The organism is Citrobacter sp. CK199, assembly GCF_030333285.1.
Taxonomy (GTDB): Bacteria; Pseudomonadota; Gammaproteobacteria; order Enterobacterales; family Enterobacteriaceae; genus Citrobacter_B; species Citrobacter_B koseri.
On record NZ_JAOWGF010000026.1, the window covers coordinates 517,981 to 575,651 of the forward strand.

The 57,671-nt window shown below is 55.0% G+C and carries 56 protein-coding genes (1 of these 56 running past the window's edge); 21 read left to right on the plus strand and 35 right to left on the minus strand.

The window, feature by feature from the left end; translation table 11 throughout:
* The 7 genes from murA to mlaF all read right to left on the minus strand — a co-directional run.
* Positions 1-77 carry the beginning of a UDP-N-acetylglucosamine 1-carboxyvinyltransferase gene (gene murA, locus OGX75_RS13540; protein ID WP_012135322.1) on the minus strand. 1,183 nt of this gene lie to the left of the window's left edge, so the window shows 77 of its 1,260 coding nt (coding positions 1-77); it begins with the start codon at positions 75-77; its stop codon lies beyond the left edge, outside the window.
* Between the two features lie 53 nt (positions 78-130).
* Entirely contained in the window at positions 131-385 is a 255-nt protein-coding gene (gene ibaG / locus OGX75_RS13545; protein WP_024130986.1) for a BolA family iron metabolism protein IbaG, read from the minus strand.
* A gap of 169 nt (positions 386-554) precedes the next feature.
* On the minus strand, positions 555-848 hold the full coding sequence (mlaB, locus tag OGX75_RS13550) for a lipid asymmetry maintenance protein MlaB (protein WP_049010395.1): 294 nt from the start codon (positions 846-848) through the stop codon (positions 555-557).
* Entirely contained in the window at positions 848-1,483 is a 636-nt protein-coding gene (gene mlaC, locus OGX75_RS13555) for a phospholipid-binding protein MlaC (RefSeq protein WP_012135325.1), read from the minus strand. The genes mlaB and mlaC overlap by 1 nt, the downstream gene beginning before the upstream one ends.
* Before the next feature lie 18 nt (positions 1,484-1,501).
* Positions 1,502-2,053, minus strand: coding sequence for an outer membrane lipid asymmetry maintenance protein MlaD (mlaD, locus tag OGX75_RS13560; protein ID WP_012135326.1), 552 nt, complete (start codon positions 2,051-2,053; stop codon positions 1,502-1,504).
* A gap of 4 nt (positions 2,054-2,057) precedes the next feature.
* Positions 2,058-2,840, minus strand: coding sequence for a lipid asymmetry maintenance ABC transporter permease subunit MlaE (gene mlaE, locus OGX75_RS13565; protein ID WP_047460983.1), 783 nt, complete (start codon positions 2,838-2,840; stop codon positions 2,058-2,060).
* A gap of 7 nt (positions 2,841-2,847) precedes the next feature.
* Positions 2,848-3,660: a phospholipid ABC transporter ATP-binding protein MlaF gene (gene mlaF, locus OGX75_RS13570; protein WP_012135328.1), complete on the minus strand. Its 813-nt coding sequence runs from the start codon at positions 3,658-3,660 to the stop codon at positions 2,848-2,850.
* A 212-nt stretch (positions 3,661-3,872) separates the two neighbouring features.
* On the opposite strand from mlaF, the gene OGX75_RS13575 reads away from it, so the two are divergent.
* The 12 genes from OGX75_RS13575 (at position 3,873) to yrbL (ending at position 12,713) form a co-directional block, all read left to right on the plus strand.
* Positions 3,873-4,850 carry a calcium/sodium antiporter gene (locus OGX75_RS13575; RefSeq protein WP_012135329.1) on the plus strand — a complete coding sequence of 326 codons (978 nt, stop codon included), beginning with the start codon at positions 3,873-3,875 and terminating at the stop codon, positions 4,848-4,850.
* 14 nt (positions 4,851-4,864) lie between these two features.
* Positions 4,865-5,851, plus strand: coding sequence for an arabinose-5-phosphate isomerase KdsD (kdsD, locus tag OGX75_RS13580; RefSeq protein ID WP_012135330.1), 987 nt, complete (start codon positions 4,865-4,867; stop codon positions 5,849-5,851).
* A gap of 19 nt (positions 5,852-5,870) precedes the next feature.
* Entirely contained in the window at positions 5,871-6,437 is a 567-nt protein-coding gene (kdsC, locus tag OGX75_RS13585; RefSeq protein WP_012135331.1) for a 3-deoxy-manno-octulosonate-8-phosphatase KdsC, read from the plus strand.
* On the plus strand, positions 6,434-7,009 hold the full coding sequence (gene lptC, locus OGX75_RS13590) for an LPS export ABC transporter periplasmic protein LptC (protein WP_012135332.1): 576 nt from the start codon (positions 6,434-6,436) through the stop codon (positions 7,007-7,009). The genes kdsC and lptC overlap by 4 nt, the downstream gene beginning before the upstream one ends.
* Positions 6,978-7,532 carry a lipopolysaccharide ABC transporter substrate-binding protein LptA gene (lptA, locus tag OGX75_RS13595; protein ID WP_047460976.1) on the plus strand — a complete coding sequence of 185 codons (555 nt, stop codon included), beginning with the start codon at positions 6,978-6,980 and terminating at the stop codon, positions 7,530-7,532. The genes lptC and lptA overlap by 32 nt, the downstream gene beginning before the upstream one ends.
* A 6-nt stretch (positions 7,533-7,538) precedes the next feature.
* Positions 7,539-8,264, plus strand: a complete 726-nt coding sequence (gene lptB, locus OGX75_RS13600) for an LPS export ABC transporter ATP-binding protein (protein WP_012135334.1) — start codon at positions 7,539-7,541, stop codon at positions 8,262-8,264.
* A 47-nt stretch (positions 8,265-8,311) separates the two neighbouring features.
* Positions 8,312-9,745: an RNA polymerase factor sigma-54 gene (gene rpoN, locus OGX75_RS13605; RefSeq protein WP_012135335.1), complete on the plus strand. Its 1,434-nt coding sequence runs from the start codon at positions 8,312-8,314 to the stop codon at positions 9,743-9,745.
* Positions 9,746-9,767: 22 nt separating this feature from the next.
* Positions 9,768-10,055, plus strand: a complete 288-nt coding sequence (gene hpf, locus OGX75_RS13610; RefSeq protein WP_012135336.1) for a ribosome hibernation promoting factor — start codon at positions 9,768-9,770, stop codon at positions 10,053-10,055.
* 125 nt (positions 10,056-10,180) lie between these two features.
* Positions 10,181-10,672 carry a PTS IIA-like nitrogen regulatory protein PtsN gene (gene ptsN / locus OGX75_RS13615; protein WP_012135337.1) on the plus strand — a complete coding sequence of 164 codons (492 nt, stop codon included), beginning with the start codon at positions 10,181-10,183 and terminating at the stop codon, positions 10,670-10,672.
* Between the two features lie 36 nt (positions 10,673-10,708).
* Entirely contained in the window at positions 10,709-11,563 is an 855-nt protein-coding gene (rapZ, locus tag OGX75_RS13620) for an RNase adapter RapZ (RefSeq protein WP_012135338.1), read from the plus strand.
* Positions 11,560-11,832: a PTS phosphocarrier protein NPr gene (npr, locus tag OGX75_RS13625; protein WP_012135339.1), complete on the plus strand. Its 273-nt coding sequence runs from the start codon at positions 11,560-11,562 to the stop codon at positions 11,830-11,832. The genes rapZ and npr overlap by 4 nt, the downstream gene beginning before the upstream one ends.
* Positions 11,833-12,041: 209 nt before the next feature.
* A complete protein-coding gene (gene yrbL / locus OGX75_RS13630) occupies positions 12,042-12,713 on the plus strand; it encodes a PhoP regulatory network protein YrbL (RefSeq protein ID WP_286451097.1) in 672 nt (223 codons plus the stop codon).
* Here yrbL and mtgA read toward each other — a convergent pair.
* The 4 genes from mtgA to mnmL form a co-directional block, all read right to left on the minus strand.
* On the minus strand, positions 12,688-13,416 hold the full coding sequence (gene mtgA, locus OGX75_RS13635) for a monofunctional biosynthetic peptidoglycan transglycosylase (RefSeq protein WP_071257737.1): 729 nt from the start codon (positions 13,414-13,416) through the stop codon (positions 12,688-12,690). The genes yrbL and mtgA overlap by 26 nt on opposite strands.
* Positions 13,413-14,066, minus strand: a complete 654-nt coding sequence (gene elbB / locus OGX75_RS13640; RefSeq protein WP_012135342.1) for an isoprenoid biosynthesis glyoxalase ElbB — start codon at positions 14,064-14,066, stop codon at positions 13,413-13,415. The genes mtgA and elbB overlap by 4 nt, the downstream gene beginning before the upstream one ends.
* Before the next feature lie 230 nt (positions 14,067-14,296).
* Positions 14,297-16,633 carry an aerobic respiration two-component sensor histidine kinase ArcB gene (gene arcB / locus OGX75_RS13645; RefSeq protein ID WP_012135343.1) on the minus strand — a complete coding sequence of 779 codons (2,337 nt, stop codon included), beginning with the start codon at positions 16,631-16,633 and terminating at the stop codon, positions 14,297-14,299.
* A 198-nt stretch (positions 16,634-16,831) separates the two neighbouring features.
* Positions 16,832-17,761 carry a tRNA modification radical SAM protein MnmL/YtqA gene (mnmL, locus tag OGX75_RS13650; protein ID WP_219936523.1) on the minus strand — a complete coding sequence of 310 codons (930 nt, stop codon included), beginning with the start codon at positions 17,759-17,761 and terminating at the stop codon, positions 16,832-16,834.
* Positions 17,762-18,434: 673 nt separating this feature from the next.
* Here mnmL and gltB point away from each other — a divergent pair.
* The 3 genes from gltB (at position 18,435) to OGX75_RS13665 (ending at position 25,620) form a co-directional block, all read left to right on the plus strand.
* Positions 18,435-22,895: a glutamate synthase large subunit gene (gene gltB, locus OGX75_RS13655; RefSeq protein WP_049012046.1), complete on the plus strand. Its 4,461-nt coding sequence runs from the start codon at positions 18,435-18,437 to the stop codon at positions 22,893-22,895.
* Between the two features lie 11 nt (positions 22,896-22,906).
* Complete coding sequence (gene gltD, locus OGX75_RS13660) at positions 22,907-24,325, plus strand: glutamate synthase subunit GltD (RefSeq protein WP_110493749.1); 1,419 nt, start codon at positions 22,907-22,909, stop codon at positions 24,323-24,325.
* 209 nt (positions 24,326-24,534) lie between these two features.
* Positions 24,535-25,620, plus strand: a complete 1,086-nt coding sequence (locus OGX75_RS13665; protein WP_071257726.1) for a PDDEXK nuclease domain-containing protein — start codon at positions 24,535-24,537, stop codon at positions 25,618-25,620.
* Between the two features lie 130 nt (positions 25,621-25,750).
* On the opposite strand, the gene nanQ is transcribed toward OGX75_RS13665, so the two are convergent.
* From nanQ to zapE, 11 genes are all read right to left on the minus strand, one after another.
* Positions 25,751-26,218 carry an N-acetylneuraminate anomerase gene (gene nanQ / locus OGX75_RS13670; protein ID WP_047463891.1) on the minus strand — a complete coding sequence of 156 codons (468 nt, stop codon included), beginning with the start codon at positions 26,216-26,218 and terminating at the stop codon, positions 25,751-25,753.
* Complete coding sequence (nanK, locus tag OGX75_RS13675; RefSeq protein ID WP_110493748.1) at positions 26,218-27,090, minus strand: N-acetylmannosamine kinase; 873 nt, start codon at positions 27,088-27,090, stop codon at positions 26,218-26,220. Before nanK ends, nanQ begins: the two co-directional genes overlap by 1 nt.
* Entirely contained in the window at positions 27,087-27,776 is a 690-nt protein-coding gene (locus tag OGX75_RS13680; RefSeq protein ID WP_104868130.1) for an N-acetylmannosamine-6-phosphate 2-epimerase, read from the minus strand. The genes nanK and OGX75_RS13680 overlap by 4 nt, the downstream gene beginning before the upstream one ends.
* Positions 27,777-27,825: 49 nt before the next feature.
* Positions 27,826-29,316: a sialic acid transporter NanT gene (gene nanT / locus OGX75_RS13685; RefSeq protein WP_012135356.1), complete on the minus strand. Its 1,491-nt coding sequence runs from the start codon at positions 29,314-29,316 to the stop codon at positions 27,826-27,828.
* Between the two features lie 120 nt (positions 29,317-29,436).
* Positions 29,437-30,330, minus strand: coding sequence for an N-acetylneuraminate lyase (nanA, locus tag OGX75_RS13690; protein ID WP_047460947.1), 894 nt, complete (start codon positions 30,328-30,330; stop codon positions 29,437-29,439).
* 137 nt (positions 30,331-30,467) lie between these two features.
* Entirely contained in the window at positions 30,468-31,256 is a 789-nt protein-coding gene (gene nanR / locus OGX75_RS13695) for a transcriptional regulator NanR (RefSeq protein ID WP_012135359.1), read from the minus strand.
* A gap of 115 nt (positions 31,257-31,371) precedes the next feature.
* Positions 31,372-31,872: a ClpXP protease specificity-enhancing factor gene (sspB, locus tag OGX75_RS13700; protein WP_012135360.1), complete on the minus strand. Its 501-nt coding sequence runs from the start codon at positions 31,870-31,872 to the stop codon at positions 31,372-31,374.
* Positions 31,873-31,877: 5 nt separating this feature from the next.
* Entirely contained in the window at positions 31,878-32,516 is a 639-nt protein-coding gene (gene sspA, locus OGX75_RS13705) for a stringent starvation protein SspA (RefSeq protein WP_012135361.1), read from the minus strand.
* A gap of 315 nt (positions 32,517-32,831) precedes the next feature.
* A complete protein-coding gene (gene rpsI, locus OGX75_RS13710) occupies positions 32,832-33,224 on the minus strand; it encodes a 30S ribosomal protein S9 (protein ID WP_000829818.1) in 393 nt (130 codons plus the stop codon).
* 15 nt (positions 33,225-33,239) lie between these two features.
* Positions 33,240-33,668, minus strand: coding sequence for a 50S ribosomal protein L13 (rplM, locus tag OGX75_RS13715; RefSeq protein ID WP_000847556.1), 429 nt, complete (start codon positions 33,666-33,668; stop codon positions 33,240-33,242).
* 302 nt (positions 33,669-33,970) lie between these two features.
* Positions 33,971-35,095, minus strand: coding sequence for a cell division protein ZapE (gene zapE, locus OGX75_RS13720; RefSeq protein WP_110493747.1), 1,125 nt, complete (start codon positions 35,093-35,095; stop codon positions 33,971-33,973).
* A 192-nt stretch (positions 35,096-35,287) separates the two neighbouring features.
* Between zapE and zapG the strand changes: the two genes are divergently transcribed.
* The 3 genes from zapG to degS all read left to right on the plus strand — a co-directional run bounded on the left by zapG (position 35,288) and on the right by degS (position 38,381).
* Positions 35,288-35,686: a Z-ring associated protein ZapG gene (zapG, locus tag OGX75_RS13725; protein WP_042292056.1), complete on the plus strand. Its 399-nt coding sequence runs from the start codon at positions 35,288-35,290 to the stop codon at positions 35,684-35,686.
* Positions 35,687-35,854: 168 nt separating this feature from the next.
* Positions 35,855-37,222: a serine endoprotease DegQ gene (gene degQ / locus OGX75_RS13730; protein ID WP_049010581.1), complete on the plus strand. Its 1,368-nt coding sequence runs from the start codon at positions 35,855-35,857 to the stop codon at positions 37,220-37,222.
* Between the two features lie 91 nt (positions 37,223-37,313).
* Positions 37,314-38,381, plus strand: coding sequence for an outer membrane-stress sensor serine endopeptidase DegS (gene degS, locus OGX75_RS13735; protein ID WP_012135367.1), 1,068 nt, complete (start codon positions 37,314-37,316; stop codon positions 38,379-38,381).
* A 147-nt stretch (positions 38,382-38,528) separates the two neighbouring features.
* On the opposite strand, the gene mdh is transcribed toward degS, so the two are convergent.
* Positions 38,529-39,467 carry a malate dehydrogenase gene (gene mdh, locus OGX75_RS13740; protein ID WP_012135368.1) on the minus strand — a complete coding sequence of 313 codons (939 nt, stop codon included), beginning with the start codon at positions 39,465-39,467 and terminating at the stop codon, positions 38,529-38,531.
* A gap of 436 nt (positions 39,468-39,903) precedes the next feature.
* Here mdh and argR point away from each other — a divergent pair, with 436 nt between their 5' ends.
* Both argR and yhcN read left to right on the plus strand, forming a co-directional pair.
* A complete protein-coding gene (gene argR, locus OGX75_RS13745) occupies positions 39,904-40,374 on the plus strand; it encodes a transcriptional regulator ArgR (protein ID WP_012135369.1) in 471 nt (156 codons plus the stop codon).
* Between the two features lie 377 nt (positions 40,375-40,751).
* Positions 40,752-41,015, plus strand: a complete 264-nt coding sequence (gene yhcN / locus OGX75_RS13750; protein ID WP_012135371.1) for a peroxide/acid stress response protein YhcN — start codon at positions 40,752-40,754, stop codon at positions 41,013-41,015.
* 61 nt (positions 41,016-41,076) lie between these two features.
* Here the strand turns inward: yhcN and OGX75_RS13755 are convergent, their stop codons facing one another.
* The 5 genes from OGX75_RS13755 to aaeX all read right to left on the minus strand — a co-directional run bounded on the left by OGX75_RS13755 (position 41,077) and on the right by aaeX (position 46,037).
* Complete coding sequence (locus OGX75_RS13755) at positions 41,077-41,352, minus strand: barstar family protein (protein ID WP_047460936.1); 276 nt, start codon at positions 41,350-41,352, stop codon at positions 41,077-41,079.
* A gap of 29 nt (positions 41,353-41,381) precedes the next feature.
* Entirely contained in the window at positions 41,382-42,830 is a 1,449-nt protein-coding gene (locus tag OGX75_RS13760; protein ID WP_286451095.1) for an NAD-dependent succinate-semialdehyde dehydrogenase, read from the minus strand.
* 90 nt (positions 42,831-42,920) lie between these two features.
* Entirely contained in the window at positions 42,921-44,888 is a 1,968-nt protein-coding gene (gene aaeB, locus OGX75_RS13765) for a p-hydroxybenzoic acid efflux pump subunit AaeB (RefSeq protein ID WP_012135374.1), read from the minus strand.
* A 5-nt stretch (positions 44,889-44,893) separates the two neighbouring features.
* Positions 44,894-45,826 carry a p-hydroxybenzoic acid efflux pump subunit AaeA gene (gene aaeA, locus OGX75_RS13770; RefSeq protein ID WP_012135375.1) on the minus strand — a complete coding sequence of 311 codons (933 nt, stop codon included), beginning with the start codon at positions 45,824-45,826 and terminating at the stop codon, positions 44,894-44,896.
* 7 nt (positions 45,827-45,833) lie between these two features.
* Entirely contained in the window at positions 45,834-46,037 is a 204-nt protein-coding gene (gene aaeX / locus OGX75_RS13775; RefSeq protein ID WP_000051840.1) for a p-hydroxybenzoic acid efflux pump operon protein AaeX, read from the minus strand.
* 183 nt (positions 46,038-46,220) lie between these two features.
* Here aaeX and aaeR point away from each other — a divergent pair, with 183 nt between their 5' ends.
* Complete coding sequence (gene aaeR, locus OGX75_RS13780; protein WP_049010571.1) at positions 46,221-47,150, plus strand: HTH-type transcriptional activator AaeR; 930 nt, start codon at positions 46,221-46,223, stop codon at positions 47,148-47,150.
* A 102-nt stretch (positions 47,151-47,252) separates the two neighbouring features.
* Here the strand turns inward: aaeR and tldD are convergent, their stop codons facing one another.
* The 7 genes from tldD to mreB all read right to left on the minus strand — a co-directional run bounded on the left by tldD (position 47,253) and on the right by mreB (position 57,428).
* On the minus strand, positions 47,253-48,698 hold the full coding sequence (tldD, locus tag OGX75_RS13785) for a metalloprotease TldD (RefSeq protein ID WP_047460926.1): 1,446 nt from the start codon (positions 48,696-48,698) through the stop codon (positions 47,253-47,255).
* A 185-nt stretch (positions 48,699-48,883) separates the two neighbouring features.
* Positions 48,884-52,684 carry an AsmA2 domain-containing protein YhdP gene (yhdP, locus tag OGX75_RS13790; RefSeq protein WP_286451091.1) on the minus strand — a complete coding sequence of 1,267 codons (3,801 nt, stop codon included), beginning with the start codon at positions 52,682-52,684 and terminating at the stop codon, positions 48,884-48,886.
* A gap of 67 nt (positions 52,685-52,751) precedes the next feature.
* Positions 52,752-54,221, minus strand: a complete 1,470-nt coding sequence (gene rng / locus OGX75_RS13795; protein WP_012135381.1) for a ribonuclease G — start codon at positions 54,219-54,221, stop codon at positions 52,752-52,754.
* Positions 54,211-54,804: a Maf family protein gene (locus tag OGX75_RS13800; protein WP_115614374.1), complete on the minus strand. Its 594-nt coding sequence runs from the start codon at positions 54,802-54,804 to the stop codon at positions 54,211-54,213. Before OGX75_RS13800 ends, rng begins: the two co-directional genes overlap by 11 nt.
* A gap of 8 nt (positions 54,805-54,812) precedes the next feature.
* Positions 54,813-55,301, minus strand: coding sequence for a rod shape-determining protein MreD (gene mreD, locus OGX75_RS13805; protein ID WP_012135383.1), 489 nt, complete (start codon positions 55,299-55,301; stop codon positions 54,813-54,815).
* Positions 55,301-56,320 (minus strand): rod shape-determining protein MreC, encoded by a 1,020-nt coding sequence (gene mreC / locus OGX75_RS13810; RefSeq protein ID WP_049009237.1) that lies wholly within the window; start codon positions 56,318-56,320, stop codon positions 55,301-55,303. The genes mreD and mreC overlap by 1 nt, the downstream gene beginning before the upstream one ends.
* A gap of 64 nt (positions 56,321-56,384) precedes the next feature.
* Complete coding sequence (gene mreB / locus OGX75_RS13815) at positions 56,385-57,428, minus strand: rod shape-determining protein MreB (protein ID WP_000913396.1); 1,044 nt, start codon at positions 57,426-57,428, stop codon at positions 56,385-56,387.
* Between the last annotated feature and the right edge of the window lie 243 nt (positions 57,429-57,671).

Sequence of the window (57,671 nt, forward strand, 5' to 3'; positions counted from 1 at the left end):
AATGCGGCATTTTTAGCGCCTGAAATTGTGACTTCGCCCTGGAGCGTTGTCGGCCCCTGTACACGAAATTTATCCATTATTCTGTTCTCTGTTAAGAATTCATATCTGCTACCGGCGTGTCGCCCGTCGCTCAAAAACCGTTAAGTTTGCGATCGCGTTCCCATTCCGCTGGGGTATACGCTTTGATCGATACGGCATGGATACGGTTATCCGCAATAAACTCCATCAACGGGCCGTAAACAGACTGCTGCTTCTTGACCCGGCTCATGCCGTCAAACATCTCACCCACGGCGATAACCTGAAAGTGACTGCCATCGCCAGAGACGTGGACTTCCTGGAGGGAGAGTGCGCTCATCAGCACGCTCTGAATTTCATGATTTTCCATGGGCTCTTCATTCGTCAAATAGGGAAAACAGCCCAACATCTTAGAGCAAAGTGGCGCTGTCATAAATAAGCAAAAAGCCCAGCTGATAAATCAGGCAAGGCTTTGGTGGCAAATCCCACTTAGGGGTTTTGCCGGATGGCGGCACAAGGCCTTATCCGGCCTACAAAAATTAACGTGGAAGCACGTCAGCAGGCAAATTATAGAGCTTCGCCAGCGTGTAAACCTTCTCGTTTACCCCTTGCAGCGAAACGCTGTTGCCCTGTCGCTTCGCCTGATCGACAAGATGCACCAGTAACGCCAGACCACCGGTATCCACCCGGGAGACCTGGCTCAGATCGATGCAGGTTACGCCTTTCATCGCATCAACGCGCGCATCCCACAGAGGGTTCAGCACGTCCTGGTCCAGCTCTCCCGCTAATGCCAGCGTGTCACCTTCGCGCGTCCAGCTAAGTGACTGCGTCATTATTTTTTCTCTTCCAGCGAAATTTTCTGACGAGAAATTGACTGCAACTGCGCGGTCAGGCCGTCGATGCCTTTAGTACGCAGCAGATCGCTCCACTCATTCTGTTTTGTGGTGATCATACTGACGCCTTCCGCGATCATGTCATAAGCCTGCCAGTTACCGGTCTGGGTGTTTTTACGCCATTGGAAATCCAGTCGAACCGGAGGACGGCCATTCGGATCGATGATCGTCACGCGGATCGGCACGATGGTCGCATTGCCCAGCGGTTGTTCCGGCGCAATCTGGTAAGTCTGGCCGTGGTACATCGCCAGCGCCTGACCATAAGCCTGTTTCAGGTATTCACGGAACGCCGCGAAATAGGCGTCACGCTGCGCCGGCGTCGCCTCCCGGTAGTAACGACCCAGTACCAGCGCGCCCGCGTATTTCACCTGCACATACGGCAGCAGTTCCTGGTCAACGACGTCGCGCAGGTAATCCGGGTTGGCACGGATTTTCGGCTGTTCGTTTTTCAGACGATCGAAGGTTTTCTGCGCCGCCTCATTCATCAATTTATACGGGTTAGTCTGGTCCGCCGCGGTTGCCGCGCTCAACGGTGCAATGACCAGCAGCGCTACCATCATTAATCGCTTAAACATACATCGATTCTCCTGTGATTAATTTGTTGCGCCCGCAGGCGGTGTCGCTTCATTATTGCCTTCAGTTGGCGCTGGCGCATCGCCAGAATTCTTATTGTCGTCCCCTTTGCTGTTGTAAAGGAACTGACCAATCATGTCTTCAAGCACCATCGCGGACTTGGTGTCCTGAATAGTGTCGCCATCTTTGAGGATAGACGTTCCCAGTTCAGGATCTTCAAACCCGACGTTTAACGCCAGATATTGCTCCCCCAGCAGGCCAGAGGTGCGGATACTCAGCGAACTGGTGTCAGGAATGTGGTTATAGCGCTCTTCAATATCCAGCGTGACGCGCGGCAGGTAGGTTTTCGGATCCAGCGAGATATCCGCAACCCGGCCGACAACCACCCCGCCAATGCGCACCGGAGAGCGCGCTTTCAGGCCGCCAATATTGTCGAAGGTCGCATAAATCGTGTAGGTCGGCTCCGTGCGCATTGAAGTGACATTGGCCGCTTTCAGGCAAACAAACAGCGCCGCCAGCAACGCAACCAGCAAGAAGATCCCTACCCAAATTTCACTTTTTTTCGTTTGCATGAACTCAATTCCCAAACATCAGTGCGGTCAACACAAAATCCAGACCCAGAACGGCCAAAGACGAGTGCACAACGGTGCGCGTGGTTGCGCGGCTAATCCCGGCAGAGGTCGGAATCGCGTCATACCCATTGAACAGCGCAATCCACGTTACCGTGATGGCGAACACCACGCTCTTAATCAAACAGTTCACGAGATCCAGACGCCAGTCGACGGCATCCTGCATCGCCGACCAGAAGAAACCGGCATCGATCCCCTTCCAGCTAACGCCAACCAGCGATCCACCCCAGATGCCAACAGCCACGAAGATAATCGTCAGCAGCGGCAGCGAAATCACCCCCGCCCACAGGCGCGGAGAGATCACCCGGCGCAGCGGATCGACGGCCATCATTTCCATACTGGAGAGCTGCTCAGTCGCTCGCATAAGACCAATTTCTGCGGTCAGCGCAGACCCTGCGCGCCCGGCAAACAGCAACGCCGCGACAACCGGCCCCAGTTCACGCAGCAATGAAAGCGCCACCAGCATACCCAGGCTGGTTTCCGCGCTGTAGGTCGTCAGAACCAGATAGCCCTGCAACCCGAGCACCATGCCGATAAAAACGCCAGAGACGATAATAATGAGCATCGACAGGACGCCCACATTATAGAGCTGACGCACCAGCAGCGGCGCATGCTTGCGAAATTCCGGCTTACCAATCACCGCATTGAATAACATTAACCCGGCACGCCCGAACGTTCTGAGGGTTTTGATCCCCCGGTGTCCGAGCGATGCCAGCGCATTTAACAGCATGAGTGGCTTAACTCCCTGTTTCGAGTAAATCGGAGTGATAATCGCCCGCCGGATAGCGGAACGGAACCGGCCCGTCGGCAATACCGTCCAGGAACTGGCGGACGCGCGGGTCGGCATTTTCTTGCAGTTCCTTTGCGCTACCGTGCGCCACGATTTTTTTGTCCGCCATAATCCAGGCGTGATCGGCGATGCTCAGCACCTCCGGCACATCGTGGGACACGACAACGCAGGTTACGCCCAGCGTGCTGTTCAGTTCTGAAATCAGCTTCACCAGTACGCCCATCGTAATCGGATCCTGACCTACAAACGGCTCATCGAACATAATGAGGTCGGGTTCCAGCGCAATAGCACGGGCTAATGCCGCACGCCGCGCCATCCCCCCGGACAGTTCAGAAGGCATGAGCTTTGCCGCGCCGCGCAGACCAACGGCTTCCAGTTTCATCATCACCGTGCTTTTCAACAGCGGCGCGGGTAAATTCGTGTGCTCCCGCAGTGGGTAGGCTACGTTATCAAACACGTTCATGTCGGTGAACAGCGCCCCCGACTGAAACAGCATGCTCATCCGTTTTCGTACCGTGTACAACCGCGAGCGAGACATAGCAGGTACGTTTTCGCCATCAAACAGTATTTCCCCGCTATCCGGCGGGATTTGTCCGCCAATCAGTCGTAACAGCGTGGTTTTACCGATCCCCGATGGCCCCATGATCGCCGTGATCTTCCCGCGTGGCACGGTCAGGGAAATATTATCGAAAATGCAGCGGTCGCCACGCGAAAAGCTGACGTCGCGCATATCGACTAAATTCGCCACAGACTGACCCATTGATTCATCCTTTGTATCGCCTTGTTGATCTAAGCATGGCGCTGAATTTAGCCATGAACCCAACATATTTACAGAATATTACCTGCCCTGGTTAGCTAAAGCTGGCATTTGTTTTACTTTTTAGCCGCATAAAGTCAAAATTAAGACTTCGTTACGGCTTCCAGAAGATCCCTCCAGTGGACCGGCGAGTATACCTGAAGAAAGGACTTTAGATGCTTTTAGCTACGGCGCTGTTAATTATTGGTTTACTTCTGGTGGTCTACAGCGCCGATCGTCTGGTGTTTGCCGCATCGATTTTGTGCCGGGCAGTGGGGATTCCTCCGCTCATTATCGGGATGACGGTCGTCAGTATCGGAACATCATTACCGGAGATAATTGTCTCGGTTGCCGCGTCGCTTCACGGGCAACTGGACTTAGCCGTAGGCACCGCGCTCGGCTCCAACATCATCAATATCTTGCTGATTCTGGGCCTGGCGGCGCTGTTTCACCCTTTTACCGTGCATTCTGATGTTTTGCGCCGCGAATTGCCGCTAATGTTATTTGTCAGTGTGCTGGCGGGTTCCGTCCTGCACGATGGCGAGCTGAGCCGTAGCGACGGAATCTTTCTTCTGCTGCTGGCCGTGCTATGGCTGCTGTTCATTGTTAAGATCGCGCGCCTGGCGGAGCGACAGGGAAATGACAGCCTCACCCGGGAGCAGGTGGCGGAGCTGCCGCGCGAAGGCGGCTTACCCGTCGCGTTTTTGTGGCTGGGTATCGCGCTGATTATTATGCCGATGGCGACGCGGATGGTGGTTGATAACGCCACCGTACTGGCGAACTACTTCGCCATGAGCGAACTGACTATCGGCCTGACGGTGATTGCGATTGGCACCAGCCTGCCGGAGCTGGCGACGGCGATCGCGGGCATCCGCAAAGGTGAAAATGATATCGCCATTGGCAACATTATCGGCGCCAATATTTCTAATATCGCCATCGTTCTGGGGCTGCCTGCATTGATTACGCCAGGCGACGTCAACCCGCTGGCGTTTGGGCGTGACTATAGCGTGATGCTGTTAGTGAGCATTGTTTTGGCATTGCTGTGCTGGCGGCGTCCGCGCCAGATTGGTCGGGGCGCAGGCGTGCTGCTGACCGGCGGTTTTATCGTATGGCTGGCGATGCTGTACTGGCTATCGCCGCTTCTTATTGGATAACGGGAAAACGGACTATGTCGCACTTAGCGTTACAACCGGGTTTTGACTTTCAGAAAGCAGGCAAAGACGTCCTGGAGATTGAACGTGAAGGCCTGGCGGAGCTTGATCAATACATCGACCAGAACTTCACGCTCGCCTGTGAAAAAATCTTCTCGTGCACAGGCAAAGTCGTTGTCATGGGGATGGGAAAATCAGGTCATATCGGGCGGAAAATGGCCGCCACCTTTGCCAGCACCGGCACTTCCGCCTTTTTTGTTCACCCGGGCGAGGCCGCGCATGGCGATCTCGGCATGGTCACCTCGCAGGATGTGGTGATCGCGATTTCCAACTCTGGCGAATCCAATGAGATTGCCGCATTAATCCCGGTTCTCAAACGCTTGCAGGTGCCGCTGATTTGTATTACCGGGCGGCCAGAAAGCAGCATGGCGCGTGCGGCGGATGTGCATCTGTGTGTTAAAGTGCCGAAAGAAGCCTGCCCGTTGGGTCTGGCGCCGACCAGCAGCACCACGGCTACGCTGGTCATGGGCGATGCGCTCGCGGTCGCGTTATTAAAAGCCCGCGGCTTTACCGCCGAAGATTTTGCGTTGTCGCATCCGGGCGGCGCACTTGGCCGTAAACTTCTGCTGCGCGTTAACGATATCATGCACACCGGTGATGAAATCCCGCATGTGAATAAAAACGCCAGCCTGCGTGATGCCCTGCTGGAAATTACGCGTAAAAATCTCGGCATGACCGTCATTTGTGATGACACAATGAAGATTGACGGCATCTTTACCGATGGCGACTTGCGTCGTGTTTTCGATATGGGTGTGGATGTTCGCCAGTTAGGGATTGCCGACGTCATGACGCCAGGGGGAATTCGCGTTCGCCCCGGTATTCTCGCCGTTAACGCCCTGAACTTAATGCAGTCCCGTCATATCACCTCCGTTTTGGTTGCTGATGGCGACCAGTTACTGGGTGTGTTACATATGCATGATTTACTGCGTGCAGGCGTAGTGTAGAAACTCAAGGATAAAAGAAATGAGTAAAGCAGGTGCGTCGCTTGCGACCTGTTATGGCCCCGTCAGTACACAGGTTATCGCCCAGGCGGAAAACATCCGTCTGCTCATCCTCGATGTGGATGGCGTGCTGTCTGATGGTCTGATTTATATGGGCAACAACGGTGAAGAGCTGAAGGCCTTTAACGTCCGTGATGGCTACGGCATTCGCTGTGCGCTCACTTCCGGGATTGAGGTCGCTATTATTACCGGACGAAAGGCTAAACTTGTAGAAGATCGCTGTGCCACCCTGGGGATCACGCATCTCTATCAGGGGCAGTCGGACAAACTTATCGCGTTTGGCGACCTGCTCGATAAGCTGGGCGTTGCGCCTGAAAATGTGGCTTACGTCGGTGACGATCTGATCGACTGGCCGGTGATGGAAAAAGTGGGTCTGAGCGTTGCGGTCGCTGATGCGCATCCGCTCCTGATCCCCCGCGCCGACTATGTGACGCATATCGCCGGTGGACGCGGCGCGGTGCGGGAAGTGTGCGATCTACTCTTGCTGGCGCAGGGTAAGCTTGATGAGGCCAAAGGGCAATCGATATGAGTAAAACCAGACGTTGGGTTATCATTCTACTGTCGTTGGCCGTACTGGTGTTGATCGGAATTAATCTGGCGGATAAAGACGATCCTGCTCAGGTTGTGGTGAACACCAGCGATCCGACTTATAAGAGCGAGCATACCGATACGGTCGTCTATAGCCCGGAAGGCGCGTTGAACTATCGTCTTATTGCGCAGCACGTTGAATATTATTCAGAACAGGCGCTTTCGTGGTTTACCCAACCGGTATTAACCACCTTTGATAAAGATAAAGTCCCGACATGGTCGATTAAAGCGGATAAGGCGAAATTGACCGAAGACCGGATGCTCTATCTGTATGGTCACGTTGAAGTCAATGCGCTGGCGCCTGACGCTCAACTACGCAGAATCACGACGGATAACGCGACGATCAACCTGGTGACGCAGGATGTCACCTCTGAAGATCTGGTCACGTTATACGGAACAACATTTAACTCCAGCGGACTGAAAATGCGCGGCAACTTACGCAGCAAGAACGCCGAGCTGATTGAAAAGGTTAGAACCTCCTATGAAATTCAAAACAAACAAACTCAGCCTTAATCTTGTGCTTGCCAGCACACTTCTGGCCGCCAGTCTTCCGGCGTTCGCGGTCACCGGCGATACCGAACAACCGATTCATATTGAATCGGACCAGCAGTCACTGGATATGCAGGGTAACGTGGTGACGTTTACCGGAAATGTCGTCGTGACTCAGGGCACCATCAAAATCAATGCCGACAAAGTGGTCGTCACCCGTCCGGGCGGCGAGCAAGGCAAAGAGGTGATCGACGGCTTCGGCAACCCGGCGACGTTTTATCAGATGCAGGACAACGGCAAGCCGGTAAAAGGCCATGCCCAAAAAATGCATTATGAGCTGGCGAAAGATTTCGTCGTCCTGACCGGTAACGCCTACCTGGAGCAGCTCGACAGCAACATCACCGGCGATAAGATCACTTACCTGGTGAAAGAGCAGAAAATGCAGGCGTTCAGCGAAAAAGGCAAACGTGTAACGACGGTTCTGGTGCCGTCGCAGTTGCAGGACAAAAACAAAGACCAGACCCCGGCACAGAAGAAGGGTAACTAATTCGTTATGGCAACATTAACTGCAAAGAATCTTGCGAAAGCCTATAAAGGCCGTCGCGTGGTGGAAGATGTCAGCCTGACCGTGAATTCCGGGGAGATCGTCGGTCTGCTCGGGCCGAACGGCGCAGGCAAAACCACTACCTTCTACATGGTGGTGGGCATTGTGCCGCGCGACGCTGGCAACATTATTATTGACGATGAAGACATCAGCCTGCTGCCGCTGCATGCCCGCGCGCGTCGCGGTATTGGCTATTTACCGCAGGAAGCCTCCATTTTCCGCCGTCTGAGCGTGTTTGATAACCTGATGGCGGTGCTGCAAATTCGCGACGATCTCACGACCGAACAGCGTGAAGACCGCGCCAATGAACTGATGGAAGAGTTCCACATTGAGCATCTGCGCGACAGCCTCGGACAAGCGTTGTCCGGCGGTGAACGCCGCCGTGTGGAGATTGCCCGCGCGCTGGCCGCAAATCCGAAATTTATCCTGCTGGATGAACCGTTTGCAGGCGTTGACCCGATTTCCGTCATCGACATCAAACGCATTATCGAGCACCTGCGCGACAGCGGTCTCGGCGTTCTGATTACCGACCACAACGTTCGTGAGACGCTGGCGGTGTGTGAACGCGCGTATATTGTCAGCCAGGGGCATTTGATCGCACACGGCACACCGACAGAAATCCTGCAAGACGAGCACGTTAAGCGCGTATACCTTGGGGAAGACTTCAGACTCTGATAGGGTAGAAGACTGCGACGTCACAGCGGGAGAAAACGACTCTGAACATGAAGCAAGGTTTGCAACTCAGGCTCAGCCAACAACTGGCGATGACGCCCCAGCTACAACAGGCCATCCGTCTGTTGCAGTTGTCTACGCTGGAACTTCAGCAGGAACTTCAGCAAGCGCTGGAGAGTAATCCGCTGCTTGAGCAAACCGATCTTCACGATGAAATCGACACGCGCGAAACCCAGGACAACGAAGCCCTGGATACCGCAGACGCGCTCGAACAGAAAGAGATGCCCGAAGAGCTGCCGCTTGACGCCAGCTGGGATGAGATTTACACCGCAGGTACGCCGTCCGGCACCAGCGGCGACTACATCGACGACGAGCTGCCGGTGTACCAGGGCGAAACCACGCAGTCCCTCCAGGACTACCTGATGTGGCAAGTCGGGCTGACTCCGTTCTCGGATACCGATCGCGCGATTGCCACCTCAATTGTCGATGCCGTTGATGATACCGGCTATCTCACCATTTCGCTGGATGACATTCTCGAAAGCATCGGCGATGAAGAGATCGGCCTCGATGAAATAGAAGCGGTACTCAAACGCGTTCAGCGCTTCGATCCCATCGGCGTGGCGGCGAAAGATCTCCGTGACTGCCTGCTGATCCAGCTCTCACAGTTCGATAAATCCACGCCCTGGCTGGAAGACGCCCGGTTGATCATCAGCGATCACCTCGATCTGCTGGCCAATCATGACTTCCGTACCCTGATGCGCGTTACGCGGCTGAAAGAAGAGGTGCTGAAAGAGGCAGTCAATCTTATCCAGTCGCTCGATCCCAGACCGGGTCAGTCTATCCAGACCGGCGAACCTGAATATGTGATCCCGGATGTGCTGGTGCGTAAGCATAACGGTTACTGGATGGTGGAGCTGAACGGCGACAGCATTCCCCGTCTACAGATCAATCAACATTATGCCGCCCTGTGCAACGGCGCGCGTAATGATGCCGACAGCCAGTTCATTCGCAGCAACCTTCAGGATGCGAAGTGGCTGATCAAAAGTCTGGAAAGCCGCAACGACACCCTGTTACGCGTGAGCCGCTGTATTGTTGAGCAGCAGCAGGCCTTCTTCGAGCAAGGCGAAGAGTTTATGAAACCGATGGTGCTGGCGGACATCGCCCAGGCCGTCGAGATGCACGAATCGACGATTTCCCGTGTGACCACGCAGAAGTATCTGCACAGTCCACGCGGCATTTTTGAACTGAAGTATTTCTTTTCCAGCCATGTGAATACCGAAGGCGGAGGCGAAGCCTCTTCCACAGCGATACGTGCGCTGGTGAAGAAATTAATTGCTGCGGAGAACCCCGCGAAGCCGCTGAGCGACAGCAAGTTAACCTCTATGTTGTCGGATCAGGGTATCATGGTGGCGCGCCGCACCGTTGCGAAGTACCGAGAGTCTTTATCCATTCCGCCGTCCAATCAGCGCAAACAGCTGGTTTGAACCAACCGATAAGGAAGACACTATGCAGCTCAACATCACTGGAAATAACGTCGAAATTACTGAAGCCCTGCGCGACTTTGTCTCAACCAAATTCGCCAAACTTGAGCAGTATTTTGACAGGATTAATCAGGTCTACGTTGTTTTGAAAGTGGAGAAGGTAACACACATCTCGGATGCGACACTGCATGTAAACGGTGGCGAAATTCACGCCAGCGCGGAAGGTCAGGATATGTATGCCGCCATTGACGGTTTGATCGATAAACTGGCAAGGCAGCTAACGAAACACAAAGATAAACTGAAACAACACTAATTGTCCGGGCAGTTAGCGAGTGCAGGACGGCCTGTTGTGACGCACAACAGGCCATTTGTACAGTTAGCGCTCCGAATCTGCCTCATCAGGAATCATTCTGATGGAACAGGTTCTTAGGTGAAATTATGACAAATAACGATACGACTCTACAACTGAGCAGCGTACTTAACCAGGAATGTACGCGCAGCGGCGTTCACTGCCAGAGCAAAAAACGTGCGCTGGAGATTATCAGTGAACTGGCGGCAAAACAGCTCAGCCTGCCTCCGCAGGTGGTATTTGAAGCAATCCTGACGCGTGAGAAAATGGGCAGTACCGGCATTGGCAATGGTATCGCCATCCCGCACGGCAAGCTGGAAGAAGATACGCTGCGCGCCGTCGGCGTGTTCGTCCAACTCGAAACGCCTATCGCTTTCGATGCCATTGATAATCAACCGGTCGATCTGCTTTTCGCCCTGCTGGTGCCCGCAGATCAAACCAAAACGCATCTGCATACACTGTCGCTGGTCGCTAAACGTCTGGCGGATAAAACCATCTGCCGCCGTCTGCGCGCCGCGCAGAGTGACGAAGAGCTGTATCAAATCATCACTGACACCGAAGGTGGAAAAGATGAGGCATAACCACCCAATGGCATCTGTTGTGAGGAGAAACGGTACATGGTACTGATGATCGTCAGCGGTCGTTCAGGGTCAGGGAAATCTGTCGCCCTGCGTGCGCTGGAAGATATGGGTTTTTACTGCGTGGACAATCTCCCCGTGGTGCTGTTGCCCGATCTGGCTCGTACGCTGGCCGATCGCCAGATTTCTGCGGCCGTCAGCATTGACGTGCGTAACATGCCTGAGTCCCCTGAAATTTTCGAGCAGGCGATGAACAACCTGCCCGATGCGTTTTCACCACAGCTTCTGTTCCTTGATGCCGATCGCAACACGCTGATTCGCCGTTACAGCGATACGCGCCGTCTGCATCCGCTTTCCAGCAAAAATCTCTCCCTGGAGAGCGCCATCGACCAGGAAAGCGATCTGCTGGAACCGCTGCGTTCCCGCGCCGATCTGATTGTCGATACCTCTGAAATGTCCGTGCATGAACTGGCGGAAATGCTGCGTACCCGTCTGCTGGGCAAGCGCGAACGCGAGCTGACAATGGTGTTCGAGTCCTTCGGCTTCAAGCACGGTATTCCAATTGATGCCGATTATGTTTTTGACGTGCGCTTCCTGCCTAACCCGCACTGGGACCCGAAACTGCGTCCAATGACCGGCCTCGATAAACCAGTTGCGGCATTCCTCGACAGGCACACAGAAGTACACAATTTTATCTACCAGACTCGCAGCTATCTTGAGTTATGGTTACCCATGCTGGAGACAAACAACCGTAGCTATCTCACCGTAGCCATCGGCTGTACCGGCGGGAAACACCGTTCGGTGTATATTGCAGAACAGCTGGCAGACTACTTCCGCTCACGCGGTAAGAACGTGCAGTCACGCCATAGAACGCTGGAAAAACGCAAAACATGACCGTGAAGCAGACTGTAGAAGTCACGAACAAGCTGGGTATGCATGCCCGGCCTGCCATGAAACTGTTTGAATTAATGCAGGGTTTTGAGGCCGAAGTGCTGTTACGCAATGATGAAGGCACCGAAGCCGAAGCCAATAGCGTCATTGCCCTGCTGATGCTGGACTCTGCTAAAGGTCGCCAGATAGAAATTGAAGCTACCGGCCCGCAGGAGGTCGAAGCGCTGGCGGCGGTGATCGCGCTGTTCAATTCAGGATTCGACGAAGATTAGGCCATTTCGCTTTCGTCTCCTCCTTTCCCCCAGAAAACGCCACCCGGCGTTTTTTTATTCCCTCGCCTTTCTGCCTGCGTCGATATTGTACATTCCGTGCGCTTTTCCGTCCTGATTAAACCTTAAGAAAACCTTAAGAGGGGTTGTTTACGTTCTATTTAAGTTGAGCGTTCATACTGGTTCTATTAGCAACATTACCAGGAGATCTCATGATACTTTTATCTGAACAAAATCCCCTGGGCACCGGACGCCATCGTAAATGTTATGCGCATCCGGGCGATGCCCAACGCTGCATTAAGATCATTTACAATGCCGACCGCAGCGGCAAGAAAGAGATCCGCCGCGAGCTGAAATATTACGCGCATCTGTCACGTTACCTGCAAGACTGGAGCGGCATCCCGCGCTATCACGGTACGGTAGAGACCGATTGTGGTACGGGCTACGTCTACGATGTGATAACCGATTTCGATGGCAAACCGTCCGTCACGCTGACTGAATTTGTAGCGCAGTGCCGCAATGACGAAGATGCCGCCGTCCTGCGCCAGTTGCTGAAAACGCTCAAGCGTTATATCTACAATAACCGCATCGTCACCATGACCCTGAAGCCGCAAAATATTCTGTGTCACCGCATTAGCGAATCCGAAGCGATCCCGGTGATCTGCGACAACATCGGCGAGAGCACGCTGATCCCGCTGGCAAGCTGGTCAGCCTGGTTTTGCCATCGCAAACAGGAAAGACAGTGGGAACGGTTGATTGCCCAACCGGGTCTGGTGGCGGCGCTGAAGATGAACCGCCAGGAAGAAGACAAAAGCGCGCTGCCGCTCCCCTCTCTTGAGGCCGCGCGTCAGCGCAATCTTAATACAGATGGTTACGCGTCATAAACGATTCGCCGCCCAACTGGCGCATTTGACGCAAAATCCACGCCTGACGGCTACGCACGTAGCCTGAAGGCGCGTTCGCTTTAAAGCGTAAAGGGTTTGGCAGCACCGCCGCTAATAGCGCGGCTTCTGACATACTTAACCGGCTGGCTGGTTTATTAAAATAGCGCTGCGATGCCGCTTCCACGCCAAACACGCCGTCGCCAAACTCCGCAATATTCAGGTAGACGGTCAGGATGCGTTTTTTACTCCAGACGGTTTCCAGCCCGACGGTGAGCCCGGCCTCCAGCCCTTTACGCACCCAACTGCGGCCATCCCATAAAAAGAGATTCTTCGCCGTTTGCTGAGAAAGCGTGGACGCCCCACGAATTCGGTTTTCATTGCGCTCATTGTGCGCCAGCGCCTTCTCAATGGCCGAAACATCAAAGCCCCAGTGCTCCGGGAATTTCTGATCTTCCGCCGCAATCACCGCCAGCCCCATCCACGGCGAGATCTCATCCATGCCAGCCCAGTCGGAATGCGCAACATAGCCGAAATCGCCTTGCAGCCACGCGCTAATCTGCCGTTCCACCATCACTGCGGAAAAAGGCACCGGAACGACGCTGAACAGCGCGATGCCGCCGCCCCAAAAAACCGCCAGCACCACAAGGATGCGCAGGAGCAAACGGCGCAGGGACGCCAGCGGAGTGAAACGCCCTTTACTCATTCAGCCAGAACCAGTACGCGAGACACCAGTTTTTCAATGCCGGTCGCCGCCTGTGCAATATCCTGCGCCAGCATGTAAGCAGGCGTGGTGACAATTTTGTTATCTTCATCCACCACAATATCGTCAACCGGACATGGCACATGCTCGGCCCCCATATCTTCCAGCACTTCCGCCGTATCGATATCGGTGCCAATCGTCAGACGAAGCGGGAAACCAAAAATCCGGGGCAGCATTGCCGGGGCAATGCACATAAACCCTAACGGCTTACCCGACTGGTGCATGGCGATTGCCAGCGCGGCCAGGTCGCTATCTACCCGGCACTCGCTGCCCTGGCTGGCAAAATTACTCAGGTTTTTCGCCGCGCCAAATCCACCCGGAACAATCAGCGCGTCCAGATCGCTGGAGACCGCCTGAGCAAGTGGACGAATTTCCCCTCGCGTAATGCGCGCGGCTTCGATCAGGACATTTCGCGTCTCCGCCATCGCTTCGCCCGTCAGGTGATTAATCACATCAGCCTGCTGTTTATCCGGCGCAAAGCAGATGGCCTGCGCGCCGCTGCGGGCAATCGCCAGAAGGGTCAGAACGGCTTCATGAATCTCGGCGCCGTCGTATACGCCACATCCACTGAGCACTACGCCAATTTTTTTCATCGTGATGATCCTTTTCGCAACTTACTGAAGCGTATTAATAATTCTGATTAAAATGCTGCGCTTCACACATTTAACTGATTCATGTAACAAAACATTTAAGATTTGCTATCTTAACTGCGTGCGGCCTGAAAAGCAGAGCTGCGCCTGTGTAAAAAACAATCATAACTTACGGCGCAGCCACGATTTCCCTGGTGTTGGCGCAGTATTCGCGCACCCCGGTCAATCCGGGGTCATTTTTTTTCCGCGTTTGCCACCCAGGCTTTCAGCACCGCGACGTCGTGCTGCCACTCCTGCTTCATCTCTTCAACCCATTCACCCACATTATCTTCCCAGGCAGGAAGATCCGGCGACTGAATTTGCTGGCCTAACTGCTGTAGATGACGCAACCCAACAGAGCCCGCCGCGCCTTTAATTTTGTGCCCTTCTTCAACAACGCCTTTGGTATCTCGCGCCGTCAGGTTGGACTCCAGAATGCTTAAGTAACCCGGCATCATTTTTTCGAACACCGCCAGTCCATCCGTAATTAATTTCGGGCCGACCAGTTCGATATACTGCTCTAACATCGGGATATCTAACAACGCTTGCGATTTACTGCTCTCTTCAGATGTCACAGTGCTCTCCTCTTCGTTACGGGTATCCCAGTATTTTTTAATCATGGCGGTTAACGCCGGAACCGACAGCGGCTTGCTCAACACATCGTCCATTCCCGCGTCCAGATACTCTTTCTTGTCTTTCAGGACGTTAGCAGTGAGTGCGACCAGCGGCGGTAATTCTTCCCGCGCATAGCGGCGGGTAAGTTCTCTGGAGATATCCAGACCCGTCATATCCGGCAGTTGAATATCCAGCAGCAGCAGATCGTATTCACCCGGGGTGAACATTTCCAGCGCGGCTTTCCCGGTCATCGCCACGTCAACGCTGTTGCCCAGTTTTTCCAACACTGAACGCGCCACAATGACGTTCAGCTCAATGTCCTCGACCAGCAGCACATGCAGCGCAGGCAGCGGCATGTCATTCTCTTCCAGCGTGTCCTCGACCTCTTCCGCCACGGCGGGCGCATGTACGGTTAACGTAAAGACGGAACCTTTACCCGGCTGGCTGGAAACGGTGATGTCGCCGCCCATATTTTTTGCCAGACGGCGCGATACCGCCAGGCCAATCCCGGTCCCCGTCGCGGGTTTACCGCCATGACTGTCTTTCACCTGATAATACATGGCGAAGATTTTATCCTGCTCATCCTGCGGAATACCGATGCCGGAATCTTCCACGTCAAAATGCAGCACATCGCCTTCGTCATAGCGTACGCGCACCGTCACCTGCCCTTGCTGGGTAAACTTCACGGCGTTGCTGATCAGGTTCCACAGAATTTGGCGCAAACGTGTGCCGTCGGTGATTACCTTATGCGGCAGCGGCAACGTCGGATCGAGCACAAAGCGTAGCCCTTTTTGCTGCGCTTGCAGGCCGGAAAGATTCTCCAGATCCGCCATGAAACTGGTGAAATCTACCGGCTGGTTATCCAGTTGGACTTTACGCCGCTCCATCTTATCCATATCAATGATATCGTTGAAAATATTCCCCAACGTGACCGCAGAGACATGGATGGTTTTCAGGTATTTTTCCTGCTCGCTGGTAAGGTCGGTATCCAGCAGAATGCGGCTTAAGCCGACAATGCCGTTCAGCGGCGTACGCAGCTCGTGGCTGATCGTAGAGATAAACGTGGTCTTGTCGCGGCTGGCGCGTTCAAGCGCATCCTGATAACGCTTACGTTCCGTAATATCGCGCCCAAAGCCCATCAGGCCATGACGTTTACCAACGCGGTCGTAATAGGGCACCTTGCGAATTTCAAAGCACGCTTTGCGCCCGTCCGGGTAATCGAGCCACTGTTCATAGGTCAACGAGACGTTATGGCGGAAGACTTTTTCGTCGGTCTCAATCACTTTTTCCGCCGCTTCGGGGGAATAGACGTCAGCCGGTTTTAAATGGACGAGCTGTTTTTCACTCTTGCCGGTCAGCAGTTCCATCGCGCGGTTACAGCCGGAAAACTCTTTATCTTCATTGCGATAAAAAACCAAATCCGGCGACGCATCGAGGAAAGAGCGTAAGAAAGAGGATTGCTGTTCAAGCTGAATCTGCGTCTCTTCACGCTCCTTGATTTCCACTTTTAGCTGTTCGAAGGTCGACTGGCGCTCAGCCTCCGCTTTTTCGCGATCGGCAATTTCCTGATTAAGCTGAGCAATATTGTCTTTCAGTTGTACCGTGAGTTTGAGATCGCGCTCGCGCATCTCTTCCAACTTTTGTACCAGCCGTGACAGGCGCTGCCTGGACTCCTCCAGTTGCTCCACCACCACCGACAAGAAATAGACAGCCCAGGGCGTGATTAACAGGCCAAAAAAGATGGAGCGGATGACATCAATACTTTCGACCTGACCATGCAACACCATGGTGACCGCCATCTGCACCACTATCGCCAGCACCACCAGCGCTAATGCCAACAGCATCGAAAAGCGCACCAGACCCAGCTTCATCATCAGGTCGACATAGTATTGCGCCAGCATACGAATTTGCTTCATAGGGGATTCCTTCACGACAACTTCGCACAATAATACTCAATTCTGAGCAGTACGTTGAAAATTGTGCAATAAATGCGGAGGTTATCGGTGAAATGACCGGGTAGGCGGTAGGCCGGATAAGGCATAGCCGCCATCCGGCAATGTGCGCCAGGCTGCCTGATGGCGCTTCGCTTATCAGGCCTACACGCCTACGGATGGTTAGCTCCCCGGCTGAATCCACGGAGTGCCAAGCGCGGAGCCTTGCGCACCATGTTCGTTAAGATAGCGGTCCAGTTCCACCATGCCCGTCCAGCGATTCTCACACCATAGCGGGGCGAGCAACGTCGGACGACGGGCGCTGGCGGAAATGCGATGATAAATAACCTCCGGTGGCGTATGGCGGATCATCTCCCCCGCCGTCAGCGTATACGCCTCCAGCGCAATGCCGTTCAGGCGTCCCGCCTCCCAGGCTTTCGCCATAATGCTGCCTTTTACAATATGCAGCGGGTGCAGCTTAATGCCATCCACGCCCGTTTCCACCACGCGCTCCAGCGTTTGCAGGCATTCCGTCTGCCCTTCGCCGGGTAAACCCACAATCAGATGCGAGCACACTTTCAGCCCGCGTTCGCGCGCCAGTTGGGTGGTTCGCTGATAACAGGCAAAATCATGGCCGCGATTAATACGGCGCAGCGTTTTGTCATGCGCGGTTTGCAATCCCAGTTCCAGCCACACTTCATAGCCCTGGTCTTTATATTCGCAGAGCAGATCGAGCACCGCATCCGGTACACAGTCGGGGCGCGTCCCGACACACAGCCCGACAATGCTGGCCTGGCTTATCGCCTGCTGATACATAGAACGCAGCACCTGCACTTCGGCAAAGGTACTGGTGTACGCCTGGAAATAGGCCAGATAACGTTTGGCGCGATTGACCAGATGCGCCTGATGCGCCAGTTGTTCGGCAATAGAGCGATACTGCTGCGCCTCATCGGCGAAAGAGGCGACATTACAGAAAGTACACCCGCCACGTCCGATGGTGCCATCGCGGTTTGGACAGCTAAATCCACCGTGCAACGTCAGTTTATGAACTTTTTGCCCATAACGACGAGAAAGATCCCCACCAAACATATTGACTAATTTCTGTAACTGCATAATCTGATAGACCGCGCCTTGAAAAGAGGCCAAAGCCTGCCATTTTTAGCCTTTGTCGGCGATGACCTGGATCAATCGCTCCGGCAGGCTTTTATTTATTGCATAATCAAGCAAAATTACCGCAATTTCATTCACTCCATAGCTAATTACTTTTCCTTATAACTGCACACTTTTTTTATCTTCTGATGACACTGGCTAAAAAACAGTATCATGAAATGCCTGCGCCGCTTAAACCAGCATAAAATGCTAAGCATTACGGATAATCAAGGTGAGATAAGGGTTAACAGGCCGTTATGATAGTGAGACAGATCACACTCTCCCCCGCGCTTATGCCGCATCAAATCAATGTAAAAAAGTCATTATTTTCAATACATTCATAAAGTTAATCGACCCATAGCACATTTTTGCATAAATAAGATTGCCATTTGACCTGTGTGTGGATTCCCGATAAGTTGGAAATCCGCTGGAAGCTTTCTGGATGAGCAGCCTGCTCATCATATTTATGCAGTAATTGAGATTCCCTCTTAAACGTATTTACCGATGCGAAAAGGATAAAAGAGGGCGAATGCGAGGTAAGCGTATGATACGCAACCCCCGTCGCCACGCTCTTTCTGTGCCCGTGCGCAATCGGTATCGGATGGGAGTCCCGCAGAGCCTGGGGAGGTTCACTGATATGTTGTACGATAAATCCCTTGAGAGGGATAACTGTGGTTTCGGCCTGATCGCCCACATAGAAGGCGAACCTAGCCACAAGGTAGTGCGTACCGCCATACACGCACTGGCCCGTATGCAGCACCGTGGCGCGATCCTCGCTGACGGTAAAACCGGCGACGGTTGCGGTTTGCTGCTGCAAAAACCCGATCGCTTTTTTCGCATCGTTGCAGAAGAGCGCGGCTGGCGTTTAGCCAAAAACTACGCTGTCGGCATGCTCTTCCTGAATAAGGACCCTGAGCTGGCGGCGGCATCACGTCGTATCGTCGAAGAAGAATTACAGCGGGAAACCCTGTCGATTGTGGGCTGGCGCGATGTGCCGACCAACGAAGGTGTCCTCGGTGAAATCGCCCTCTCCTCCCTGCCACGTATTGAGCAAATTTTTGTTAACGCGCCTGCGGGCTGGCGTCCCCGGGATATGGAACGCCGCCTGTTTATCGCCCGCCGCCGCATTGAGAAACGCCTTCAGGACGATAAAGACTTCTACGTTTGTAGCCTGTCGAACCTGGTGAACATCTATAAAGGTCTGTGTATGCCGGCGGATCTGCCGCGCTTCTACCTGGACCTGGCGGATTTGCGTCTGGAATCGGCCATTTGCCTGTTCCACCAGCGCTTCTCCACCAATACCGTGCCGCGCTGGCCGCTGGCGCAGCCGTTCCGCTACCTGGCGCACAACGGCGAAATCAACACCATTACCGGCAACCGTCAGTGGGCGCGCGCCCGTACTTATAAATTCCAGACGCCGCTGATCCCGGATTTACAATCCGCCGCGCCGTTCGTCAACGAGACCGGTTCCGACTCCAGCTCGCTGGATAACATGCTGGAACTGCTGCTGGCAGGCGGGATGGACATCGTGCGCGCCATGCGCCTGCTGGTGCCGCCCGCATGGCAGAACAACCCGGATATGGACCCGGACCTGCGCGCCTTCTTTGACTTTAACTCCATGCACATGGAGCCGTGGGATGGCCCGGCGGGCATCGTGATGTCCGACGGTCGCTTCGCTGCCTGTAACCTCGACCGTAACGGTCTGCGTCCGGCGCGCTACGTCATCACCAAAGATAAACTGATCACCTGCGCCTCTGAGGTGGGGATCTGGGACTACCAGCCTGACGAAGTCGTGGAAAAGGGCCGCGTCGGCCCCGGTGAACTGATGGTGATCGACACCCGTGGCGGGCGCATCCTGCACTCTGCGGAAACCGATGACGATCTGAAAAGCCGCCATCCGTATAAAGAGTGGATGGAGAAGAACGTCCGCCGCCTGGTGCCGTTTGAAGATCTGGCCGACGATCAGGTCGGAAACCGCGAGCTGGACGACGACATGCTCGCCAGCTATCAGAAACAGTTTAACTACAGCGCCGAAGAGCTGGATTCCGTCATCCGCGTACTGGGCGAAAACGGCCAGGAAGCGGTCGGTTCAATGGGTGATGACACCCCCTTCGCCGTGCTTTCCAGCCAGCCGCGCATTATTTACGACTACTTCCGCCAGCAGTTTGCGCAGGTGACCAACCCGCCAATCGACCCGCTGCGTGAAGCGCACGTCATGTCGCTGGCCACCAGCATTGGCCGCGAGATGAACGTCTTTTGCGAAGCGGAAGGACAGGCGCACCGTCTGAGCTTTAAATCGCCAATTCTGCTGTACTCCGATTTCAAACAGCTCACCACCATGAAAGAGGAGCACTATCGCGCCGATACGCTGGATATCACCTTCGATGTGACGGAAACCTCGCTCGAAGAAACGGTGAAAGCGCTGTGCGATAAGGCTGAACAGATGGTGCGTAACGGCACCGTCTTGCTGGTGCTCTCTGACCGTAACATCGCCAAAAACCGTTTACCGGTTCCAGCGCCGATGGCTGTCGGGGCGGTACAGACTCGTCTGGTGGATAAGAGCCTGCGCTGCGATGCCAACATCATCGTAGAAACCGCAAGCGCGCGCGACCCGCACCACTTTGCCGTGCTGCTGGGCTTTGGCGCCACGGCGATCTATCCGTATCTCGCCTATGAGACGCTGGGCCGTCTGATCGACACCCAGGCCATCGCCAAAGACTACCGTACCGTGATGCTGAACTACCGTAACGGCATCAATAAAGGTCTGTATAAGATCATGTCCAAAATGGGCATTTCGACCATCGCCTCATACCGCTGCTCCAAACTGTTTGAAGCGGTCGGTCTGCATGACGACGTGGTGAGCCACTGCTTCCAGGGCGTGGTCAGCCGCATTGGCGGCGCCGGTTTTGCCGACTTCCAGCAGGATCTGCTGAACCTCTCGAAACGTGCCTGGCTGGCGCGTAAACCGCTGGATCAGGGCGGCCTGCTGAAATACGTGCACGGCGGCGAATACCACGCCTATAACCCGGATGTGGTGCGCACCCTGCAACAGGCGGTGCAGAGCGGCGAGTATCGCGATTACCAGGCATATGCCGCGCTTGTTAACGAACGTCCGGCGGCAACGCTGCGCGATCTGCTGGCGCTCAATCCTGGCGATAACGCCATCAGCATCAACGATGTTGAACCGGCAAACGAGCTGTTTAAACGCTTCGATACCGCCGCGATGTCCATCGGCGCGCTGAGCCCGGAAGCGCACGAAGCGCTGGCGGAAGCGATGAACAGCATCGGCGGTAACTCCAACTCCGGCGAAGGCGGCGAAGACCCGGCGCGCTACGGCACCAACAAAGTGTCGCGCATCAAACAGGTCGCTTCCGGCCGCTTCGGCGTAACGCCAGCGTATCTGGTCAATGCTGACGTCATTCAGATTAAAGTCGCTCAGGGCGCGAAGCCGGGCGAAGGCGGCCAGTTGCCGGGTGACAAAGTGACCCCGTACATCGCCAAACTGCGCTATTCCGTACCGGGCGTGACGCTGATTTCTCCGCCGCCGCACCACGATATCTACTCTATCGAGGATCTGGCGCAGCTGATTTTCGACCTGAAACAGGTCAACCCGAAAGCGATGATCTCCGTGAAGCTGGTTTCTGAACCGGGCGTCGGCACCATCGCTACCGGCGTGGCGAAAGCCTATGCGGATCTGATCACTATCGCCGGATATGACGGCGGCACCGGCGCCAGCCCGCTCTCCTCCGTGAAATATGCGGGCTGTCCGTGGGAGCTGGGCCTGGTGGAAACCCAGCAGGCGCTGGTGGCTAACGGTCTGCGTCACAAGATCCGTTTGCAGGTGGACGGCGGCCTGAAAACCGGCCTCGACATCATCAAAGCGGCGATTCTCGGCGCGGAAAGCTTTGGCTTCGGCACCGGCCCGATGGTGGCGCTGGGCTGTAAATACCTGCGTATTTGCCACCTGAACAACTGCGCGACGGGCGTGGCGACTCAGGATGACAAACTGCGTAAGAACCACTACCACGGCCTGCCGTTCAAAGTGACCAACTACTTTGAGTTTATCGCCCGCGAAACCCGCGAGCTAATGGCGCAGCTTGGCGTGAAGCGTCTGGTGGATCTGATTGGCCGTACCGACCTGTTGAAAGAGCTGGAAGGGTTTACCGCTAAGCAGCAGAAGCTGGAACTGTCCCGACTGCTGGAAACCGCTGAGCCTCATCCGGGTAAAGCGCTGTACTGCACCGAACATAACCCGCCGTTTGATAACGGCGTGCTGAACGCGCAACTGCTGCAACAGGCGAAGCCGTTTGTCGATGAACGCCAGAGCAAAACCTTCTGGTTCGACATTCGCAACACCGACCGCTCCGTGGGCGCGTCGCTCTCTGGCTATATCGCTCAGACGCATGGCGATCAGGGGCTGGCCTCTGACCCGATCAAGGCACACTTCAGCGGCACCGCAGGTCAGAGCTTCGGCGTCTGGAACGCGGGCGGCGTGGAGCTGTATTTGACGGGCGATGCCAACGACTACGTCGGTAAAGGCATGGCAGGCGGTCTGCTGGCGGTGCGTCCTCCGGTGGGTTCAGCGTTTCGCAGTCATGAGGCCAGCATCATCGGCAATACCTGTCTGTACGGCGCGACCGGCGGTCGTCTGTATGCGGCGGGCCGCGCGGGCGAACGTTTCGCAGTACGTAACTCCGGGGCCATCACCGTGGTAGAAGGCATTGGCGACAACGGCTGTGAATACATGACGGGCGGTATTGTCTGCGTACTGGGCAAAACGGGCGTTAACTTCGGTGCTGGCATGACGGGCGGCTTCGCCTACGTGCTGGATGAAGACGGCGAGTTCCGCAAACGCGTGAACCCGGAGCTGGTGGAAGTGCTGAACGTCGATGACCTGGCCATCCACGAAGAACATCTGCGCGGTCTGATTACCGAGCATGTGCAGCATACAGGTTCCCAGCGCGGTGAAGAGATCCTGGCTAACTGGTCAGTATTCTCAACCAAATTCGCGCTGGTTAAGCCGAAGTCCAGTGATGTGAAAGCACTGTTGGGTCACCGTAGTCGTAGCGCAGCTGAGCTGCGTGTGCAGGCGCAGTAAGGGGTAGAGCAATGAGTCAGAACGTATACCAATTTATCGACCTGCAACGTGTTGATCCGCCGAAGAAGGCGCTGAAGATCCGCAAAATCGAGTTTGTTGAAATTTACGAACCGTTTTCCGAAGGCCAGGCCAAAGCGCAGGCGGATCGCTGCCTCTCCTGCGGCAACCCGTACTGCGAGTGGAAGTGCCCGGTACATAACTACATCCCGAACTGGCTGAAGCTGGCGAACGAAGGACGTATTTTCGAAGCGGCGGAGTTGTCTCACCAGACCAACACGCTGCCGGAAGTGTGCGGCCGCGTCTGCCCGCAGGATCGTTTGTGCGAGGGCTCCTGTACGCTCAACGACGAGTTCGGCGCAGTGACTATCGGCAACATCGAGCGTTATATCAACGATAAAGCGTTCGAAATGGGCTGGCGCCCGGACATGACTGGCGTGCGTCAGACCGACAAACGCGTGGCGATTATCGGCGCGGGCCCGGCAGGGTTGGCCTGTGCCGACGTACTCACCCGTAACGGCGTGAAGGCGGTGGTCTTTGACCGTCACCCGGAAATCGGCGGTCTGCTGACGTTCGGCATCCCGGCTTTCAAGCTGGAAAAAGAGGTGATGACCCGCCGTCGTGAGATCTTCACCGGCATGGGCATTGAGTTCAAACTGAATACCGAAGTGGGTCGCGACGTGCAGCTGGACGACTTGCTGGCAGAGTACGATGCGGTGTTCCTCGGCGTTGGCACCTATCAATCAATGCGCGGCGGGCTGGAAAACGAAGATGCCGACGGCGTGTTCGATGCCCTGCCGTTCCTGATTGCCAACACCAAACAGATCATGGGCTTTGGCGAAACCACTGACGAACCGTTCGTCAGTATGGAAGGCAAACGCGTCGTGGTACTGGGCGGCGGCGACACCGCGATGGACTGCGTGCGTACCTCGGTTCGACAGGGCGCGACGCACGTCACCTGCGCCTATCGTCGTGACGAAGAGAACATGCCAGGCTCCAGACGCGAAGTGAAAAACGCGCGCGAAGAAGGGGTCGAATTCCAGTTCAACGTGCAGCCGCTGGGCGTAGAAGTGAATGCCAACGGTAAAGTAAGCGGCGTGAAGATGGTGCGTACCGAAATGGGCGCGCCGGACGCGAAAGGCCGTCGTCGTGCGGAAATCGTCGCCGGTTCCGAGCATGTGATCCCGGCAGATGCGGTGGTAATGGCGTTTGGTTTCCGCCCGCACAACATGGCGTGGCTGGCGAAACACAGCGTGGAACTGGACTCCCAGGGGCGGATTATCGCGCCGGAAGGCAATGAAAACGCCTTCCAGACCAGCAACCCGAAAATCTTCGCCGGTGGCGACATCGTGCGCGGCTCGGATCTGGTAGTCACGGCAATTGCCGAAGGCCGTAAAGCGGCAGACGGTATCCTGAACTACCTGGAAGTGTAATACTTCTGGCTCCCCTGCCACAGCCTGACGCTGATGGATGGGGAGCCAATATTTCTCTGCTAAATATATGCGAATTCATTCTTCGAAAGCCGCTCGCAAATACGGCTGTAACTCAATGTAATACACCTCTCCTGGATTGACCGGGATATGCCTGAAGCGTATTGGTAGCGATATATTTTTCATTTCGCAACTATCGCACCAGGGATGACATGACTGTACCAACACCACTTCAACACGCTGACGATTATCAGCAAATCCATGACGGTATTATTCGATTAGTGGACAATGCCCATACCGAGGCCGTCCGCAGTATTAATGCTTTGATGACAGCAACCTACTGGGAAATCGGCAGGAGAATTGTCGAGTTTGAACAAGGCGGCGAAGCACGAGCGGCTTATGGTATTCAACTCATTGAGCGGTTATCCGCAGATTTAAGCCAGCGCTATAAGCGTGGGTTCTCCACCGCAAACCTACGACAAATGCGCATGTTTTATCTTTATTTTCAAGATATTGAAATTCAGCAGACACTGTCTGGTGAATCTTCAAATCTCATTTACCTCGCTAAAGTTTTTCCGCTTCCCTGGTCAGCTTACGTGCGTTTACTATCGGTAAAAAATCCCGATGCCCGCACTTTTTACGAGAAAGAGACGCTACGTAACGGCTGGTCTGTGCGGCAACTCGATCGGCAAATCTCCACCCAGTTCTACGAACGGACGCTACTGTCCCATGACAAATCCGCCATGTTGCAGCAGCCTGCGCCCGCCGAGCCAACAGTCTTGCCGGAGCGAGCCATACGCGACCCGTTCATTCTGGAATTTCTTAACCTGAGGGACGAGTATTCCGAGTCGGATCTCGAAGAAGCGCTGCTCAGTCACCTGATGGACTTTATGCTGGAGCTTGGTGACGATTTTGCTTTTGTCGGCCGCCAGCGCCGATTACGCATAGACGATAGCTGGTTCCGCGTCGATCTGTTGTTCTTCCATCGCCGCTTGCGCTGCCTGTTGCTCGTTGACCTGAAGGTCGGCAAATTCAGTTATGCGGATGCCGGGCAGATGAATATGTACCTGAACTATGCCAAAGAGCACTGGACAATGCCGGGAGAAAACCCGCCCGTCGGGTTGGTTTTGTGCGCAGGAAAAGGCGCGGGGGAAGCGCATTACGCGCTAAACGGCCTGCCGAATACCATCATGGCGAGCGAGTACAAAGTGCAGTTGCCTGACGAAAAACTACTGGCAGATGAGCTCATTCGTTCACAAATAGCACTGACTGCACAGCAAGTTGAATCAACTGAATAACCAATTTACTTTGCACATCAGGAAAAGCACTGCGTCACGAGCTGAATTTTCAACAACTCGACTGACGGAATTATGCACTATTGGGAGATATAAAGCGTTACACCGGATGGCTATAAACCATCCGGTATTTTCATACCTCTAATAAGCTGGCGCGCACCTTCACTACAGCTTTCTTAATCTCCCCTGACTCGCCAGCCATACACCCGGGCTTATGGGGTTCCCCCGGCATAAACACGGAGAACATCCCCGGTGTCAGCGTAATGGACTGCTGTTCATGGATGCGGCGGCAAAGCTGGTAATCCTCTTCACCATGCAGCTCCTCGCATTCGCGCGCTGACCCGACTACGCCGAACAAAATGCGCTCCTCACCCGTCAATAACAGCTGAATGTCGATGTACTGCACATGCAGCTCCGCTTTTTTCTCCTGCGGCGACTGCGTGGCAAACTGCATCACATTCATAAACACATCGTCGCCCTGCAATTCGTAGCGCCCGGGCGTTTTCTCCTGCGGCCTTGCCGCCAGCGCCAGGGTTAACGCATCCAGCAATACCGGATGCAGCCCGGCAGACGGTAACGACTGAATTTCTCCCATCAACATCATTTATCTCCCTGAGCTAACAACGCGGCGCCCAGTAGCCCCGCGTCATGTCGGTAATGCGCTGCGCTTAACGCCACCTGATAAACCGCCGGTTCCTGCGCCAGAAAGTGGCGTACCTGCGCCAGATATCCCTCAGCTAACCCTACGCTGCCGCCAATAACCACCTGCTGGCAATCCGTTGTCGCTTTAACATCGGCAATTAACCGCGCGACAACCTGCGCGGAGTGTTGAACCAGACGCACAGCCTGTTCGTTCCCGGCAGCCGCATGTGCAAAGACAGTTCTGGCGTCGCACCCGGCCAGGGAACCCTGCGCCGCTGCCGCGATGCCGCGTCCTGAGGCGATAGCCTCCACACAGCCGCGTCGTCCGCAACCGCAAACCGGCCCCTGCGGATCGGCCAGCGTATGCCCCAGATGCCCGGCCAGACCGCTCATCCCGGTGAGCAATCTGCCGTCGCTCACCACGCCGCCGCCAACGCCGGTCGACACGGTAATAAACACCATATCGCGGACATCAGACGTAAGGGCATGGTATTCCGCCCATGCCGCCGCCTGCGCATCATTCACCGCCAGCGTCGGCAGACCGGTAAGATCTTCTAACGTCGGCACCAACGGAAAATGCAGCAGACCACCCAGGTTATGCGGATTTATCGCCAGTAGCGCGCCTTCTCTGATAATGCCGGTAGAGGCTATCGCCACCCGCTGCGCGGTCGTTTGCAGCGGTTCAACCAGCACTTTTAGCGCCTCTCGCAGCGCATCCGGCGTTTTGCTGGCGGGGGTCGGTAATTCACGTCGCTCGCGGATGCGTAAATCATCATCCACCCGCGCGGCAGCCAGCTTGGTGCCGCCAATATCGATCGCCAGCGTGCTCATGACGTCGCCTTTTTCAATGCCGTGTTGTACCACTGACAAATATGTTCCAGCCGCGTAATGGCAGATCCCACCGTCACCGCCCACGCGCCGTGACGCATGGCTTCAGCGGCCTGTGCCGGCGTGTTGTAACGCCCCTCGGCAATCACCCGGCATCCGGCATCATGCAGGGCTTTGACCAGCGCGAGGTCAGGTTCGTCCGGCGTGTCCGGCGTGGTGTATCCTGACAGCGTGGTGCCGATAATTTCCGCGCCACGTCGCTGACAGGCTAATCCATCCTCCAGTGACGAGCAGTCGGTCATCGCCAGCAACTGGTGCTGATGAATACGCGCCAGCAGCGCATCGACGGTCGCCGGACGTACGCGGTCAGTACCGTCAACCGCAATAATATCCGCCCCGGCCTGTGCCAGCGCATCCACATCCTCAAGGAATGGCGTGATGCGAACCGGGGAGTCGTCAAGGTCACGCTTGAGAATACCGATAATCGGTACGGAGACCAGCGCACGGGTCGCCCGCAAATTGTCCACGCCTTCAATGCGTAGCGCGACGGCTCCAGCCTGCTCCGCCGCCAGCGCCATCGCAGCCACGATGTCCGGTTTATCGAGCGGGCTGCCAGGAACCGGCTGGCAGGAGACAATCAACCCGCCATTGGCGGCAATGTTTTTATCCAGTTGTTCAAGTAACGACATATCCACTTCCTTACGCAGGTCGCCCGGCAAACTGGCCGGGCAAACCTCATCAGCTTTTGGTTTTTACAAAGGCGCTTTTGTCGCCGCCAAACGGCACGGCCCCGCTGAACGGTTTTCCGTCGATAGCATCATGCATACGCAATGCTTCAGGACGCAGCCATCGCTGTACGCGGGACGGCATATCCAGCCCAATCAACAGGATCACCACAAAGGTCAGGCTGAAGGAGAGCGATCCCAGCGCGGTGCCCAGATCCAGACGCTGTGCGATCAGCGCCCCGAGGATAGGGGCCAGCGCGCCGCCCAGTGCGCCGACGTTATAGGTAAAGCCCAGACCTGCCGCTCGTTGGTCGGTATCAAAATAACCGCCAATGAGTTTCGGTAAGATCCCGGAGATCCCCTGCCCCAGCATCTGCTGGAAAAACAGTAGCAGACCCAGTACCCAGACGTTTGCGCCGCCAATCGCAAATACCGGAATGATCAGCACCTGGGAAGCCAGCAAACTGCAAACGTAGGCTTTGCGCGTACCCAGCCAGTCGCCGAGGAAACCGCCCACGCAGCAGCCGACTGCCGCCCCAAAGCCGCTAAAGAAAAGCACCTGCGCAACGGTGTGAGGATCGTAAGCCAGTTCAGTTTTCAGATACGTTGGCAGCAGCGCCTGAATCGGCCATGAATAGAGGAAAGCAAAGAGCACCACGATCATCAGCATCACGCCCGTTGGCCAGCGTTTGCCGCTGCTTTGCACCATAAAACTGATGAAGATAACGGCGCACAGTAACCCTAACACCGCCACGATCGCCGCGTTTTGCAGGTCGCCCGCAAAGCAGAACCACAGCGCGGTTGCGGCGGCGATCGTCATCAGCACATTGACGACGCGATGTTCGCCCCGGTAGAGAATATCCACCATCGTGCGCACCGGCGCTTTGCCTTCGTGTTTCTCTTTCCAGTCTTCCGCTTCAGGGATGTTTTTACGCAGCCAGAGCGCGAAAATGATCGGCAGAATGCCAATGAAGAACAGCGCGCGCCAGCCCCAGACCGGAACCACCAGGCTGTAAACCTGCGCCGCCACGACCGCCCCGACGGAGAAACCGGAAATCAGGAATCCACTGGCTTTATTACGTAAGTGCTTCGGCCAGCTTTCAATGACATAGGTGGCGCTGGAGCCATATTCGCCCGCCATTCCCATACCGATCACCAGACGGGCGATAAACATGGTGGTATAGCCGGGCGCAAAACCGCAGGCCAGCGTCCCCATAGAGAAAAGAATGATACTGGTGACCATCGCCAGACGTCGGCCATAGCGGTCACCCATTGCGCCCAACATCAGCCCGCCAAACCAGCGGGAAATAAACGCCGCCGAGATCAGGCTGGCCGCCTGAACCGTCGTTAACCCAAACTCGCCCTGCACTTCCGTCAGAACAAGGGCAATCAACACAAAATCAAAACCATCAAGCAAATATCCCAGCCAGGCGGCGGAAAATGCCCGCCACTGCGCCCGGTTGAGATGGCGATACCACGGGATATTCTGGGTAGAAGTACTCATTTTTCATTCTCCCGACGATTTTTATTGTCGCTTTGCCGGATGGCGGCTTCGCCGCGCCTTACCCGGCCTACGTTTCATATTTTGTAGGCCGGATAAGCGTTAGCGCTATCCGGCAACCGGTCAACCGCGTTCCTGCATTAACTGCTGCGCCAGCGCTTTCAGTTCAGGCAGATACTTCTCATCAACCGGCGCAAACGGCTTACGGCACAGCGGTACGGAGACCACGTCCATGTAGTGCAGCACCGTTTTCAGCCCACGGAACACGCCGGTTTTAATGAGCAGATCGATGACCTTATTGCACTCGGTTTGCAGATGCTGCGCTTTCGCTACATCGCCTTCCTGCAAAGCCTTAACAATCCCCTGATAACGCCAGCCCATAATGTTGTAAGTGCTGCCGATTCCCCCGTCTGCGCCTGCCAGCAGACCGGAAGCGAAGATTTCGTCATAACCGTTGTAGAGCACCAGATCAGGATGCGCACGGCGGATCTGCTCCATCTGATAGAGATCGCCGGAGGTTTGTTTCAGCGCGCCAACGCCGGGCAGCGTAACCAGCGTGTTGATTTGCTCCAGCGTCAGCTTCACGCCGCTCAGCGCAGGAATGTTGTACACCACCATCGGTAATCCTTCAGCGGAATCGATAATGGCGCGGTAGTGATCGCAATGCTCTTCAAAGCTAAACGGATAATAAAACGGCGTCACGGCGGAAACGGCATCAAAACCGTAACGATGCGCCGCGCTGGCCAGTTGCTGGCTCTCTTCGGTACTGACCGTACCGACATGGGCAATCAGCGTCACTTTGCCCTTCGCCTCTTCCGCCACAATTTCCAGGACCTGCTCCCTTTCTGCGCGGCTCTGAACGAACGCTTCCCCGGTCGAGCCGCCGACGTACAGCCCATCAATGCCCTGCGCAATGTTGAAACGCACCAGACGGCGCAGGCTCTCAATATCCAGTTTCTGCTGGTTATCAAAAGGAGTTAACAACGCTGGCATTACGCCTCGTAAATCTTTTGCCATAACGACCTCTGTCGATGATTAGTGTTATCTGACTACATACCTTTATACCTGTTATACCAGATCAAATAAGCAGCACCCCAGTACAGAACGCACAGAGTGCGATCTACTTCACTAAACGATCGTCAGGATCGCGATCGCTAACGCAATTTTTTCTTTTGATCGAAGGCGTGCCAGGTGGCGGATACGCTATTGAGGTGGGTTTGCAGCGCGCGGTCAGCTTCATCGGGATCGCGCCGACGAATAGCATCGACAATAGCGATATGCTCTTGATAGCTCACGCTATTATGCTCATGTAATTCCTGCCCGGAGACCGCAGGACGCGCAGCGATCAGCCAGTCCAGCAGCGCGACATGAATCGCCATGAAGATCGGATTGCCGGGGATTTCCGCCAGCACGCGGTGAAACTCGACGTCGGAACGAATGAAGAGCGCATTATCGTCCAGCGACTGGCTATTGATCTCCAGGGCTTTCGCCAGCAGATCAATTTGCTCATCCGTCGCGTGTTCCGCCGCATAGCGCACAAGGCTTGATTCAAAGAACAGGCGCAGTTGCTCAAAGTGGGCGATACCGCCGGGATGCGAGAGGAAATCTTTCGCCATGCCGGAAAGTTCGCTGATGATGGTATCAGCAGAAGGCCGCGACACGCGGGCGCGTTCGCCGTTATTGATTTGCACCAGACCTTTACGCTTGAGCGCGGCAAGCGCTTCACGCACCGATGGGCGGCCCACGTTGAAGAAGGTCATCAACTCCCGCTCAGACGGCAGCTGCTCCCCTTCGCCGAATTCACCGCGACGAATCATCTGCTCCAGCTCTTCTTCTACCATTTCCGACAGTTTTTTACGCGCCAGCGGACGGCTGCGCAAACTACGGCCGATGGTTGGCGGAGAATTTTCTGCTTGCGAATCAAATGCGTTCATAGCGTCCATTATGTAAATCGTCGAGGAAAACAGCAACTAAGGCCATCCTATCACAGGATCGAAAGTGGGGTGAAATCGTGGCAGGCGTGAAAAAAAACAGGCCCTCAGGGCCTGTCTGTCTTGGTTACTTCACTACGCGTAATGCGGGTCGACCACCACGCGGCGGCGGCGGATCGTCATCAGGATTGTTGTCATCGTCATGATCGGGCTTATCACCATCAATCACGGACATGACCGTTTCGCTCTCCGCGCCCGGCGTTACATCGTCATCATTTAAGCTGGCGACGTCTTCATCGTAAGCGGCTTCAGGTTCAAACATTGTGCCTGCGCCGTTTTCACGCGCATAGATCGCCAGTACCGCAGCCAGCGGTACGGAGACCTGGCGTGGGACGCCGCCAAAGCGCGCGTTGAAACGCACTTCGTCGTTGGCCAACTCCAGATTGCCAACCGCACGGGGAGCAATGTTCAGAACAATTTGCCCGTCGCGCGCATATTCCATAGGGACATGCACACCAGGCAGCGTCACATCCACCACCAGGTGCGGCGTGAGCTGGTTATCCAGCAACCATTCATAGAATGCACGCAGCAAATATGGACGGCGTGGGGATAGCTGTGACAAATCCATACTGATTAACCCCGACCGAGGCGCATTTCACGTTCAGCTTCAGTTAAAGAAGCGAGGAACGAGTCACGTTCAAAGACGCGGGTCATATAGCCTTTCAGCTCTTTAGCGCCCGCACCGCTGAACTCAATACCCAGTTGCGGCAAACGCCACAGCAGCGGCGCCAGATAGCAATCAACCAGGCTGAACTCATCGCTCAGGAAATACGGTTTTTGACCAAACACAGGCGCAATCGCCTGCAACTCTTCACGCAGTTGTTTACGCGCAACGTCAGCTTCAGAAGCGGACCCGTTCACGATGACGTTCATCAGCGTGTACCAGTCTTTTTCGATACGGTGCATGTACAGGCGGCTTTCGCCACGCGCAACCGGGTAAACCGGCATCAGCGGCGGATGAGGGAAACGCTCATCCAGGTATTCCATAATGATGCGAGATTCCCACAGGGTCAGCTCACGATCCACCAGGGTCGGTACGCTCTGACTCGGGTTGAGGTCAATCAGATCCTGAGGTGGGTTATCCTTCTCCACATGCTCGATCTCGAAACTAACACCTTTCTCCGCCAGCACAATGCGGACCTGATGGCTATAGATGTCAGTAGGACCAGAAAACAGCGTCATTACCGAACGTTTGTTGGCAGCGACAGCCATGAAAACCTCCAGGTATATTCAGAATTTTTACTGCTACCAGCCACCGCGTGGCCAGCCAGAAGTTATGTCACCCGCCTGCGGAAAAGTCATCATTGTTCAAAAAGCAAACAAAAAATGAACAATACCCGTTATTTGGGCAGAAAATTGGATGATAGTTTACCAGATTTTGTGACCTTTGTGGTGAGTCGATTCTGGAAATGGGGAAAAAGAGGTGGCAATCAGAGGATTACTTTGGACACACGCGCATTTTTTCCATAAAAAAACCCGCCGAAGCGGGTTTTTTCGCCAATGGTAATCTGCCGGAGCAGAAACCCATTAACGTTTGGAGAACTGCGGACGACGACGTGCTTTACGCAGACCGACTTTCTTACGTTCAACCTGACGAGCGTCACGAGTAACGAAGCCAGCTTTACGCAGTTCAGAACGCAGAGACTCGTCGTACTCCATCAGAGCGCGGGTGATACCGTGACGGATCGCACCAGCCTGACCAGAGATACCACCACCTTTAACAGTGATGTACAGATCCAGTTTCTCAACCATGTCGACCAGTTCCAGCGGCTGACGAACTACCATGCGGGCAGTTTCACGACCGAAGTACTGTTCCAGAGAACGTTGGTTGATAACGATTTTGCCGTTGCCCGGTTTGATGAACACGCGAGCTGCGGAACTTTTGCGGCGACCAGTGCCGTAGTATTGATTTTCAGCCATTGCCTATAATCCCGATTAGATGTCAAGAACTTGCGGTTGCTGTGCCGCGTGGTTGTGCTCGTTGCCAGCGTAAACTTTCAGTTTACGGAACATAGCACGACCCAGCGGGCCTTTTGGCAGCATGCCTTTAACCGCGATTTCAATCACACGCTCAGGACGGCGAGCAATCATCTCTTCAAAGGTCGCTTGTTTGATACCACCGATGTGACCGGTGTGGTGATAGTACACTTTGTCAGTACGCTTGTTGCCGGTTACAGCAACTTTGTCAGCGTTCAGAACGATGATGTAATCACCGGTATCGACGTGCGGAGTGTATTCCGCTTTGTGCTTACCGCGCAGGCGAAGAGCCAGTTCAGTAGCCAGACGGCCCAGAGTTTTACCGGTCGCGTCAACAACGTACCAGTCGCGTTTTACGGTTTCTGGTTTAGCTGTAAAAGTTTTCATTAAAAGCTTACCCAATAGATAGTTACACGTTGGTGAACACCCAAACGTTTTCAATTGTTGAGGTTCACACGACAAAGTCCGGCAAACCTACCCCTTCGAATAGCCAATGCCAGCACACAAAAAGTTTTGGGAAAAAAACTTTCTTGTAACGTGGGGTCGCAGGATTATAGAGAAGTCAGGGGCAAAGATCGACCCCTTTTTGTGATTTGCAATGGGTTTTGTGCGGGGCATTTCTGCCGGTCTGATAAGCGAAGCGTCACCAGGCAACCTGCGCCGGATGGCGGCGAAACGCCTTATCCGGCCTACGGCATATGCGAGCGTTTCAGATACTCCTCGCTCTGCATCTCCTGCAAACGCGACAAACAGCGCTGGAACTCAAACTTCAGGCGTTCGCCCTGATAGATCTCATATAAAGGCGCGTCGGCGCTCACCACCAGCTTCACATGGCGCTCGTAGAATTCATCCACCAGCGCGATAAAACGGCGCGCTTCGCTTTCCATCAGCGGCGTCATGACCGGTACATCAAACAGCAGAACCGTGTGGAACAGGCGCGACAGCGCAATATAGTCATGCTGGCTGCGAGCGTCCACGCATAAGGTGATGAAGGAGACCGCCAGCGTCTGGTTTTCCACCCCCATCGTCGGTAACGGACGATGATTCACCTCCAGCGTTGGCGCATTCTCACGTTTCGCACCGGCCAGCGCCAGCCAGAGTTTATCCATCTGTTGCTGCGTTTCGTCATTACGCGGCGAGAGCCACAAATGCGCCTGCGTCAGCGTGCGCAGACGATAATCCACCCCGGCATCCACATTCATAATGTCGCAATGCGCTTTGATAGCGTCGATAGCCGGAAGGAAGCGGGTACGTTGCAGGCCATTGCGGTACAGCTCATCCGGCGGGATGTTCGAGGTCGCCACCAGGGTAATGCCGCGGGCAAACAGCGCTTTCATTAAGCCGCCAAGCAGCATCGCGTCGGTGATGTCGGAAACAAAAAACTCATCAAAGCAGAGCACATCCGTTTCGGCTTTGAAACGGTCGGCAATAATCTCCAGCGGGTCGGTCTGCCCCTGTAGCGCCGTTAGCTCCTCATGCACGCGCAGCATAAAGCGGTGGAAATGCAGACGCTGTTTCCGCTCGCCCGGCAGACTATGATAGAAGAGATCCATCAGCCAGGTTTTCCCTCGCCCGACCCCGCCCCACATATACAGACCACGCACCGGCGCATTCGCTGACGGTTCACGTTTGCCAAGCAGTTTACCGAAACGGGCCATCAGTCCGCCGGTTTGCGGCGCCGGAGGCGTTTTGGCGATCAGCGCCTGGTAAATCGACTCCAGTCGGTTGACCGCATCTTTTTGCACGTCGTCGGGTTGATGGCTGCCATCGTTGAGGGCCTGAAGGTAACGCGATGTGGGGGAAATGCTTTGCATGATGTTATTGTTATTCCTTGAAAATCGATGTGCCGACGTTCACGGCTGACGAAAAAAAGGCCGTTCTACATTACGTGATATAAACACGGGATTCCACTTCTACGGGATTAGCGGTTATAGTGGCATAATCAGGCGCAGGCATGGAGCCTAAAGCCAACACCCTACGGAAACAAAAGACAACGGGAGATGTTCATGACCTGGGAATATGCGCTAATTGGGTTAGTCGTCGGTATCATCATTGGTGCCGTAGCCATGCGTTTTGGTAATCGTAAATTACGCCAACAGCAGGCATTGCAGTACGAACTGGAAAAGAATAAAGCTGAGCTGGAAGAGTATCGTGAAGAGCTGGTCAGCCACTTTGCCCGCAGCGCCGAGCTGCTGGATACCATGGCGCATGATTATCGTCAGCTGTATCAGCACATGGCGAAAAGCTCCAGCAGCCTGCTGCCGGAACTGTCTGCGGAATCGAACCCGTTCCGTAACCGTCTGGCGGAGTCTGAAGCCAGTAACGATCAGGCGCCGGTCCAGATGCCGCGTGACTATTCCGAAGGCGCTTCCGGCCTGCTGCGTAGTGGCGCAAAACGCGACTAATCGCACATCGTTAAGAAATTTTTCGGGCGCAGCGGTTGCGCCCGTCTCTTCTCTCCTGTCCCAGCTATTATTTAGTCATTAACCTCATTGTTACCAGGCCGAAAATTCAATAACATCAAACTGTTTTGAATCGTCTTTCCGTTCACTCAAGGTACGAGAGCAGGCTCCATGAAAAAACAAATCCCGTTGTTAAGTGCATTAGCGTTAAGTGTCGGGTTAACGCTCTCGGCACCGTTTCAGGCCGTCGCATCGATACCCGCGCAGATTCCCGGTCAGGCGGCGCTCCCTAGTCTCGCGCCAATGCTGGAAAAAGTGCTGCCGGCCGTGATTAGCGTGAAGGTTGAGGGAACCGCGACCCAAAGCCAGAAGGTTCCAGAAGAGTTTAAAAAGTTTTTTGGCGACGAGTTGCCTGATCAACCCTCTCAGCCGTTCGAAGGGCTGGGGTCGGGCGTCATCATTGACGCCGCCAAAGGCTACGTTCTGACCAATAACCATGTCATTAATCAGGCACAGAAGATCAGCGTTCAGTTAAATGACGGACGCGAGTTTGACGCTAAACTGATCGGCAGCGACGACCAGAGCGACATCGCGCTGCTGCAAATCCAGAACGCCAGCAACCTGACGCAAATCGCCATCGCCGACTCCGACAAACTGCGCGTCGGCGACTTTGCCGTCGCGGTAGGCAACCCGTTTGGTCTGGGGCAAACCGCCACCTCCGGCATTGTCTCCGCGCTTGGCCGGAGCGGGCTGAATCTGGAAGGGCTGGAAAACTTTATTCAGACCGACGCCTCGATTAACCGCGGCAACTCCGGCGGCGCGCTGCTGAATCTCAACGGCGAGCTGATCGGCATCAACACCGCTATTCTGGCACCTGGCGGCGGTAGCATCGGCATTGGGTTTGCGATTCCGAGTAATATGGCGCGCACGCTGGCGCAACAGCTGATTCAGTTTGGTGAAATTAAACGCGGCCTGCTGGGAATTAAAGGCATGGAATTGACCGCCGATATCGCCAAAGCCTTCAAGCTGGATGTACAGCGCGGGGCGTTCATCAGCGAAGTGCTCCCGGGTTCAGGTTCCGCGAAAGCGGGTGTGAAATCCGGCGACGTGATCACCAGTCTCAACGGCAAGCCGCTGAGCAGCTTTGCCGAACTGCGCTCACGCATCGCAACGACGGAACCCGGCACGAAAGTGAAGCTCGGTCTGTTACGCGACGGCAAACCGCTGGAAGTCGAAGTCACCCTCGACACCAGCACGTCATCCTCCGCCAGCGCGGAGATGATCGCCCCGGCATTGCAGGGCGCAACGCTGAGCGATGGTCAGTTAAAAGACGGCAATAAAGGCATCAAAATTGATAACGTTGAAAAAAGCAGTCCCGCCGCCCAGGCCGGTTTGCACAAAGATGACGTGATCATTAGCGTTAACCGCGATCGCGTGCACTCGATTGCGGAAATGCGCAAAGTGCTGGAAGCGAAACCGTCGATTATTGCGCTACAGGTCGTACGCGGTAACGAGAACATTTACCTGCTCCTGCGTTAAGTCATCGTTAACCGGACATCAGCCCCGCGTGCGATGTCCGGTTAACTCGTGGTATGCTGCTGCCGTTCCCTTTTTTAATGACGCCTCCATCATGTTTGTGAAGATCTTACGTTCGGTCGCAATTGGTCTTATTGTGGGTGCCATTCTGTTGGCGGCCATGCCCTCGCTGCGCAAAATAAATACCCTGACCACACCGCAATTCGACAGCGCGGATGAGACGCCAGCCAGCTATAATTCGGCGGTTCGCCGCGCCGCGCCTGCCGTCGTCAACGTTTATAACCGCAGTATGAACAGCACCACGCATAATCAGCTTGAGATCCGCACGTTGGGATCGGGCGTGATCATGGATCAGCGCGGTTACATCATCACCAATAAGCATGTGATCAACGATGCGGATCAGATCATCGTCGCCCTACAGGATGGACGCGTGTTTGAAGCGCTGCTGGTTGGTTCGGATACGCTGACGGATCTGGCGGTGTTAAAGATTAATGCCACGGGTGGTCTGCCGACAATCCCGATCAACACGAAACGCTCACCGCATATTGGTGATGTGGTTCTGGCCATCGGCAACCCGTATAACCTGGGGCAGACCATTACTCAGGGGATCATCAGCGCCACCGGGCGTATCGGTCTGAACCCGACCGGACGACAAAACTTCCTGCAAACGGACGCCTCCATCAACCACGGTAACTCCGGCGGAGCGCTGGTTAACTCGCTGGGCGAACTGATGGGCATTAACACCCTGTCATTTGATAAGAGTAACGACGGCGAGACGCCGGAAGGGATCGGTTTTGCAATCCCGTTCCAGTTAGCGACCAAGATTATGGATAAGCTGATCCGCGATGGTCGCGTGATTCGCGGTTATATCGGCATCGGTGGGCGAGAAATCGCGCCGCTGCATGCGCAGGGCGCCGGAATGGATCAAATCCAGGGGATTGTGGTCAATGAAGTGTCGCCGGACGGCCCGGCTGCGCAGGCGGGTATTCAGGTCAATGATGTGATCATTTCAGTCAACAACAAACCTGCCGTTTCCGCTCTGGAGACCATGGATCAGGTTGCTGAAATACGTCCAGGTTCGGTGATCCCGGTGATTGTGATGCGTGACGATAAAAAGCTGACGCTCCAGGTCACCATTCAGGAATACCCGGCGACAAATTAACGTAATAAAAAAACCGGAGTCATCTCCGGTTTTTTACTGTGTCTCGGTTAACTTGTAGGCCGGATAAGGTGTTTACACCGCCATCCGGCATTATCGCCAGGCCTGACAGCGACGCAAACGCGTCTTATCCGGCCTGCACAAAAGCGCTTACTTGTTAACGAACTCTTCGCCCAGGGCGATATCTTTTTTCAGCGTATCCAGCATACCTTCCAGCGCATTCTGTTCAAACGCGCTCAGTTTGCCGATAGACTTGCGCTCTTCCACGCCGTTTTTACCCAGCAGCAACGGCTGAGAGAAGAAACGCGCATACTGGCCGTCACCTTCAACGTAGGCACATTCCACCACGTCCTTCTCGCCTTGCAGCGCGCGCACCAGAGAAAGACCAAAGCGCGCAGCAGCCTGACCCATAGACAGGGTTGCCGATCCGCCGCCAGCCTTCGCTTCAACCACTTCCGTACCCGCATTCTGGATACGTTTGGTCAGGTCAGCCACTTCCTGCTCGGTGAAGCTGACGCCCGGGATCTGCGACAGCAGCGGCAGAATGGTCACGCCAGAGTGACCGCCGATAACCGGAACTTCAACGTCGGTCGGCAGTTTGCCTTTCAGTTCCGCGACAAAGGTGTTGGAGCGGATGATGTCCAGCGTGGTCACGCCAAACAGTTTGTTCTTGTCGTAAACGCCGGCTTTTTTCAGCACTTCAGCAGCGATAGCGACGGTAGTGTTCACCGGGTTGGTGATGATGCCCACACAGGCTTTCGGACAGGTCGTTGCGATCTGTTGTACCAGGTTCTTCACGATACCTGCGTTGACGTTAAACAGGTCGGAACGATCCATACCCGGTTTACGCGCCACGCCAGCCGAGATCAGTACGACGTCTGCGCCTTCAAGCGCCGGGGTCGCGTCTTCGCCGGAGAAACCTTTGATTTTTACTGCTGTAGGGATATGGCTCAAGTCAACGGCCACACCTGGGGTCACTGGAGCGATGTCGTACAGGGAGAGTTCTGAACCTGAAGGCAGTTGGGTTTTTAACAGTAGTGCAAGCGCCTGGCCGATACCGCCGGCAGCGCCGAGGACTGCGACTTTCATCCTAAACTCCTTATTATATTGATAAGCTAAGTGTTTGTTGCTCCGCGGCGGCGACCATAATTCACAAATCCAATGAATACAACCACCACGCGTCAAGAATGCGTAGTCACGCAAATTTGGCTTTTATGCATTTAACTTACGTAATAGAAAAGCTAATTTACGTAATTCAAAAGCGCCTGAACCACAGAACAACTTTCCAACAGGTGCTGACAATATACTCTACTGCCCCTCCAAAACAACATCAATTTGATAACATTTAATTTACTTTTAAGCTTATTTGCGCGCCGTGACGCAGGCATGTTTCTTGATAACGGAATTTGATAGAATTCCGCTCTTTCATAACATTATTTCAGCCTCCGGTGAGGCAGACTGTTTGCATAAAAATTCATCTGTATGCATAATAATGTTGTTTCCATCCTCATATTACGGGTGACTTATGCGAAGCTCGGCTAAACAAGAAGAATTAGTCAAGGCGTTCAAAGCGCTACTCAAAGAAGAAAAATTCAGTTCACAGGGCGAAATCGTCCTCGCGTTACAGGATCAGGGCTTTGATAACATCAACCAGTCCAAGGTCTCGCGCATGCTGACCAAGTTCGGCGCGGTGCGTACCCGCAACGCAAAAATGGAGATGGTCTACTGTCTCCCGGCTGAGCTAGGCGTGCCAACCACCTCCAGCCCTTTAAAGAATCTGGTGTTAGATATCGACTACAACGATGCTGTTGTGGTGATCCATACCAGTCCTGGCGCCGCACAGCTGATCGCGCGTCTGCTGGACTCGCTGGGGAAAGCGGAAGGCATCCTCGGGACCATTGCCGGTGACGACACCATTTTCACCACTCCCGCGAATGGCTTTACGGTGAAAGATCTGTACGAAGCCATTCTGGAACTGTTCGAACAAGAGCTGTAATCCCTTCTCCCCGTCGTTAAGCGCGACGGGGAAAAAACCTGCCGCCACCTCTTCCGCCGTCATTTTCCACTGCCTGTCATTTAACAAATAGTGCGTTTAACCGTCAAAAATCATTTACATGGTGAATGTGCATTGGAAAAAACGCACAAATTGCAAAATTTCATATCCTTATGATTTTATTGAATTTAATCTTAACAGCATGCTTTTTAACACGTTTTTAATTCCATACGGTTATAAAAAAACAAATCATTAACACACAATAACCCATGAAACCATTAGCGTGGTATTAATTAATCGCGTGATTAGTGTATACTTGATTTTGTGATGAGGGTCACGAAACACAGACCCTAATAAAAGAATTCGACGAGGTAAAAATCATGAAAATCAAAACTACTGTTGCAGCATTAAGCGTTCTGTCCGTTCTCTCTTTTGGCGCATTCGCAGCCGAATCCATCAACGCAGAACAAGCGCAAGGCCGTCAGGCTATCGGCTCTGTTTCCGTAAGCGCTATCGGTTCTTCCCCGATGGATATGCATGAAATGCTGAACAAAAAAGCAGAAGCAAACGGCGCATCCGCCTATCAGATTACTGAAGCACGTAGCGGTGACAACTGGCACGCTACGGCAGAACTTTACAAATAAACCCTCGTCGTCTAGTCCGACGACTTGCCCCCGACTGCCGGGGGCTTTTTTATGTTTGTCGTCACGAATGGCGAACATTAAACCGCAGCTGTCCTTCCAGTTCCTCTTCTGCTTCATCAAACAGCAAAATCAACGCGCCGTAGCGCCTGCGCAGTTTTTCCGGCAGATGAACAAACTCAATCTCCAGCGGCAATGGCAGCACCTCGCTCATGAGAGTATCCCATAGAGAATCAAGATCGCCGACTTTCTCTCTGGCAAGGCCAAACATCCGCGTAAACTCGCGGTAAAAATCGTTCTGGTCTTCTATTTCATCAAAATCAAAGGTATAGATGTTCATAGCCAGCCACCATCCCCGACGCAGTCACATTACAGGCCGCCGATGTGCAGGGTCTTCACTTCCAGAAACTCTTCAAGCCCCAGCACCGATCCTTCACGTCCCAGACCCGACTCTTTCACCCCGCCAAATGGCCCCAGCTCGGTTGATACGGCGCATTCATTAATCCCAATCATGCCGCTTTCAATCGCCTGGGAAACACGGAATACGCGTTGTAAATTTTGCGTGTAGAAGTAAGCCGCCAGGCCAAACGGCGTATTGTTGGCGCGCTGAATGACCTCGTCTTCACTGGTAAAACGAAAGCAGGCCGCGACCGGCCCGAAGGTCTCTTCACTGGCCAGTTTCATCCCATCGCTACAGTCGCCCAGTACGGTGGGCTGCCAGAAATTCCCGCCTAACGAATGCGCTTTAGCGCCTGCCAGCACCTTCGCCCCTTTTGCGATAGCGTCCTCAACGTGCTCACGCACTTTATCGACAGCCGCCGGTTCAATCAGCGGGCCGACGATCACGCCCTCCTCCAGACCATTTCCGACCTTCAGTTTTTGTACGGCATCCGCCAGCTTGCGGGTAAATTCGTCATAGACCGACTCATGGATATAGAAACGGTTAACGCTGACGCACACCTGCCCCGCGTTGCGGAATTTATTGGCGATCGCCCCCTGTACCGCAGCGTCAATATCCGCATCGTCAAACACGATATACGGCGCATTGCCCCCCAGTTCCATCGAGACTTTCTTCATCGTGTCAGCCGCATTACGCACCAGCGTTTTCCCAACGGCGGTCGATCCGGTAAAGGAGATTTTGCGCACCTCGTGGCTGACCATAATGGCGTCGCTGATCTCTGGGGTATTGCCCGCGACGGCGTTCAACACGCCGTCAGGTACGCCAGCTTTCTTCGCCAGCGTCAGTAGGGCGAATGCGCTAAGCGGCGTGTTATTCGCCGGTTTAATGACCCCCGTACAGCCTGCCGCCAGCGCCGGGCCTAATTTACGGGTCAACATTGCCATCGGGAAGTTCCACGGCGTAATCGCCGCCACGACGCCAATCGGTTCACGGGTGGCAAAGATCCGCGATCCGGGTTTGATCGGCGGGATTATTTCACCATTCGCCCGCTTGGCCTGTTCAGCAAACCACTGGATGAAACTGGCGGCGTACTCCACTTCGCCTTCCGCCTCTTTCAACGGCTTCCCCTGCTCAGTGGTCATCAGACGGCCCAGCCAGGATTTATGCTCAATGATCAGTTCATACCAGCGATACAGAATGGCCGAGCGCTCTTTTGCCGTTTTGGCCCGCCAGGCAGGGAAGGCTTTTGCCGCCGCCGCAATCGCCTCTTCGGTCTCTTTTTTACCGGCTTTGGCGACGGCGGCTATCGTTTCACCGGTTGCCGGATTAAGAACATCGAAGGTGTTATCCAGCGTTTTCCAAAGTCCATCAACCAGATATCCCGTCTGAAAAAGTTCGTTGTCCTGGAGCGTTTGCATGGTTCTTTCTCCTCCTGATGTCATGTTTTCCGCACGTCAGATAAGTATAGCCACAAAAAAACCGACGCTTTTGGCGTCGGCTCCTGAGTGTTAGTTATCCGTCAAGGCGTGCTGATATTTGTGCAACATGCCAGATAGTCGTTTTACCGGCTCCGTCACCCGTGGCGGCGCTTCCCAGACTCGCAATTTTTCCTGATAGACATCAAGCTCATCCAGCAGTTGTCCAAAGTAGCGCCGACGCTTATCGTCATTTCCGGCTGAAATCACATGATCGGCCGTACGCCGGAGCTGGCGGTGAAAAGCAGATAAATCATGATTGACCGGGATGGGCGCATCACGCAGACGTTGGTGCGCAATGATCATCGTCAGCGCCAGACGAAACTTCGGCAGGTCGCCCGGGAATTTGTTCATTAACAAGAACAACTGCTGATACAGCGCCGGAAGGTGGTTCTCTTTACGGCGCACAACGTTGGTGGTCATCGCAGACACCGCTGCGGAAACGAACTGGTTAAGCAGCACACGTCCGGTTCTGTCGCGTGAATTATCACGAACTAACAGAATGACGATAAACGCCATCATGCACCCCACAATCTGCCCGAGCGCGCTGTCAAGGAACTGGCTGAAGTGGAAGGTCATCGGGTTGTCCAGCACGATGATGTTAATGGTACTGGCCAGCGCCCCCATCGAACCCAACCGCCGTTTCTGGACTTCGATCCCGAGGAAGAATCCCAGCACCGCCAGGCTCAGACACAGCAGCAACATGCTTTGCTGCGTATTCGGGATGATCACTAAAAAATAGAGCAGACCCAACGGCAGCGCCGCCAGCGTCCCGTAAATAAAGTCGATTGCGACCATGCGCGGGTTGGGTAAGCGCATCGCCAGCGACGTGACGACCGCAATCATCACCATCGCGCCACTTCCCGACGTCCAGCCCGTCCACAGCCAGAATAAGGTGCCCAGCACACAGGACAGCGTGGTGCGCCAGAAGTTAACCATCGCGTGATGGCGCTCGGCAGATTCCACCTTCACGACGGGCTCGCCCTGCAACACTTCCTCTTCCGTCACGCTGATTTTGGCGTTGCCAATCACGCCGCGCTTTAGCAGCAGATAGCGCGTCGCCGCACCGGCCCAGGTGTAAAGGGTTACGGGCGTTTCACGTTCGCCGGTCCAGGCGATGATGCGGCGCATCCGCTTAAGCTGTTTATGTACGTCCTGCGCGGTTTCGACGGGCGTTTCGAACAGCTCGCGGAAAGTGTCGGTGATCAACTCCGGGTGAGTGTTTTGAATCAGGTATGTTTCACAGGACTGGGTGATCAGCGTCAACGAGAGCGTATTCAGCGCTTTCAGGCGGCGGTTGGCGCGCCCCCAGCGCGATGACTCCATATTGAGATTGCTGCGCATGCCTTCCAGCGCCGCCGTCCGCCGCACCAGATCGCCCCAGGCTTTGTCCACTTCCTCACTGTCGCCGTGCTTAATACACAGCTGCATCAGCTGGTATTGCGCCACCAGCAGGCCGTCGACTTCACGATCCACTTCCTGTTTCACTGAACGCGGCGAAAAGAGCAGATCCGCCATAATAGCGCAGACGATACCAATCACGATCTCGCTGCAACGTTCAACCGCGAACTGCGGCGTCAGTAGTGGCTCCGCCTGAATGGTAATGACGATGATCAGCGCCGTATACCCGGACAGCCCCCATGCATAGGAGTTTTCAACCCGTACCAGCGAGGAGATCCAGGTACAAAATCCCGCCCAGATACAGCACACCAGAATCATTAATAACGGCGCGCGAATCATGGTGATGATAATGGTCAGCGCGGCGATACAGCCAATAAATGTCCCGATGATACGCAGCATCCCGCGATAGCGAATCGCGCCGGAATAGGGTTCCCCACCGGCGGCGAATGCCGGGCCTGCGGCGACAATCGCGGCGGTCAGCACCGCCCAGCGCGGCGTCTCAAGCTGAAAGTGAAAGCCAACAAACAGCGCCAGGACGATGGCGCATGCCAGTTTTACCGCAAAGCGGATATGCTGGTTGGCAATGGAGAAGATACCCATGGTGATTAACCAAACTCGCGCAGACGGTGCGCCATTTTACGGAAGAAGGAGTCCTGCGTTTCATCACGATCCTGCTTGCCGGTAATCACAACGGTTGCGGTTGTCCCGGCAGGCCACAGGTTGTCCTGCTGATCGTCCAGACGGATACGTACCGGAACACGCTGCGCCAGACGTACCCACTCCAGATTGGAGTCGATGGTCGCCATCCCTTTGGCGTCACGCGTGCTGCTGGCGTTAGTGACCCCAGCCGCCACGCTGTCAACGGTGCCTTTCAACACCTTGTTACTGCCAAGCGGCGTTATCTCTGCGCGATAGCCTGGACGGACGCCTTCCAGTTTGGTCTCTTCCATATAGGCCAGCACGTAGAAAGAGTGCTGTTTCACCAACGCAACCGCCGTTGAGCCACGGGTAATAAACTCGCCGGTGTAGACGTTCAGGTTGGTGACCCAACCGTCAGCAGGGGCGCGAATCACGGTACGTTCGAGGTCTAATTTTGCCAGATCGCGCGTCGCCTGCGCTTTGGCAAGCTGATGTAATACGGTTTGCAGAACGTTATTGGCCTGATCGATCTCTTCACGCGACATCGCCTGGACGCCAAGGCGGTTACGGCGGCCAGCCTCCTGACGTTTTTCCTGTGCCAGCACCTGGTAGTAGGCAACATCAGCTTCCGCTTCTTCGAGGGCTTTTTTATAGCGCGGCTGATCGATGGTGAACAGTATCTGGTCTTTCTTCACCAGCTGGTTATCATGCACACTCACGTTGGTGATAAGGCCCGCGACGTCTGGCGCAATGGCAACCACGTCGGCACTGAAGCGCGCGTCACGCGTCCACGGCGACTCGGTGTAATAGACCCAGGCACGGAAAATTGCGATGAAGGCCAGAATGACCAGTACGAGCGTGATGGCCGTACGAGAGAGTTTTCTTGTTAGTGTTTTCACTTCTACCTCAAACGAACAAGCGCGATATTAAATAGAACAGGCAGCAATACAGCGCGGTATTAAACAGAGCCGGATGCCAGACGAAGTCATAAATGCCGGTTGGAACCAGCATCCGGCGCACCAGCCAGAAAATCGCCAGTGACAAAAGCAATTCGAAAAATATCGGTGGGAAGGAGAGACCAAACACCACGATAACGGGAAACAGACTCATGTTGACCTTGATTTATAAAGAGAGTGCAGGCGATACAGTTTTCAGCCAATGCCACCGCAGGGAAGGGCGTGGAAAGCCAGGCGAGAGCGGCATAGCGGTTATTTGAATAATAATATATTAACGTAACTGTTATGCTGTTATCTATAATATGTGATCTAAATCACTTTTAAGCCAGAGTGAATAATGGAAAGATTAAAACGCATGTCGGTGTTCGCCAAAGTCGTTGAATTTGGCTCCTTTACCGCCGCTGCCAGACAGCTACAAATGAGCGTTTCCTCTATCAGCCAGACCGTGGCAAAACTGGAAGATGAGCTACAGGTTAAGCTGCTAAACCGCAGTACGCGCAGCATTGGGCTGACCGAGGCCGGTAAAATTTATTATCAGGGTTGCCGTCGGATGCTGCACGAAGTGCAGGATGTCCATGAGCAGCTTTATGCCTTCAACAACACGCCTATCGGCACCTTGCGAATTGGTTGTTCTTCAACCATGGCACAAAATGTCCTCGCCGGGTTAACGGCCAAAATGCTGAAAGAGTACCCTGGCCTGACGGTTAACCTGGTGACCGGCATCCCGGCGCCGGACCTGATCGCCGATGGTCTGGACGTGGTGATTCGCGTCGGTGCGTTGCAGGACTCCAGCCTGTTTTCACGCCGTCTGGGGGCAATGCCGATGGTGGTGTGCGCCGCCAAAAGTTATCTCGCGCAATTTGGCGTGCCGGAAAAACCCGCCGACCTCAGCAATCACTCATGGCTGGAATACAGCGTGCGCCCGGATAACGAGTTTGAGTTGATTGCGCCGGAAGGGATCTCCACCCGGCTGATCCCACAAGGGCGCTTCGTCACCAACGATCCGATGACGCTCAGCCGCTGGCTGACCGCAGGCGCCGGGATCGCCTACGTTCCGTTGATGTGGGTGATCAATGAGATCAACAGCGGAGAGCTGGAGATCCTGCTGCCCCGCTACCAGTCCGATCCACGCCCGGTTTACGCGCTGTATACCGAAAAAGATAAGTTGCCGCTGAAGGTGCAGGTGGTGATTAACTATCTGACAGACTATTTTGTCGATGTCGCGCAGCTATTTCAGGGAATGTACGGTCGAGGGAAAGAGAAGTGATCAACAGCCCGACTACAGAACAGGCAGGCCGGATAAGGCGTTCACGCCGCGCCCGGCAAAATGCCCGATAACGCAATGGCGTATCGGGCCTACAAAACGACTTTACGCGGTGCCGCCCACGGTCAGGTTATCCACTTTTAACGTCGGTTGGCCCACGCCTACCGGAAGACTCTGCCCTTCTTTACCGCAGACGCCAACGCCGTTATCCAGTTTCAGATCGTTCCCGACCATAGAGATCTGCTGCATCGCTTCGATACCAGAACCAATCAGCGTCGCCCCTTTCACGGGTTTCGTCACCTTACCGTTTTCGATCAGGTACGCTTCTGAAGTCGAGAACACAAACTTCCCGGAGGTGATATCCACCTGCCCGCCGCCAAAGTTAGGCGCATAGATACCGTATTCCACAGACTCGATAATCTCCTGCGGCGTGGATTTCCCGGCCAGCATATAGGTGTTGGTCATACGCGGCATCGGCAGATGCGCATATGATTCACGACGTCCGTTACCGGTCGGCGCAACGCCCATCAGACGCGCGTTGAGTTTATCCTGCATGTACCCTTTCAGGATGCCGTTTTCAATCAACACATTGTACTGGCCCGGCGTACCTTCATCATCAATGGCGACCGAACCACGGCGATCGGCGATCGTGCCGTCATCAACCACGGTACACAGTTCAGACGCGACCAGTTCACCGATATGGCCGCTGAACACCGACGTACCGCGACGGTTGAAATCCCCTTCCAGTCCGTGGCCTACCGCTTCGTGCAGCAGCACGCCAGGCCAGCCCGCGCCCAGCACAACGGGTAATGTTCCCGCCGGAGCGGCAACCGCCGACAGATTCACCAGCGCCATGCGCACCGCCTCTTTCGCCCAGGCATCGGCGCGTACTTCACCGTCCAAATCGCCTAAGAAAAAGTCATAACCAAAACGACCGCCGCCGCCGCTGGAGCCGCGCTCGCGTTTACCGTCTTCCTCTACCTGCACGCTGACAGACAGACGCACCAGCGGGCGCACATCCGCCGCCAGCGTACCGTCGGTCGCCGCCACCAGAATCAGCTCATACACACCGGTCAGGCTGGCCGTCACTTCCTGTACGCGCTTGTCGGCTTCACGCGCCGCCTTGTCCACGCGACGCAGAATGTCGAGTTTCTCTTCGCGGCTCATGCTCTGTAGCGGGTCAATGGCGGTATAGAGCATCGGGTGCTCTACCGCGCCCAGTGTTTTTACTTTGCCGTCGCCGCTGTCGCGCACGATGGTACGCGCGGCCTGCGCGCTCTGCTCCAGCGCTTGCAGGCTGATCTGATCGGCATAGGCAAACCCTGTTTTTTCACCATTGATAGCGCGCACGCCAACGCCCTGATCGATGTTGTAAGAACCATCTTTGATGATGCGATCTTCTAAAACCCAGGATTCGTGATAGCTCGACTGAAAATAGAGATCGCCGTAATCGAGACGGCGTTCGGCCAGTTGGCCCAGAATGGCAAACAAATCCTGATGGTTCAGGCCGTTCGCCGCTAGCAATTGTTCACTTACCAGGTTCAGACTCATCGTTTTGCTACTCGTTAGTTACTGTTGTAGGCCTGATAAGACGCGCCTGCGTCGCCATCAGGCGCTTCAATGCCGGACTGCGGTAGAAGTTATGTAGGCCGGATAAGCGCAGCGCCATCCGGCTTTTGCAGTTCGTCATTCATTTCTATTTACTGAGATTGGGGCAATTACTCGCCCCCGTCAAATCATTGCTGGCTTTCTTTACGCGGCTGGCGCAGGACTTCGTTAATCTGCGGTTTGTCTACCGGGCCCGTGATGCGATAGCGCAGAATGGAGACTTTGCTCCACAACGGCCCCAACACTTTACTCGCGGCAAATACCGCCGCCCCGACAATCGGGTTCACCGCAAACGCGGCGGCAACCCCTACCGTGGCGGAGATTTCCGGTGCGACGACGGCTTCAATATCGAGTTCCCGACGCACCAGATTGACAGAACCTTTCATGGCGATGTCGGCCTCCAGCCCATCCACCAGCGTATCGTCAGTGTGCATCACGCCGTCTTTGATCCACGCCGTACTGCGAATAGAGTCAAAGTAGAAACCGTCACTGAACGTATCGCTAAAATCAAACCGCAGCTTACGCAGCAGTGCGTCAAAGCTCAGCAGACGCAGAAGCTGCCCCGCATGACCGGTGCTCAGCTCGGTAATTTCACCTTTCCCCAGGCGGGTACGTAAAATGCCATTAAGGGAAGCCTCATCCGGCTGCCAGGGCAGGTTACGCCAGTGTAAGTCATAGTCCACGTTAAACGAGGCGTTGCGGATAGGGGTTGAAACGCCAAAGAATCCCGCTGCGGCATCAATTTTATGGCCGCGCAGTTTCCCCTTCAGCGACGTGCGCTCGCTACCCGGCGTGTTCACCCAGACACCCTCAGCCGTCAGCCGGGAGAAGCCCGTATCCAGCAGCCCGTTACTCAGGGTCAGCGTATTTCCCTGAATCGCGACGTCGCCGTCAATACGCCCATATTTTTGCCCCCACAGCCAGCATTCAACGCAGCGTAACTGCACATCAGGCCAGCCGCGGAAACTGACTCGCTCAAGGGAGGAGAACGGCGAGGTCGCCTGCGCGCCGTCTGTACGCTTCGCCGCGCTCGGGTTGTAATACAGGTATTTGATGTTCGCCTGCCACGGGGCATTATTGCGTATCGCCAGCGTGGCGTTAACCTCGCGCCCCTGCGCTTCGACCTTCTGACCATTCAGCGACGGCTCAGAGACAATGCTCAGGTTATTCCACTGTTGCCCGCCCAGCGACAGCGAAGGCGTTCGTAGCGTCACGCGCTGCGGCAAACTGGTCTTTGCGCCAACGTTATCCGCCGCGCCTTTCTGGAACAGCGCCAGCCACTCTGCGCCATCCATTGCCGGAAGATTAAGCTCAACGCCTTGTCGGTCAGGCAATGTCGGCGTGGTGCGACTATCCGTTGTCCAGATTGCCCGATCCAGCGTCAGTTTCTGATTCAGCAGCCAGCGGCTGTTAAAGTGATTATTTTTCCCGGCGCTGCCGGTCAGCGCGAAGCTACGCAAGTTACCGTCAGCCTTAATGCTCACCGGCAAGGATTCCCCGGCCTGCTTGTCGAGCGGTGACGGTAAGTGACTGCTCACATTCTTCAGGTCGCCTTTCAGTTCTACGTTGTATGTCGCACCAGAGTGATAAGGAAGCGCAATGCCCACTTTACCGTTCCACGCCATACCGCCGCTTATAGCATCGTTCACCTGCGCAGGTAGCACGCCCATACGGCCCGGCTGCCAGTTGCCGTCAAGGTTGACGTCGACCTGATAGGCCTTTTCCCCTTCATTGGTGGAGAAATCCACGTTCAACGGCTGATTAAACCAGTTTGCCGTTAACGGTTCGCTCTTAAGATTGCCGTTGTTGAAGCTGAACTTACCGCTCAGGTTCTTCAGCGTGCTGTCGAGCGGCTTAATGAACAAACTATTATTATGCAGCAAGACGTCCCCTTTGGCGGTGACCAGCTCGCCATCCAGCGGAATATCAAGATGTAAGCGAGCATTCACATCGCCATCAATCTGGAGTTGCTCCAGCGTGGCGCCGAGAGAATCTTTCAGCGGCGTGTCGTCAAAATACGGGCCGACCGCTTTACCCGGCCCATTGATATCGGCATCAATCAGCAGCTTTTCTTTGGCATAGTCCGGGATTATTGCGGTCAGATTGCTGGCCTTAACACCACCCAGATTGACGCTATCCGCCTTCATCCACAGGCCGTCGTTCAGGAAGTCCAGCTCAATGTTGAGGTCGGTCAGCGCGGGCCAGTCCGGCTGGAAAGCAAACTTCGCGTTACGCAGCGGCACCAGCACTTCAAACTGACCTTCATTATGTTTGTAGGGGAAAAGGTGTGGATTGCCGCCATACACCAGCGTGGCGTTATCCGCTTCGCCGCCCTGAATCGCGCCGCTAAGGTAATCAACCAGCTCTTTGCCCATCAGGTTTTCCGGGAAATAACGCCAGGCCTGTGAACCGTCATCGGTGCTGATCCCTGCCAGAATCCCCAGCCAGGGCTCCTCTCCGGCGGGTTGCAGGTAACGAAAACCGCCGCGCGCATGTACGGCTTTCGCTTTCACATCGATGTTGCGCCCGTCCAGCTGAAACCCTTTGTCATTCTTCAGCCAGGTGAGCGTCGCCACGCCGTTTTCAATTTCCAGCGGTGCGCGAAAGACGGTTTCATACGGCATTTCGGCCTGCTGCATCGAGGCGGTCAGCGCGCCGTTTTCCACGCTGCCGGACAAGGTGCCGGAGAAGTGTTCCGCGCCCGGTAAGAGCTTCCACTGCTTCCAGGCGAGGTTATCCCACGACGCCTGGAAACGCGTTTTCTCCGTCGCCTGTAGCGGGATATCCAGCGCGAGGGTGTCTATTTTTCCGCGTGGCTGTGTGGCCTGCCAGATGTCGCCCAGCGCAGGCGAGAGTTTCGCCGCCACCGGACGCAGCCCGTCCATATCAGCCAGTTCAAGGTTACTGGCGCGAATACGCAATTCATCGCTGCGTATGTTGTTCTGACCGCCAACTTCTTGTTCCGGCACCCAGGCCAGCGTTAACGCGCCGCGCGGCCAGGGTTTGCTATCCAGCGTGATACGCGTGTCAGGAATATAAAACTGCCAGCCCGGCTGTTCGCGCGTAATGTGCGCGGTCAGGTTATCAACGGAAAGCGTGTGCGAATGATTATCGCCCTGCCAGCTCGCGCCGCCCTGCTTAAGCCAGATATCGCCGCTGGAGACTTCGCCTTTCGTGAGCGTCATCCAGCCTTCCAGGCTAAAGCGCGCGGTTTGCAGCGCCACGTTATCCTGCATCCATTTGCCCAGCCACGGCTTCACGTCAATATCGTCGGCCTGTAGCCAGACCCGACCATTGTTCAGCAGCCCGTCGTCGTCACGCAGATCCATACGAACCTGCATCACGCCATGCTGCCCGGTCAGGCTGGAGAGGCTGACCTGACCTTCCGCGCGGTGCCTGTCTTTGCCGTTCAACCAGGTAAGCTGCGGGATCGCCAGTTCGGCTCGCTGGCCTGATAAGGTCAGAAAGCTAATTTGACTGTCCCGGAGATCGAAGTGATCAAACTGACGCAGGAAAAGATCGCTAATACGGTTGGTTTCAATGCCTTCGTCGCTGTCGCTGCGTTGGATCGGCGTATTGGTGCGGATGTGCAGTTGCCAGAAGGTGAGGTCGCGAAACTGCCAGCGCATGTGCAACAGGCTTTGCCAGACATCCAGCGCCAGCGTGACGCGCTTTACTGAAAGCTCGCCGCCATCTTTCAAACTGGCATGGATGTCCCGGGCCTCAAGCGTGGGGCCAAAGGTTTGCCAGTTCGCATGCAACTGGCTGGCGGCAACAGGAATACCCGTGGCAGATTCAATTTTGCTGAGGATCGCCGGGCGCCAGCTATCCAGATGGGGGAGCGCAAGGCGCAATCCACTGATCAGCAGCGCAACGACGACGACGAGCGCGGCTCCAGTGAGCAGTAATATCCCCGGCAATCGCCTCACGCGTCTCTCCTTGTCTGCCAAAAATGTGACTCACAAACCCGTTATCCGGCCTGGAAACGGCGGTCTTTTACATCATTACGACGTCAAATTGCTCCTGGTTATAGAGCGGTTCAATCTGGACTTTAACTTGCTTGCCGACAAAAATTTCCACCTCTGCCAGCGCGTGCGACTCTTCGCCTTTTAACGTTTCCGCCACCGCCGGAGAAGCATAAACGAGGAAACGATCGGAGTCGTAGGCATGATGCACACGCACGATTTCACGCATAATTTCATAGCAGACGGTTTCCACCGTTTTCACCGTACCGCGTCCATGACACGTTGGACATTCATTGCATAGCACATGTTCCACGCTTTCGCGGGTACGCTTGCGGGTCATCTCTACCAGACCCAGTTGCGAAAAGCCGTTGATGCTGGTTTTCACGCGATCTTTGCTCAGCGCCTGCTCCAGAGAATGCAGTACCCGACGGCGATGATCTTCATTATTCATGTCGATAAAATCGATGATGATGATACCGCCCAGATTGCGCAGACGCAGCTGCCGCGCAATCGCCTGCGTCGCCTCAATATTGGTATTGAAGATCGTGTCATCGAGATTACGGTGCCCGACAAACGCCCCGGTATTGATATCAACGGTGGTCATGGCTTCGGTTTGATCGATAATCAGATAACCGCCGGATTTCAGCTCCACCTTGCGTTCCAGCGCGCGCTGAATCTCATTTTCAACATCAAAGAGATCGAAAATCGGCTGATGACCGCTGTAGTGTTCGAGCTTGCTGGTCATCTCGGGGATATATTCCGCAGTAAATTCCAGCAATGCCTCGTATGTCAGACGCGAATCCACGCGGATTCTGTCCAGCTCGGCATCGGCAAAATCACGCAGTACGCGCTGCGCCAGCGCCAGTTCGCCGTACATCTGATAGCGCGTTTGCGGCCGCTTTTTACGCTCCATGACTTTCGTCCAGACGCGTTTGAGGTAAGCGGCGTCCGACGCCAGATCCTCTTCGCACACCCCTTCCGCCGCCGTACGGATGATAAATCCGCCCTGCTCGTCGCAATATTCCGCCACCACCTTCTTCAGGCGTTCACGTTCGGTTTCGCTTTCAATACGCTGAGAAACGCCAACGTGCGACGCGCCGGGCATAAAGACGAGGTAGCGGGAAGGCAGCGTGATGTCCGTCGTCAGGCGCGCGCCTTTGGTGCCAAGCGGATCTTTTACCACCTGCACCATCAGATCCTGCCCCTGACGCACCAGCTCAGAGATGTCGCGTACGGTGAAGTTCTTTTGTTCTTCACCCGCCACGCATTCGGTATGCGGCATAATGTCTGAAGCATGAAGAAACGCGGCTTTCTCCAGTCCAATATCTACAAAAGCCGCCTGCATACCCGGAAGTACACGGCTTACACGGCCTTTGTAGATATTGCCTACGATGCCTCGTCGCGCTTCACGCTCAATATGAATTTCCTGAAGAATACCGCCATCAATGTACGCCACGCGTGTTTCCGATGGCGTTACGTTTACCAACAATTCAGCCGTCATGTTTATCCCTTTTCTCACGCAGTGCGTTAAAATTGCTCAGCAACTCATACGTTTCAACCAGCGGTAAGCCGACCACGGCGTGATAGCTGCCGTTTATCTTCCTGACAAAACAGCCACCCTGCCCCTGAATACCGTATGCTCCAGCTTTATCCATAGGCTCACCGCTGGCGACATAGCCCGCGATGTCCTCATCACTCAGTGCCCTGAACGTCACCTCCGTCACCACCAGACAATCCAGCACGTACTGGCTGTCCGCCAGCGCGACGGCCGTCATCACCTGATGCGTCTGCCCCGACAGTTTGCGCAGCATATGCGCCGCGTGTTCTGCATCGCGCGGTTTCTCCAGCACTTCACCGTTAAGAATCACGATAGTATCGGCGCCCAGCACCGGCAAGTCGCGCGCCGTTTGCGCCACGCCTGCCAGCGCCTTTTCCCGCGCCAGACGGGAGACATACTGTTGCGCGCTTTCGCCTTCGCCACGCGTTTCTTCAATTCCCGTAACGATACGTGCAAAAGAGACGCCCAGCTGCGCAAGCAGCTCCTGGCGGCGAGGTGAACCGGAAGCAAGATAAACGTCAGTCATAGAAACCTTTACTGCACAGCAAACTGCTGGCGCACTTTGCGCATCAGCAGGAAAAGCCAGGGCCAGAGCACACCGTTTACTACACTACTCCAGAATACTTCCGGTCTGAAAGAGACGTTGATCACTAAAAACTCGGCCCAGAAAACAATAATGTCCACGACCAGTGAGAGCAATATCACCACCAGCGCCTGTTGCCAGAGCGCCAGGTTACGGAATAGCTGGAATTTCAGTGCAACCAGATAAGCAATGATACTCATCGACAAGGCCCGCACGCCAAGCGTGGAGCCGCTGATCAGATCCAGTATGGCACCCATCACAAAACCTGTACCCACATTTACGCGGTGCGGCAGTGCGAGGATCCAGTACAGCAAGATAAGGAGCACCCAGTTTGGCCGGAAAACGATGATGTCATCCGGCCAGGGCATGATTTGCAGCAATAGCGCAATAAGAAACGAGAGCCAGATAACCCAGCGACCCTGGCTACGATAACTTGCCACTATTGCCCCCCCGTTGCGCGCGTAGCCGCCGGTTGTTGAGGCGCGGCAGGCGCCGGGCTAATCCCCGTGGCAGGGTCCGGCATTGGCGCTGGCGGCCCCATCGCATCTGGCGAAGGCAGAACCTGCGGCATCATCTGCATCAGTCGTTCGTTAGCGACGCGATGCACATCTTCCGGCGTCATCGGATTAGCGCCGTTGCGATCGGCTCCCCACAGCAGCAGCAGATAACGCAAACGCTGTAAACCCGCAGTCGGACGCGCCTGAATCACGGTGTAAGCACGTTGGGTGTCCAGCTTGACGGACGAAACCACGCCCACCGGATACCCTTCCGGGAAACGGCCGCCCAGACCCGACGTTACCAGCACATCGCCAACGCGAATATCGGTGTTTGCCGGCAAATGCTCAAGCTGTAAATCGTCCGTGCAGCCGTTACCGGCGGCAATGACGCGGATATCGTTACGCAGCACCTGAATCGGCAACGCATGTGTCGCATCGCAAATAAGCAGAACGCGGCTGGTCAGTTTCGCCACCGCAACGACCTGGCCCACTACGCCTTTGTCGCTGATGACCGGTTGCCCCTCATAGACCCCGTTCACGCTTCCTTTGTCGATCACCACCTGATCGCTGTAAGGATCGTTAACCGTGGAGATGACCTGAGTCACCATTTTTTGTTCGTCCTGACGCAGCGGCGAACCCAGCAGCTCGCGCAAACGCGCGTTCTCCTGTTTGTATTGCCCCAGCATCAGCAATTCGCTGTTTTTCAGCAACAGTTCCTGGCGCAGCGCCCGGTTTTCAAGTTCGAGTTGGTCACGCGAAGCCAGCGTTTGCGACACGCCGTCGAGTAATTCACGGGGACCATTGGAAATAAAGTAGAAAGGGCTGACGGCGGTATCCATGTACGTGCGGATTTGGCTGAACGTCCCCAGGCGGCTGTCGGCTATAATCACGCCGAGCGCCACCAGCACCGCCAGAATAAGGCGAATCTGTAGCGACGGGCCACGGCTAAAAATTGGCTTCATAAGTTTGCGTATTCTCGTATCAGAGTCGGCAGGGTAATCAAACCATCACCCTGCCGGTATCCGATTACTCTTCGCTGAACAGGTCGCCGCCGTGCATATCGATCATTTCCAGCGCCTTGCCGCCGCCGCGCGCCACGCAGGTCAGCGGATCTTCAGCAACAACGACAGGAATGCCGGTTTCTTCCATTAACAGACGATCAAGGTTACGCAGCAGCGCGCCGCCGCCCGTGAGCACCATACCGCGCTCGGAGATATCAGACGCCAGTTCCGGCGGGCACTGTTCCAGCGCAACCATCACCGCGCTCACGATACCGGTCAGCGGCTCCTGCAACGCTTCCAGAATCTCGTTGGAGTTCAGGGTAAAGCCGCGTGGAACGCCTTCCGCCAGGTTACGCCCGCGAACTTCGATTTCACGCACTTCGTCGCCCGGATACGCAGAACCGATTTCGTGTTTGATACGTTCTGCGGTCGCTTCGCCGATCAGAGAACCGTAGTTACGGCGCACGTAATTGATGATCGCTTCGTCGAAGCGGTCGCCGCCAATACGCACAGAAGAAGAGTAAACCACGCCGTTCAGAGAGATAACGGCCACTTCCGTCGTACCGCCACCGATATCGACAACCATTGAACCGGTTGCTTCAGACACCGGCAGACCGGCGCCGATTGCCGCAGCCATCGGTTCTTCGATCAGGAACACTTCACGAGCGCCAGCGCCCTGTGCGGATTCACGAATCGCACGACGCTCTACCTGGGTCGCTCCTACCGGTACACACACCAGCACACGAGGGCTTGGACGCATAAAGCTGTTGCTGTGCACTTGTTTGATGAAGTGCTGGAGCATTTTTTCAGTCACGAAGAAGTCAGCGATAACGCCGTCTTTCATCGGGCGAATAGCAGCGATATTGCCCGGCGTACGACCCAGCATCTGCTTCGCATCATGACCTACTGCGGCCACGCTTTTCGGTGAACCGGCACGATCCTGACGAATGGCCACAACGGAAGGCTCATTCAATACGATGCCTTGTCCTTTTACGTAAATGAGGGTATTCGCAGTACCCAGGTCAATGGACAGGTCATTGGAAAACATGCCACGAAATTTTTTCAACATACTAAGGGATAATCCTGAAAGCTGGGGCGGAAAACAAAATCCGCTTACTTTACCAACCACACGCAGCAGCGACAAGGCGCAAAAATCATCTGCTACGGTGAAAATTAGCGCAGTACGTTTCCTTTGTTACAAATCTCTGTCTGGGTCCATCAGAACTGAATACATCAGCAGCAATCCTGGCCTTCATTTGCAACCTGTAAAAGGTCGTTTACCTGCATATTTGCTGCAACAATCTGGCGAGCA

Bases quoted from the DNA above. Each gene is read 5' to 3' on its own strand.
- mlaB (WP_049010395.1), bottom strand. From the start codon at position 848: ATGACGCAGTCACTTAGCTGGACGCGCGAAGGTGACACGCTGGCATTA.
- mtgA (WP_071257737.1), bottom strand. From the start codon at position 13,416: ATGAGTAAAGGGCGTTTCACTCCGCTGGCGTCCCTGCGCCGTTTGCTC.
- mlaF (WP_012135328.1), bottom strand. From the start codon at position 3,660: ATGGGTCAGTCTGTGGCGAATTTAGTCGATATGCGCGACGTCAGCTTT.
- mreB (WP_000913396.1), bottom strand. From the start codon at position 57,428: ATGTTGAAAAAATTTCGTGGCATGTTTTCCAATGACCTGTCCATTGAC.
- lptB (WP_012135334.1), top strand. From the start codon at position 7,539: ATGGCAACATTAACTGCAAAGAATCTTGCGAAAGCCTATAAAGGCCGT.
- gltB (WP_049012046.1), top strand. From the start codon at position 18,435: ATGTTGTACGATAAATCCCTTGAGAGGGATAACTGTGGTTTCGGCCTG.
- mdh (WP_012135368.1), bottom strand. From the start codon at position 39,467: ATGAAAGTCGCAGTCCTCGGCGCTGCCGGCGGTATCGGCCAGGCGCTT.
- arcB (WP_012135343.1), bottom strand. From the start codon at position 16,633: ATGAAGCAAATTCGTATGCTGGCGCAATACTATGTCGACCTGATGATG.
- ibaG (WP_024130986.1), bottom strand. From the start codon at position 385: ATGGAAAATCATGAAATTCAGAGCGTGCTGATGAGCGCACTCTCCCTC.
- rpsI (WP_000829818.1), bottom strand. From the start codon at position 33,224: ATGGCTGAAAATCAATACTACGGCACTGGTCGCCGCAAAAGTTCCGCA.
- rpoN (WP_012135335.1), top strand. From the start codon at position 8,312: ATGAAGCAAGGTTTGCAACTCAGGCTCAGCCAACAACTGGCGATGACG.
- mlaE (WP_047460983.1), bottom strand. From the start codon at position 2,840: ATGCTGTTAAATGCGCTGGCATCGCTCGGACACCGGGGGATCAAAACC.
- gltD (WP_110493749.1), top strand. From the start codon at position 22,907: ATGAGTCAGAACGTATACCAATTTATCGACCTGCAACGTGTTGATCCG.
- mlaD (WP_012135326.1), bottom strand. From the start codon at position 2,053: ATGCAAACGAAAAAAAGTGAAATTTGGGTAGGGATCTTCTTGCTGGTT.
- OGX75_RS13680 (WP_104868130.1), bottom strand. From the start codon at position 27,776: ATGTCGTTACTTGAACAACTGGATAAAAACATTGCCGCCAATGGCGGG.
- nanT (WP_012135356.1), bottom strand. From the start codon at position 29,316: ATGAGTACTTCTACCCAGAATATCCCGTGGTATCGCCATCTCAACCGG.
- OGX75_RS13575 (WP_012135329.1), top strand. From the start codon at position 3,873: ATGCTTTTAGCTACGGCGCTGTTAATTATTGGTTTACTTCTGGTGGTC.
- kdsC (WP_012135331.1), top strand. From the start codon at position 5,871: ATGAGTAAAGCAGGTGCGTCGCTTGCGACCTGTTATGGCCCCGTCAGT.
- OGX75_RS13755 (WP_047460936.1), bottom strand. From the start codon at position 41,352: ATGAACATCTATACCTTTGATTTTGATGAAATAGAAGACCAGAACGAT.
- OGX75_RS13760 (WP_286451095.1), bottom strand. From the start codon at position 42,830: ATGCAAACGCTCCAGGACAACGAACTTTTTCAGACGGGATATCTGGTT.
- zapE (WP_110493747.1), bottom strand. From the start codon at position 35,095: ATGCAAAGCATTTCCCCCACATCGCGTTACCTTCAGGCCCTCAACGAT.
- aaeX (WP_000051840.1), bottom strand. From the start codon at position 46,037: ATGAGTCTGTTTCCCGTTATCGTGGTGTTTGGTCTCTCCTTCCCACCG.
- nanK (WP_110493748.1), bottom strand. From the start codon at position 27,090: ATGAGCACGCTGGCGATCGATATTGGCGGCACCAAGCTGGCTGCCGCG.
- degQ (WP_049010581.1), top strand. From the start codon at position 35,855: ATGAAAAAACAAATCCCGTTGTTAAGTGCATTAGCGTTAAGTGTCGGG.
- npr (WP_012135339.1), top strand. From the start codon at position 11,560: ATGACCGTGAAGCAGACTGTAGAAGTCACGAACAAGCTGGGTATGCAT.
- nanR (WP_012135359.1), bottom strand. From the start codon at position 31,256: ATGGACGCTATGAACGCATTTGATTCGCAAGCAGAAAATTCTCCGCCA.
- mreC (WP_049009237.1), bottom strand. From the start codon at position 56,320: ATGAAGCCAATTTTTAGCCGTGGCCCGTCGCTACAGATTCGCCTTATT.
- OGX75_RS13665 (WP_071257726.1), top strand. From the start codon at position 24,535: ATGACTGTACCAACACCACTTCAACACGCTGACGATTATCAGCAAATC.
- OGX75_RS13800 (WP_115614374.1), bottom strand. From the start codon at position 54,804: ATGACTGACGTTTATCTTGCTTCCGGTTCACCTCGCCGCCAGGAGCTG.
- aaeB (WP_012135374.1), bottom strand. From the start codon at position 44,888: ATGGGTATCTTCTCCATTGCCAACCAGCATATCCGCTTTGCGGTAAAA.
- sspA (WP_012135361.1), bottom strand. From the start codon at position 32,516: ATGGCTGTCGCTGCCAACAAACGTTCGGTAATGACGCTGTTTTCTGGT.
- degS (WP_012135367.1), top strand. From the start codon at position 37,314: ATGTTTGTGAAGATCTTACGTTCGGTCGCAATTGGTCTTATTGTGGGT.
- rapZ (WP_012135338.1), top strand. From the start codon at position 10,709: ATGGTACTGATGATCGTCAGCGGTCGTTCAGGGTCAGGGAAATCTGTC.
- rplM (WP_000847556.1), bottom strand. From the start codon at position 33,668: ATGAAAACTTTTACAGCTAAACCAGAAACCGTAAAACGCGACTGGTAC.
- zapG (WP_042292056.1), top strand. From the start codon at position 35,288: ATGACCTGGGAATATGCGCTAATTGGGTTAGTCGTCGGTATCATCATT.
- nanA (WP_047460947.1), bottom strand. From the start codon at position 30,330: ATGGCAAAAGATTTACGAGGCGTAATGCCAGCGTTGTTAACTCCTTTT.
- lptA (WP_047460976.1), top strand. From the start codon at position 6,978: ATGAAATTCAAAACAAACAAACTCAGCCTTAATCTTGTGCTTGCCAGC.
- tldD (WP_047460926.1), bottom strand. From the start codon at position 48,698: ATGAGTCTGAACCTGGTAAGTGAACAATTGCTAGCGGCGAACGGCCTG.
- mlaC (WP_012135325.1), bottom strand. From the start codon at position 1,483: ATGTTTAAGCGATTAATGATGGTAGCGCTGCTGGTCATTGCACCGTTG.
- sspB (WP_012135360.1), bottom strand. From the start codon at position 31,872: ATGGATTTGTCACAGCTATCCCCACGCCGTCCATATTTGCTGCGTGCA.
- ptsN (WP_012135337.1), top strand. From the start codon at position 10,181: ATGACAAATAACGATACGACTCTACAACTGAGCAGCGTACTTAACCAG.
- mnmL (WP_219936523.1), bottom strand. From the start codon at position 17,761: ATGCAGTTACAGAAATTAGTCAATATGTTTGGTGGGGATCTTTCTCGT.
- nanQ (WP_047463891.1), bottom strand. From the start codon at position 26,218: ATGTTGATGGGAGAAATTCAGTCGTTACCGTCTGCCGGGCTGCATCCG.
- yrbL (WP_286451097.1), top strand. From the start codon at position 12,042: ATGATACTTTTATCTGAACAAAATCCCCTGGGCACCGGACGCCATCGT.
- hpf (WP_012135336.1), top strand. From the start codon at position 9,768: ATGCAGCTCAACATCACTGGAAATAACGTCGAAATTACTGAAGCCCTG.
- yhcN (WP_012135371.1), top strand. From the start codon at position 40,752: ATGAAAATCAAAACTACTGTTGCAGCATTAAGCGTTCTGTCCGTTCTC.
- kdsD (WP_012135330.1), top strand. From the start codon at position 4,865: ATGTCGCACTTAGCGTTACAACCGGGTTTTGACTTTCAGAAAGCAGGC.
- argR (WP_012135369.1), top strand. From the start codon at position 39,904: ATGCGAAGCTCGGCTAAACAAGAAGAATTAGTCAAGGCGTTCAAAGCG.
- rng (WP_012135381.1), bottom strand. From the start codon at position 54,221: ATGACGGCTGAATTGTTGGTAAACGTAACGCCATCGGAAACACGCGTG.
- lptC (WP_012135332.1), top strand. From the start codon at position 6,434: ATGAGTAAAACCAGACGTTGGGTTATCATTCTACTGTCGTTGGCCGTA.
- aaeR (WP_049010571.1), top strand. From the start codon at position 46,221: ATGGAAAGATTAAAACGCATGTCGGTGTTCGCCAAAGTCGTTGAATTT.
- elbB (WP_012135342.1), bottom strand. From the start codon at position 14,066: ATGAAAAAAATTGGCGTAGTGCTCAGTGGATGTGGCGTATACGACGGC.